The organism is Rhodoluna sp. (assembly GCF_049276775.1).
GTDB lineage: Bacteria > Actinomycetota > Actinomycetes > Actinomycetales > Microbacteriaceae > Rhodoluna.
Map to the genome: position 1 here is coordinate 1 of NZ_JBASXC010000065.1, position 42,939 is coordinate 42,939.

Below are 42,939 nucleotides of genomic sequence, written 5' to 3' on the forward strand. Positions count from 1 at the left end.
CCAGTGTGGCCGGTCACCCTCTCAGGCCGGCTACCCGTCGTCGCCTTGGTGAGCCATTACCTCACCAACTAGCTGATAGGCCGCGAGCTCATCCTTGACCGAAATTCTTTCCACACCCTGGGATGCCCCAAGGTGTCGTATCCGGTATTAGCTACAGTTTCCCGCAGTTATCCCAGAGTCAAGGGCAGATTGCTCACGTGTTACTCACCCGTTCGCCACTAATCCACTGGAGCAAGCTCCAGCTTCATCGTTCGACTTGCATGTGTTAAGCACGCCGCCAGCGTTCGTCCTGAGCCAGGATCAAACTCTCCGTAAAAGTTAAGTAGCTCTTCGGGCCTAAACCCTCAAGCAAACTTTACGAATGCCCCGGAAAATGGGGCAATCAATTTGATCTGACTAAATCAGATTGTCTGACAATCTGTCTAATCCAATTACTTCTCTTCACTTCATTTGGCAAGCCAAATAAAGCCAAGAGGTTCTTGGCATCGACATTGTGCACGCTGTTGAGTTCTCAAGGATCGGACGCATCAAGTAATTGATTTTTAGGTCAATCTCTAGAGCTACTTTTCCAAAGTCGCCGAGTCAAAAAATCGCCAGAAACCTTGGGCTTCTAGCTTCTTTTTGAAGAGGCGGACTTTCAATCTTAGGCGCGAAATTCCAGGCCTGCAAGGCCTGATTTTTCACGGAGATTGGTTGCACTTGAGCCGGATTTCTAGGCAGATTTCCAAGCTTTGGACAACCTCACAAGAGTACGCTGTTGTGGACTGCAATGTCAAATCAAAAGGCCCGTTTTTTAGGCTTTTTTTAGAAGATTTATCTAGGAAAGATAGACCGCAGCGAGGGTCTTTTTGCCCCGTCGAAGCACCGCACAGTTTCCCGCCAAGACCTGATCAAACAAAGCGCCCTCATCAGTCACTTTCTCGTTGTTTAGGTAGACTCCGCCCTCTTTGATAGCCCTTCGAGCCGCCGAAAGACTGGCCTCTAGGCCCGTATCTACCAATAGCTGGGCAATTTGAGTTCCCTTTGCGGCCTTGGTGCTTGGAAGCTCTGATAGCGCTGAGAGCAAATCAGTCTCGGCGAGCTCGGTGAGCTCGGCCTGACCAAAAAGGGCTTTCGATGCCTGAATGGCCGCCTGGGCTGCCCCCGGTGAATGAACCAGGCTCGTGACCTCAAGGGCCAGAGTCCGCTGCGCCTCACGAAGGTGAGGTTCGATCTTGACCTTTTCCGCCAGCGCCTCAATCTCAGACCTGGACAAAAATGTGAATACCTTTAGCCGGTCGATGACGTCAGCATCCTCAACGTTCAACCAGAACTGATAAAAAGCATATGGACTGGTGTGGTCTGAATCTAACCAAACCGCGTTGCCTTCTGATTTTCCAAATTTTTTACCGTCGGAATTTGTTATTAGCGGCGTAGCCAACAGGTGAACACTTTTTCCCTCAACCTTGTGAATCAAATCCGAACCCGAAGTTAGATTTCCCCACTGGTCCGATCCCCCGAGTTGAAGCGTGCAGTTGTGTCTTCTGTAGAGCTCCAGGAAGTCATACCCCTGCAGAATCTGGTAGCTGAACTCGGTGTAGCTAATGCCGTGTTCGGAATTTAGCCTTGCGCTTACAGCTTCTTTCGAAAGCATTTTTCCAACACGGAAGTGCTTCCCGATTTCACGCAGGAAATCAATCGCGCTTAGAGATTCGGTCCAGTCCAAGTTGTTTACAAGAGTTGCTGGATTACTGCCAGAAAAGTCCAAGAACCGCGAAGCCTGTTTTGATAGCTTCTCAACCCACTCGGAAACTGTTTCTTTGGTGTTTAGCTGACGCTCAGCAGTTGGACGTGGGTCCCCCACTAATCCAGTTGACCCGCCAATCAAAACAAGTGGGTTGTGTCCGGCCAGTTGTAGCCTTCGCGTAATAAGAAGCTGGACCAGATTCCCAAGGTGCAAACTCGGAGCGGTCGGGTCAAAGCCGATGTAAAAAGTTAGCTTGCCCGAATCTAATGCCTTCGATAGCTCTGCCTCATCGGTCGAGATTGCAATCAGCCCTCGCCACTTAAGCTCTTCCAAAAATGAGGCAAATGAGCTGTCGTTGGACTGGTTGGCAATTGACATTATTTTGCTACCCAGCTCTTTCGAAGTTCGCTGATTTGTTCCAGCACTCTTGGAAGTGCTGTGCCTCCGGCACCGGAGCGTGACTTTATGGATCCTGAAACGGAAAGCACATCTCTTACTTCAGGGGTTAGTAGTTTCGAAATCTTGGCCATCTGAGCATCCGGCACCTCGTGCAGACCTAGTGAGTTCTCTTCACAGTAGGCGACAAGTTTTCCGGTTATCTCGTGAGCTTCTCTGAATGGCACCTGCTGCTTTACTAGCCATTCGGCAACATCGGTTGCCAGAGAGAAGCCTGCCGGAGCAAGAAGCTCAAGTCTGTCAAGGTCAAACTTCATCGTTTGGATCATCCCTGAAAATGCCGGAAGCAAGACTTTCAAGGTGTCGATGGAATCGAACACCTGTTCCTTGTCTTCTTGGAGATCGCGGTTATAGGCCAGTGGTAATCCTTTGAGTGTTGCAAGAAGCCCTGTTAGATTTCCAATCAATCGACCGGATTTTCCTCGCGCGAGTTCAGCAACATCTGGATTTTTCTTTTGCGGCATAATCGATGATCCGGTAGAGAAAGCATCGTCGAGTTTGATGTATCCAAACTCCGCTGTTGCCCAAATGATTATTTCTTCCGCAAAACGCGAAAGATTAATGCCAATTAGGCTCATGATGAACGCGAACTCGGCAACAACATCTCTAGCCGAAGTTCCATCCATGGAGTTTTGTGTAGTGCCGGCAAAACCCAGTTCGTTAGCAACCAAAACCGGATCTAGTCCAAGACTTGAACCAGCCAACGCTCCAGCACCGTAGGGAGAAAGGTTAGCTCTAACACGCCAGTCCCGAAGTCGTTCCATATCTCTAACCAGTGGCCAGGCGTGCGCCAGAAGGTGATGAGACAGAAGTACTGGCTGTGCGTGCTGCATGTGAGTCCTGCCCGGGATAGCAGAACCCAAGTGCTCTTCGGCGCGATCGGTTAGTACTCCAATTAGCTCGCGAACCAAAATTTCGATCTCACCAGCCTGATCCTTAAGGTAGGAGCGAATCAAAGTTGCGATCTGATCATTTCTAGATCTTCCGGCGCGAAGCTTGCCACCCAGTTCAGCACCAGCGATTTCTATGATTCCCCGCTCAAGTGCTGAATGAACGTCCTCATCTAGCTCCCGTGGCGTGAAGCTTCCAGCTTGGACGCGTTCTAGCAACTGTTTCAACACCTTGTTTAGACGCTCAGCCTCATCGTTATTCAGATAGCCTGCGGTGAACAGGGCCTTTACGTGGGCCCTTGACCCTGCGATGTCGTACTCCGCAAGACGCCAGTCAAAATGCGTTGACTTACTCAGGGCCAAAAGGGCATCGGCGCTGTCCGCTCCAAATCTTCCTCCCCATAGCGATCCGGGCTTGGACTCATTTGCCATGTGCACGCTTTGCTGAAATCTTGCTCGGAAGAGCCCAGAGCTCAATGAATCCCTTGGCTAGCGAGGAGTCAAAACTGTCTCCAGTGTCGTAGGTTGCCAGGTTGAAATCGTAAAGGCTCTGCTCGGATCTTCTTCCGGTTACAACCGCCCTTCCACCGCGAAGTTTCAGACGCACCTCTCCGGAAACATACTTCTGGGTGTGATCGATAAATACATCCAGCGAGCGCTTTAGGTCAGAAAACCAAAGGCCTTCGTAAACCATGGTTGCCCACTTATCTTCGATGCCCTTTTTAAATCGGTTGACATCGCGCTCTAGGGTCAGGTTCTCAAGCTCCTCATGAGCCTGAATCAGAGCGATTCCGGCCGGGGCCTCATAGATTTCGCGAGATTTGATGCCAACCAGACGGTCCTCGACCAAGTCGATTCGCCCGACACCGTGAGCTCCAGCCAGTTCATTCATTTTCTTAACCATGTCGATGGCGCTGTATGAAACGCCGTCAATCGCCACCGGGATTCCCTGCTCAAACTTTATGATGACCTCGGTTGGCTCGCGCATCACGTCTGGATCCTGGGTGTAGGTATATAGGTCTTCGATCGGAGCATTCCAGGGGTCCTCAAGGAACCCGGTCTCAACCGCACGACCCCAGACGTTTTGATCTACCGAGTAGGGGCTCTTTTTGGACTGTGCGATGGGTAGGTTGTGCTCGGCCGCGTATTCAATTGCCTTGTCCCTGGTTAGGGCCAAGTCGCGAATTGGAGCAATCGAGGTAAGGTCTGGCGAGATTGCTGCCACCGACGCTTCGAATCGAACCTGGTCGTTGCCCTTGCCTGTGCAACCGTGGGCCACGGTGTCAGCACCTAGCTCCTTGGCTGTTTTTGCTAGGTACTTAGCAATAAGAGGTCTAGAGAGTGCTGACACAAGTGGGTAGCGCTTTTGATAAAGGGCGTTGGCCTTCAGCGCGGGCATGATGTAGTCATCGGCAAACTCTTCTTGAGCGTTTATGACCACAGATTCAACTGCTCCACAGTCGAGGGCGCGCTGTCTAATGACCTCCATGTCCTCGCCACCCTGGCCAACATCAATGGCCATAGCGACTACCTCTTTACCGGTGGCATCTTTGAGCCATCCGATACCTACTGAGGTGTCAAGACCACCAGAATATGCCAGAACAACGCGCTGGGCCATTTTTCTCCTACTTTGTCAAAAACTTCACCCGGAAACCCTCGGGAACAGTTCAATCTTAGGCTTTAGAGCGCTCGACTAACCAAACCATGAGCGCTTTTTGAGCGTGCAGGCGATTTTCAGCCTGATCCCAAACTACCGACTGGGGTCCGTCTAAAACCTCAGCGGAAATCTCATAGCCTCGGTAGGCGGGTAAGCAGTGAAGCACAATTGCCCCGGGCTTGGCAATGCTCATCAACTCTGAATCCAGGCTGAAACCAGTAAATTCCTTAACCTTTTGTGCCTTTTCGGCCTCCTGACCCATGGAAACCCAGGTGTCGGTTGCAACAACGTCGCTGTCGATTAGGGCGTGCTTTGGGTCGGTGTAGATATCGATTGACCCTCCTGTCTGAAGAGCAATCTCCTCCGCTCTTCGAAACACCTTTGGATTAGGTTGATACCCTGCGGGACCAGCCACACGAACCTTCATGCCCGCGGTAACGCCGGCGAGCATATAGGAATGGCACATGTTGTTGGAGGCATCACCGAGATATGAGAGCACCTTGCCTGCGGGGTCACCAATTTTTTCCCGAATCGTCATTAAATCGGCAAGCAGCTGACAAGGGTGAAACTCATCGCTCAAACTGTTGATTACTGGCACTTTGGAGTTCGCGGCCATTTCCTCAAGACCCGATTGGGCAAAAGTCCTCCAGACGATAGCTGCCACTTGGCGCTCCAAAACTCTTGCAGTGTCGGCAACAGACTCCTTGGCACCTAACTGACTAGTTCCTGAGTCCATAATCAGAGGAGTTCCCCCAAGATCAGAAACACCAACCGAGAAAGACACTCTGGTTCTAGTCGAGGTCTTATCGAATATCAAAGCGACTGTTTTTGGACCTGCGAAAACTCTATACGAGTACGGGTCTTTTTTAAGTTTTGCGGCAAGCTCTAAGACTTCGGCTTGCTCTTTTGGTGAAAGGTCATCATCGCGCAAGAAGTGACGGGTCATGAAATTAACTCCTTCTTGGCCAAGTCTCTAAGGTAGCACCAGAGTGCCAACACCGCTGGAGGTAAAAATCTCAAGCAGGATGCTGTGTGGGGCGCGACCATCAATAATGTGAGCCCTTGACACTCCCCCAGCTATGGCGTTAAGGCAGGCCTGCATCTTTGGAATCATCCCCGACTCAAGTTGCGGGAGAAGCTCAATTAGTTCCGCAACTTTTATCTCAGAAATAAGTGAGTCCTTATCTGGCCAGTTGCTATAAAGACCCGCCACGTCGGTCAAAAGCAACAGCTTCTCTGCCCCCAGAGCAACGGCCAAAGAAGCGGCGGCCAGATCGGCATTCACATTAAGAAGTGATCCGTCCACTGCCGGAGCCACAGTGGAAATGATTGGCACTACACCTGTTGCAAGTGCCTCAAGAACAACGCGCGGATTGACCTGAGTCACCTCACCGACCAGTCCAACATCCAAAGGTTTTCCAGACTGATCCGCGGTAGTCTTCTCGGCCCTAAATAAATTGGAGTCTTCACCTGATAAAACCAAGGCCTTAGCTCCAGCTTCTTGAACCAGGTTCGAAAGCCCTGCTGAAATTTGATTGCGCAGAACGTCTTTGACTACCTCGATTACCTCGGGGGTTGTAACGCGAAGACCGCTTCTAAATTCAGTTTCGATGCCCAGCTCCGCAAGTCGAGCTGTGATTTGTGGGCCGCCACCGTGCACCACGACCGGCTTGATTCCAACAAACCGAAGATAGGCCATGTCCTCGGCAAAGGCTTTGGTCAGCTGCTCATCAACCATAGCGTTGCCGCCGAACTTGATAACTACGATTTTGCCGTGGAAATCCTGAAGCCAGGGTAGAGACTCAATCAGAGTCTCGGCCTTTATTCGCGCCAGCGCGGAATCCTGTATCTGGTTTTGGCTCATCAGCTGGAGTACTCGCTGTTCTCTATTACGTACTCTTTTGTTAGGTCATTAGTCAAAATGGTTGCTTCCGCACTTCCAGCGTTCAAACCTACCCGAACGATTACTTCACGATTGGAAAAATCAACAAGGGAGCGATCCTGATCCACGCCACCCTTGGAGGAAACTCGAACGCCATTTATTTCGACGTCGACATCGTAAGGATCAAACTTTGCACCGGTAGTCCCTATTGCGGCGAGGATTCTTCCCCAGTTTGGATCGTTTCCATAAATCGCAGTCTTGAACAAGTTGTTTCTCGCTATCGACCTTCCAACTTCCAAAGCATCGGCTTCTGAGTCAGCACCAACTACCTCAATTGCTATTTCGTGCGAAGCTCCCTCGGCATCTTTCATCAATTGCCGGGCTAGATCCATGCAGACGTAATCTAAAAGCTCCTGGAACTTAGCCGGATCTGCAACGACCCCGCTTGATCCCGAGCTCATGAGGATTACTGTGTCGTTGGTCGAGGTGCAGCCATCCGAATCCAGTCGATCAAAAGAAATGGCTGTTGCCGCTCGAAGATGGGCATCCGCATCGTCGATGACAGCATCGGTTGTAATTACAACAAGCATTGTGGCAAGTGCCGGAGCTAGCATCCCAGCGCCCTTGGCCATTCCTCCAATTTTCCAACCCTCGGCCGCTTCAGTGATTGAGAGCTTAGGAACCGAATCGGTTGTCATTATTGCTTCTGCAGAATCAGGGCCGCCATCGCTTGAAAGCTTGGCACAGGCAGATTCAATACCGGGATAAAGCTTGGATGTATCAAGCTGAACGCCAATTAGACCGGTCGAACACACCATCACGTCTTGCGCCGAAATTGAGAGCGCATCAGCAACTAGCTCGGCTGATTTGTGGGTGACTTGAAATCCTTCTGCTCCGGTGTAGCAGTTCGCTCCCCCGCTATTTAGAACCACCGCTCGCGCTGCGCCGTCCTTTATGGCTTCCATGGACCAAAGTATTGGATTGGCTTTTGCTCGGTTGCTGGTAAACACCGCTGCCGCCACATCGGATGGTCCGGTGTTTTGTACGACTGTCACATCTAGTCCGCCACTTGATTTCAGTCCCGTGGCAACCGACCCCGCCAGGAATCCCTCTGCAAAGGTGACGCTCACTAGCTTGTCCCTCCAAGGCCCATGGTTTCAGGGAAGCCAAGAGCAAGATTTAGCGATTGAATAGCCCCTCCGGCTGTTCCCTTGACAAGGTTATCGATTGCGGAAACAATCACCACTCGACCGGCGTGCTCGTCAACAACTAAACCAATCGAAGCCTTATTGGTTCCGGAGACTGAGCCGGTAGTTGGAAATTCACCCGCCGGAAGAATATCTATAAAAGTCTCGTCACCGTATGCGTCTGCATACACTTCACGAAGTGTTTCAGCTGTGAGAGATGGAGTAACTTTTGCTGTGTTGACAGCCAAGATACCTCTAAACATCGGCACCAGCACCGGCGTGAACGACACCGAGACAGTTTGACCACTAGCGCGAGTTAGATTCTGCTCTATTTCCGGAGTGTGACGGTGAATACCCCCAACACCGTAGGCATTTGAAGAACCCTCGCTCTTTGCAAGCTCAACTGCCAGATTTCTTCCCGCACCGGATGTCCCAACCGATAAAACCGAAACTATGTCGCTTGCCTCAATTAGCCCAGCTGTTAGGGCGGGAGCCAGTGCGAGTGTGATCGCCGTCACATTACAACCGGGAACCGCTATTCGGCTGACGTTTCTAAGTCGCCCGCGCTGTTTGCCCCCCTCGGCCAGAGTTAGTTCTGGGAGTCCGTAGCTCCAAGTCCCGGCGTGCTCGGTTCCATAAAACTTTTTCCAGGCGGCTTCATCCTGAAGCCTAAAGTCCGCACCGCAGTCCAAAACCAACTTGGTATCGCTTAGCCAGGTCGCTACCTCGCCACTTTTTGTGTGTGGCATGGCAAGAAAAACAATGTCATGACCCTGCAGATTAGCTGCGGTGGTTTCAACAAATACCAGATCACGGTCCATTTCATTATCTGGATGGAGGTCAGAAACTTTTTGGCCAACGTTGCTGTTTGCTGAAACTGTTTTGAGTTCTAGTTCAGGGTGATCTGCAATAAGGCGCATCAACTCGCCGCCAACGTAGCCGCTGGCTCCGGCGATTGCAACGCTCAAGACCATCTCTGGGTCTCCCTTCAGCTACCTGTTAGGAACGAATCTCTGCACTAAATCTTTGTCTCGCTAGTTCAACACCGGCGTCGCGCGCTTGCGTAGCTTCAGCTTGAGTAAGCGTTCTATCCATTGCCCTGAAGCGAAGTGCAAAAGTTAGGGACTTGGTGCCCTCTGGAATATTGGCACCACGATAATCATCGGTTAGTGAAATCTCCTCCAGTAAATGACCGGCACCTTCTTTTACCGCAGCTAGCACTGAAGCCGCTGGTATCTCCTGGCCAACAACCAGCGATAGGTCCTGAGTTGCAGCCGGCAAAGTACCAATTGGAAAAGCAACAACCGAGTCTGGTGCTGCAGCGGATAACTCCTCAAGATTTATCTCAAACACGCCCACGGTCCTAGGAAGATCATTTGCCTTTGTGATTGAAGGGTTTAATTCCCCAACAAAACCAACAACCTTGTCGCCAACCATTAGATCCGCAGACCTTCCGGTGTGCAAACCCTTGGGCTTGGACTGGACAATTTCTAGGTCCAGCCCAGCAGCTTGCCCAACAACACGCGCTGCTTGAAGCGCATCCTCAACTCCGAAGGCAACTGGCTTTGAGCCGGGTTGCTGACCCAACCTCGAACCAAGAAATAATCCAGCTAGGTGCCTGGGCTGATTTGGAATAGTCGCGTCTAAATTTGCAATCTGATCCTGGCTTGGCCTTACGCCGGTGTCAGGAAACGAAGGTGTCTTGGATGAAGAAGCTATAAAAACGGATCCTTGCTCCACAATTGCCAGGTCGATAAGTCCGCGCGATAAATTCCTCCGTGCGGTTTCCATCAGACCTGGAATCAGAGACATTCGAAGCTGGCCGGCCTCCTCCTGAATCGGATTTACAAGCGAAACCGCCTTGGAAGCATCGGCAAACAAATTATTTGATGCTGCAGATACAAATGGGTAGCTCAAGACCTCGGTGCTACCAGCTGCCGCCAGCGAATTCAGTGCTGTTCTTCTAAACTGCTGTTCGCGAGTAAGTCCGGCACCTGGCGGTGCAACGGGCAACCTAGAAGGGATGCGATCGTATCCGGTGATTCGAGCAATTTCTTCTACCAAGTCCGTCTTGTGAGTTAGGTCTGGGCGCCAGCTAGGAGGTGTGACCATGAGCCCTCCCTCAACTTGGGAAACTCCGGCTCCAATGTCAACAAGGACCTTCTCGATTTCTTGGGAAGTGTAATCAACACCGATAAGCGAGCTCGCAAAATCAGAAGCAAGGAAGATCTCACTGGGCGCATCAAAATCTGAATAGGTTGCGCCAACGCTACCAGCAGCTCCTCCCGCGTGAACCTCGAGCAGTTGGATAACTCTGGCTGCTGCAATCTCACCAATCCGAGGATCAACCCCCCGCTCATATCTTTTTGAGGCCTCTGAAAAAAGCTTGTGCCTTCTGGCTGTGCGTGCAATTGAGACACCGTCAAAATGAGCGGCCTCAAGCAAAATACTTTTGGTGCTTGCAGAAACTTCGGTCGAGGCTCCGCCCATTACTCCAGCCATGCCGATTGGGCCCGACTCATCGGTAATCAAAAGATCTTCTTCGTGCAGTTTCCTGACCTGACCATCCAAGGTCTTAAGCGTTTCTCCCTTCGAGGCTCGGCGAATCGTGAAGCTGCCCTTTATCTTGTCTAGGTCATAGGCGTGAACCGGTTGGCCGAGCTCGAGCATCACGTAGTTTGTGACATCGACCGCAAGAGAAATAGATCTCATACCGGCAAGTTTTAGGCGAGAACGTATCCAGGTTGGTGTTGGCTTGGTGGCGTCAATTCCTGTGACGGTTCGAAGGATAAAGCTTTGAGAAGTTTTCCTTCCCCGAATCGGAGCGTCGTCTCTGATTGTCAGCCCAAACCCCTCACCGTGAACAGGATGAGAATTTCCAGTTGGATCGCGATAGTCGCTGCCGGTCGCGTGAGAGTACTCTCTGGCTACACCTCTAATCGATAGACAATAACCGCGATCTGGTAAAACGCTAATCTCAGCGGCACTGTCGGAAAGACCGAGTAGCGCAATCGCGTCCGTTCCAACCTTCGGGTCCAGTCCCATCGATGCAAGTGTCAAGATACCGTCGTGATCGTCAGAAAGATTTAGCTCTTTTCCGGATGCAATCATTCCATCGCTTACGTGTCCGTAGGTAGAACGAGCAGAGATTTCAAAGTTCCCTGGGAGCACAGCGCCTGGAAGGCTAACAACCACTTTGTCGCCAACCTCAAAGTTAGAAGCACCGCAAACGATGCCTCGGACAGATTCGCCTCCATCGGCAGCCTTCTCGCCTTCGGGCGCTACTCGAACCTGGCACCAGCGAATTGTCTTTCCGTTGTCCTGCGGCTCAGCAACAAATTCTAAAACCTGGCCCACAACCACGGGACCGGAGACGTCGAAGGAGTGAACTGCCTCCTCTTCAAATCCAACCCTGACCAGGTTCTCCATAACCGATTCCGGAGTTGCATCGGTTGGAAGATCTACGTACTCACTGAGCCAAGACAGTGGGATTCTCATCTACAGCACCATCCCAAACTGTTTACTGAATCGCACATCACCCTCGACCATGTCGCGCATGTCGGTGACCTCATTTCTAAACATCAGGGTTCGCTCAATTCCCATTCCGAAAGCGAAACCGGAGTAGACCTCGGGGTCAATACCGCTTGCGATAAGAACATTTGGGTTGACCATTCCACAACCGCCCCATTCAACCCATCTAGCGCCACCCTTGGCACCGGGATGCCAAACGTCGAGCTCGGCAGATGGTTCGGTAAACGGAAAAAATGAAGGACGAAGGCGGATCTTGGCCTCTTTGCCAAACATGATTCTTGCGAAGTGCTCAAGGGTTCCTCGAAGATCGGCCATGCTCAGACCCTTATCAATCGCTAGACCCTCGACCTGGTGAAAAACCGGAGTGTGAGTTGAATCCAGCTCATCCGTTCTAAACACTCGGCCGGGGCAAAGCACGTAAATAGGTACTTCCCGCTCGAGCATAGAGCGCACTTGAACCGGAGAAGTGTGGGTTCTAAGAACTAGCTTCTGCTCGGTTGGTTCAACAAAGAAAGTGTCCTGCATTGCACGGGCCGGATGGTCAGCATCAAAGTTCAGAGCATCAAAGTTGAACCACTCGCTCTCAACCTCTGGACCCTCAGCTATTTCCCATCCCATGCCAACAAAGACGTCGGAGATTTTCTCCTGTAGCAGGCTCAACGGGTGACGTGCGCCGCTTCGCGCAACCCTCGCTAGGGCAGTTATGTCGATGGCTTCTTTTTCTAAGAGCTTGGCTTCTTCTAAGGCCGAAAGCTCCGCTTCCCTAGCCTCGAAAGCTTCACCAACCTTGGCCCTAGCGCCACCGACAAGTTTGCCGGCGTCAGCTTTTTGTTCAGCGGGAAGTTTTCCGAGTCGTGCGCTAAACGCTGCCAGTACCGAACCATCGCCAAGAATTGATCCTTTGGCCTTTTTCAGATCTTGTATTGATGAGGCGCCTAAAATCTCAGTTAGCGCAGCCTTTATGGCCTTATCGACCTCTGCTGGGCTAATACCTTCTGATTGCGACATAAGACCTCAAGTTTACCGATTAGCTGTTCTGAGCGAAGGCAGACGCGTACATACAAACGCTGGCGGCGGTGGCAAGGTTCAGCGACTCGGCAGCCCCAAAGATTGGCACCTGAACCAGCTTGTCTGCCAAGACCGAAACTTCGGGCTCTAGACCCCAGGCCTCGTTGCCGAACAGCCACATCGTTGGCTTGGCAAGGTCCGAAGAGGCGATAGTCGAAAGAGAATCACCGGCAATATCAGCCGCCAAGACAAAAAGTCCCGCATCCTTGAATTTCTGCAGTGAAGAAGATATTTCGGCATCAATTACAAATGGGAGATGGAACATCGAACCGGTTGTTGACCTAACAACCTTCGGGTTGTAAATGTCAACACTTCCCTTGCTAAAGACCACCGCATCAGCACCAGCAGCGTCGGCCGCACGCAGAACTGTTCCAGCGTTACCGGGATCTCGGATCTGGGCTAAAAATGCAACCAGGGTTGGTTTAGACGCAATCACATCTTCAACGGATACATGAAACTGCTGGCAAACCGCAACCACTCCCTGGGGAGTGGTCGTGTCGCTTAGTTCTTTTAGAACGCCCTCCGAAACCAGATTCACGGTGACTCTAGCGTCACGAGCGCGCGAGATTAGCTCGGGGTATTTTTCTTCGAAACTCTCGGTCGCAAACAACTTCTCAATTAGCTTCGGTCGATCAAGGGCTTCTTTCAGCCCCTGAGGTCCCTCAAGCAGAAAGAGCCCGGTCTCTGACCGGGCCTCTTTCTTAGTGAGCTTTGCGACCCCTTTTATTTCCGCTTGGGAGGGATCTTGAATCAATTTTGTTAGCTCGCCTTAGGTGCTGAGGTGTCCTTTGGAAGCGCGGCCTTAGCGGTTGCAACAAGTGATGCGAATGTAGCTGGTTCGTTCACTGCAAGGTCTGCCAAGATTCTGCGGTCAACCTGAACGCCTGCAAGGCCAAGTCCCTGAATCAAGCGGTTGTAAGTCAGACCGTTTGCACGGGACGCTGCGTTGATTCGCTGAATCCAGAGTCTCCGGAAGTCACCCTTGCGTGCCCTGCGGTCGTTGAAAGCGTAGACCAAAGAGTGAAGCATCTGCTGCTTCGCCATACGGTACAAGCGTGAACGCTGGCCGCGGTATCCCTTGGCGCGCTCTAAAATTACGCGACGCTTTTTCAGCGAGTTAACTGCGCCTTTTACTCTTGCCATTTTTCTATACTCCTAAAATCGTCTTCGGTTACTTACCGAGCAGCGTCTTGATGGTCTTGTGGTCGGCAGCTGAAACTACCTGGTCAGCGTTCAAACGACGCTTGCGTCTTGACGACATGTGCTCCAGGTTGTGGCGCATGTTGATCTGCTGCTTCATGAGCTTGCCACTACCTGTGAAGCGGAAACGCTTCTTGGTACCCGAGTGGGTCTTCTGCTTTGGCATTTACTTCTCTCCTGTTTCCTTGGCAGCCTCTTCGACTACATCTTCGGTTGTTTCAGCTTTGGCTTCTACTTTTGCAAGCTTGTCCGCAGCCTTCTTGGCATCGGCTTTCGCCTCAGCTTTGTTCCTAAGTGGACCAATGACCATGACCATGTTTCGGCCGTCGATCGACGGAGTCGATTCAACGGCGCCAAACTCGGCCACCTCTTCAGCCAACTTTTGGAGCAGTTTGATGCCCATCTCCGGACGAGATTGCTCTCTTCCTCGGAAAACCACCATCACCTTGACCTTGTCGCCAGCCTTTAGAAACTTCTCAATCTGAGATTTCTTAGTGCCGTAATCGTGACCGTCGATTTTCAAACCAAAGCGAACTGTTTTTAGAACGGTGTTCACTTGGTTCTTGCGAGCTTCACGGACTTTTTGGGCAGCTTCATACTTGAACTTGCCAAAATCCATAAGCTTCGCAACCGGTGGGCTGGACTGGGGTGAGACCTCCACGAGGTCCAAGTCTGCTTCTTGCGCCATACGCAAAGCATCCTCGATTTTCACAACTCCAACCTGTTCACCCAATGCGCCTACGAGGCGGACCTCAGCTACACGGATGCGGTCATTGATGCGGGGATCGCTGATCTGGTTCTCCTTATCGACGTGACAACGGCCACACCAAAAGCAAAAAATGCTCGCGGAAATGCAGAACGCAAAATAGCTTTACCCGGCAACCTATAAAAGCGGTGGACGCGGGTGGGAAACTAATCCACTTCTGACCGAGGACATAAGACCTCGGAGCCATGAGATAGCCTAGCATCAAAGCCCCCAAAGGAGAATAGTTGTCTGAATACGACGAAGTCGAAAACCAGATCACCGAGATATCCGACCTACCGGCCGTTGAGGTCATAGGCCGTTACGCCGTTGACCTACTCAGCGTCGCGGCCGTCCAGTGCGGGCTGGCCGCCGATGGCCGCCGGGGTGACCTGGATGAAGCTAGAAAGCTAATAACTGCGGTCGCGGGCCTAATCACTGCCGCTGCCCCGGACCTTGGCGATCACCACGCCAGACCCCTGAGAGACGCACTTCGTCAGGTCCAACTGGCCTTTCGGGAGGCCTCGGTAATCAAGGACGCCCCTGGCCAAGGCCCCGGCGAAAAATACACCGGACCGGTCAACTAGCTCCGAAGCTTTATTGCAACTGAGTCCACGAAGGTTGCAAAATCCTCGGATTTCGACCAAAAGCTGCTGATTCGTTCAATCAAATCTCGAACAACCATAGGTTCCAGTCCCGCCTCGATCGTTATTGATATCAAAAGCTCTGCCCCCTTGAGCACTGAGTGGGGATCGGCAGTTTTGGCTTCAAAGCCAACCACAGAGCTCTCTCCCGCGATCGACTCTTGGATCACCGACAGCACCGCCGGATTCTTTTCTGGAGCAACCCAAGGCAGTGACTGGGCAACTCTTGAAATTACCGGTCGTCTTAGGACGAACTCTGTATCGCTACCGGGGTCAAGAACAACTCTTGTACTCATTTGGCCCGCGGCTTCAAGGCAAAGCCGGATTGCATCGGTTGGAACTGGTCGAGCCGATGGATTCCATTTACTCATTGCATCCACCGATGAAAAAGCAACTAGTGAATCTTGGTCATCGGGAGACTTAACTGTAACTATTGAAAGCGCAGCGCTCTTGTCTACTTTTTTTCCGTGAGCCCCAACTTCCGACTCACCGAGTTGGGCAATTAGTGGAACCAGTAGCCTTGATATTCTTATCTGGTCCACGACCCTCTCGATTCCCACTTCCCCACTTCGAAAATCTGCAATTACCGCTACTAGTTCCGGCGGTGCTTTTCCGTCGTCGTCCACGAAGGAATTTTTCTCGAAACTCCGACCCTCCCATGGTGTGCCGGCTGAATCGGTAAAGCGGTTGGGATTAAAGTTCTCGTTCACTTACTCGCAATCTCCAGAGCCTGCTCGAGGGTGAAGCGCTTTGCATACAGCGCCTTACCTAGGATTGCTCCTTCTAAGCCAAGTGGAACAAGCTGCCTCAAAGCCGCAATGTCATCTAGGGTAGAAATTCCGCCACTTGCCACAACCGGCCTGGTTGTTTTTTCCATTACCTGTCGAAGAAGATCTAGGTTTGGACCCTTCAGCGTTCCATCTTTGGTGACGTCAGTCACCACATATCTTTGACAACCGGCCTGCTCTAAACGCTCGAGCACATCAAATAGTTGACCTCCCTCTTGAGTCCAGCCTCTGGCGGCGAGGGTAGTGCCTCGAACATCTAACCCAATTGCAATCTGCTGTCCGAATTTAGCAATAACTTTCTCTGTCCACTCCGGATTTTCGAGTGCGGCGGTTCCAAGATTCACGCGCGTGGCGCCCGCCTGGAGAGCAGCCTCCAATGAGGCGTCATCGCGAATGCCTCCGGAAAGTTCGATCTTTACTCCCGAACAGGCGTCAACTACTTCCTGGATTACCTTGCGGTTATCGCCTCGACCAAAAGCTGCATCTAGATCAACCAAGTGAATCCATTCCGCCCCTGCATCAATCCAAGTTTGGGCAGCTTCAATAGGTGACCCATAGTCAGTTTCGGAACCCGCTTCGCCCTGAGTTAGGCGAACTGCTTTGCCGTCGGCCACATCGACGGCTGGAAGTAATTCCAGATAGTTTGCCATTAGATTCGCCTTCCTAGATTGTTCCAAGCCAATTTCGAAGCAGTGAAATTCCTGCCTCACCCGATTTCTCCGGGTGAAACTGCACTCCGGTCAAAGGTCCATTTTCTACCGCCGCCACAAACTTTTCGCCATACTCGGCGAAAGTGACCTGGGGTGCGATGAAGGGAAGATCGACTTGCAAACTAAAGTCCTTGGCTGCGTAAGAATGGACGAAATAAAAAAGTTCTTGCTCTATTCCGGAAAAAAGCTTTGACTCTTCCGCTGCAAATACACTGTTCCATCCCATGTGTGGAAGCTTGGGCGCGTCTAGCTTTGCCACAACCCCGGGCCACTGGCCCAAGCCTTCGGTCTCTAGATCATGCTCGAGTCCCTTCTCAAACATGACCTGGAGACCAACGCAGATGCCAAGGACAGGCTTACCTCCGGCTAGACGCCTATCTATAAGCTCCGGCGCTTTCACTTTTTTGAGCGCTTCCATAACCGCTGCGAAAGCCCCAACCCCCGGAACCACAAGGCCATCAGCGTCTTGAACTTTATTCGGATCCGCCGTTAGCTCAACCTCCGCGCCGGCGTATTCGACAGCCTTTACTGCAGAGTGAACGTTTCCAATGCCATAGTCGAGAACGACTACGCGTTGAGTCACAAAGCGCCCTTGGTGGAGGGCACGCCCTCAACCCGAGCGTCCTTCGAGACAGCCAAGCGCATTGCGCGAGCAAAAGCCTTGAACTGGGCCTCGGCTATGTGGTGAGGATCGCGTCCCGCCAAAACGTTAATGTGCAAGGTGATGCCAGCGTTGGTGGCAATAGCCTCGAAGACGTGGCGCACCATCGAACCGGTGAAGTGACCGCCAATTAGGTGAAACTCAAAACCTGCAGGCTCTCCGTCGTGAACCAAATACGCTCGTCCAGAAATGTCTACCACGGCCCTAGCAAGTGCCTCATCGAGTGGCACGCTAGCGTCCCCAAAGCGAGAAATTCCAGCCTTGTCACCAAGCGCCTGCTTGATGGCTTGACCCAAAACGATTGCGGTGTCTTCAACTGTGTGGTGGACATCGATGTGGGTATCGCCGGTTGATCTAACTACTAGATCAATCAGAGAGTGCTTTGAAAAGGCAGTAAGAAGGTGATCAAAAAATGGAACGCTGGTGGACACGTCCGAGCGGCCGGTTCCATCCAAGTTTAAAGACAGCGAGATGCTCGACTCGCTAGTGCGCCTTTCCAGCTGGGCAATTCGACTCACGGGTAGCTCTCCAATTCCTACTTCTTTGAACCTAAAGTCTACAGTTTCACTAAATCTCGGGCCGCTTCAAGAAAAGCAGTCGTTTCTGCTTCGGTCCCCGCGCTGACTCGCAGGGTATTTGAGATTCCAACGTTTCGAACCAAAACTCCAGCCTCTAGCAACTGCTCGAAAGCCGAAGCCGAATCCTTGAGCCCAGAAAACAGTACGAAGTTAGCTTCAGATCGATACACTTCAAAGCCCATTTCAGCTAGCTCAACGCTTAGCCGATCGCGCTGGTATTTGATGTCGTCGACGGTCCTTAGCATCAACTGCGAGTGCCGAAGAGCCGCGGTTGCGGCAGCCTGGGTAAAAGCGGACAAGTGGTACGGAAGGCGAACCAACCTCAAGGCATCGATGGCTGCTGGGTCGGCCGCTAGATAACCAAGCCTTGCTCCGGCAAAGGCAAATGCCTTGCTCATAGTCCGACTCACTAAAAGTCTCGGGCGACCCTCGAGCAAGCTGGTGGCCGATTCATTTGCACTGAACTCCGCATAAGCCTCGTCAACTACCACTACCCCATCGGTTGCGTCGTATGCTGCCTCGATGACGCTCGGGCTGAGCGGAGTTCCGGTGGGGTTATTGGGAGAGCAAAGCAAAACAATGGCTGGCTTTTCTTTTTCAATCGCCTGCACTACAAGCTCTGGAGTCAATTCAAATTTCTCAGCACGCTTTGCCTCCACATAGGCCGTGCCGCTAGTGAGGGCAAGTAGTGAATACATCGAATAGGTTGGACCAAATCCAAGAGCTTTTCGATTTGGTCCGCCAAAGGCTTGAAAAATTTGGAGTAAAACTTCATTGGATCCATTTGCGGCCCAAAGGTTTTCTTCTTTCAGGCCATCGCCTAGATAGTTCGCGAGCGCAGACCTAAGCTCGAGAAATTCACGATCCGGGTACCGATTGATTTCAATCAACGCAGCCGCAATTGCGCCGACCACGTCGATGGCGACCTCTTCTGGAATTCGGTGAGTGTTTTCGTTCACGTTCAACGACACTGGAACACTAAGCTGTGGTGCCCCGTAGGGTTTTCTTCCGCGCAGGTCATCGCGAATTGGAAGGTCTTCTAAGCTAGCCACTACTCAAGATTAGTCGCTAGCAAAATAAGCCTCAGACGAGAGATTTATGGAAGAGCTAGGCGGTCTCCAGTTTCGAGGGTTGCACTAGACAGGTTGTTCAAAAGAATAACCTCGGCTATCCAGTCTTGCTGACTCATACCCTCGGCGTAAGTCTGTGCTAGGTCCCACAAAGAATCTCCAGGCATAACGGAGATGTAGTTGAAGGCGTTCGCCCCGGTGGCGGGCTGGTCTGTTGCTACCGCGCTCTGGTTGAAAATCATGCTGGCCAGCAAGAGAGATAGGGCGCTTAGGACAAACAGGGTCCTAGCTAGCCTGGCCCTGCGCTTCGGGCTCATTGGGTGAAGGGATCCTGCGGTGGTTGCTGACATGGTGTTGCCTTTCCTTGAGTTGTTCGAACAAGTGTTCTACTTTGAACAAGATTACAAGGAACCACCGACATTTTGTCAATAAAACGGCAAGTTTTTCGAAAATGTGTTTGATTTTAGGCCAAATTTAGAATAAAGTTTCGATATCAGCCCGAAATGGGCCTATCCGAAAGGGTGAAATGGACGCCAAGAAGCCATCCCGCCGGGCCTCGAGCCTAAGTGCCATGCAGGAGCGCATCCTGCAGGCAATTCAGCGATCCAAGCTGGATAAGGGCTACGCCCCAAGTATGAGAGAGATTGGCGACGAAGTCGGCCTTTCATCACCCTCTTCCGTGACCCACCAGCTAAACCAGCTCGAACTTGCCGGCTACATAAGCCGCGACCCGAAGCGTCCCCGCACCATCGACGTATTGATCGAGGTACCCGGACTCGAAGTGGATCCGGGTACCGATGTCGACAACATCACCCCAATTGGGGATGCGGCAATGGTCCCGATGGTTGGGCGCATCGCCGCCGGTGGACCAATCACCGCTGAGCAAAACGTCGAGGAGATTTTCCCACTACCCCGACAGTTGGTTGGCAAAGGTGATCTATTCCTGCTGAAGGTTGTCGGTGAATCAATGATTGATGCAGCCATCTGCGATGGCGACTGGGTAGTTGTGCGTCAGCAGCAGACCGCTGAAAATGGTGACATCGTTGCCGCCTTGCTGGAAGAAGAAGCCACCGTGAAAACTTTCAAGCAGAGAGATGGCCACACCTGGCTACTACCGAGAAACTCCAGCTTCGAACCGATTCTTGGCGACCACGCAGTGATTCTTGGAAAAGTAGTCGCGGTCCTAAGAAGCATTTAGCAAAAAGGTCTCAAGCTCACTGGCAAGCCCTGGTTTCACCAGGGTCTCTAGGTAGGTTCCGTCCTGACGATGTTCAAGCTTTGCAACCTTACCCTCCGAGTGGATTCTGGAAACCAAATCCCCACGCGCGTAGGGCACCAAGACCTTCACAAATAATTCTGGTCTAGGGAGCAGTGTTTCAATTTTTGCCAGCAGCTCCTCTATGCCCTCACCGGTGGCCGCAGATACAAGAAGGCAACCCGGTTCCATACCCCGAAGGGCGAGAGCCTGAGTTTCATCGATCAGGTCACACTTATTGAAGACCACTAGTTCCTTGATGTCGGTTGCCTCTACCTCGGTCAAAACATCACGAACCGTCTGAATTTGGGTTGCGGGATCTGGGTGAGAGGCGTCGACAACGTGCACCACAAGATCACTATGCGAGATCTCTTCGATTGTGGAACGAAACGCTTCGACTAACTGGTGGGGCAGGTTCTTTACGAAACCAACGGTGTCTGAAATCGTGTACTCGCGACCATCTGAGCTCTCGGCCCGCCGAACTGTCGGGTCGAGAGTCGCAAAGAGTGCGTTCTCCACCAAAACCCCCGCGCGTGTAATCCGGTTGAGTAGTGAAGACTTTCCAGCATTGGTGTAGCCAGCAATCGCTACAGAGGGCACCTGGTTTTTAGACCTAGTAGCTCTTTTAATTTCTCTTGCCGGAGCCATCTGCTTTATCTGAGCCCGCAGCTTAGCCATTCTTGTATTAATTCTTCTTCTGTCTAGCTCTATCTTCGTTTCACCAGGACCACGCGATCCAATTCCAACACCGCCACCGACCTGACCTCCGGCTTGACGAGACATCGACTCACCCCAACCGCGAAGCCTTGGAAGTAAATATTCAAGCTGGGCTAACTCAACTTGAGCCTTACCCTCGCGTGACTTTGCGTGCTGAGCAAATATGTCCAAGATGATTGCAGTTCGGTCCACAACTTTTACCTTGACGACATCCTCGAGATTCCTTCGTTGGCTCGGGGCAAGCTCCGCATCGGTAATGACCGTATCGGCGCCGGCGGCAGCAACTACTGCCTTAAGCTCCTGGGCTTTTCCTTTGCCCAAGTAGCTCTTGGGATCTGGGGTGTCCCTGCGCTGAAGAAGCCCATCGAGCACTTCGGCTCCAGCCGTTTCGGCAAGAGCTGCTAACTCCCTCAAAGAATTCTCGGCGTCTTGCAAGGTGCCCCTGCCCCAAACCCCAATCAAGACAACTTTCTCAAGCCTTAGCTGTCGATACTCAACATCAGTGATGTCCTGTAGCTCTGTTGAAAGACCTGCCACACGCCTAAGTGCTGATCGCTCTTCGAGGTCTAACTGATCGCCATCGAAGCCCGAGGAGTCCCCCGCGCCAAATTTCTTTGCTCGCTCATCGCGGCGCAGGATGCGATCGATCATCGATTCCTGACGTTCTGGCTCTTGCTCCATAGTTCAACCCTAGTAATCAAAATTTGGGCTAGATTTGCTTCATGTCAGAGGAGCACTATTTTTCTAAAGAGCCTCTGACTCCACTAAAGCCCAAGACGATTCAAATTCCTGTAGCGGGCATTTCACAACAGGTCACCACAGCCTCCGGAACATTCAGTCCCCAGCAACTAGATTTTGGGACTGAAGTCCTAATTGAGCAAATGGATGAGCTTGCCCAGACCGGTAATCTGCTGGATCTGGGCTGTGGCTGGGGGCCAATAGCTCTAAACCTCGGGAAACTGCGCCCCACTTCAACCGTCTGGGCGGTCGATATCAACAACCGATCCCTCGAACTAACTGCCAAGAACGCAACAGACCTTGGGATTTCAAATATTGAGGTGGCCCTTCCCGAGCGGGTCCCTGAGGACCTAAAGTTCTCGGGCATCTGGTCAAACCCTCCGATTCGAATCGGGAAAAAAGAACTGCACACTCTTTTGTTGCATTGGCTACCAAGGCTAGAAAAAGATGCCGAGGCGTTTCTGGTGGTTCAAAAAAACTTAGGCTCAGACTCTCTGCAAAAGTGGCTGACGGATGAACTTGCCGAAGGCTACGAGGTGTCCAGATACACCTCGATAAAGACCTATCGAGTGTTACGAGTAAAGAAGCTCTTCTAAAGGGTAGCTAGATCTATCTCGCCATCGTAGGTGAGCTCTGCCGGTCCACTGATGCTCACGCGCTCACCATCTTCAGCGGCAAACATCCGAACTCCGACCACGCCGCCCGGAACCGAAACCTGCCAAGAACTTGGTGCCTCCGATCCGGCCCAAAACCTTGTAGCTAAGGCTGCTGCGGCAATACCGGTTCCACAAGAAAGGGTCTCCCCTACTCCGCGCTCAAAAACTCGCATCGAAATATGCCCAACACCGTCTTTGACCATCGGTTCACTCGGGACCACAAACTCGACGTTTACTCCCGCAGCTGGTTCCGGGTCAACCTTTGGAGCGTCAAGCAAACGAAGGCCCGAAAGCTCTGATTCGCTGGCTAGCGCGACAACTGCGTGAGGATTACCAACGTCGATTCCCTGTGCTGGGCGAGCAACACTGAGGCCACCAGCTACAACTACTGATTCGCCTTCCAGTCGCCATCTGCCGAGATCAACTGCGAAACCATTTGAGGATTTGGTGATGTCCTTCACTCCGTCTCGGGTGCCAACCGGAAGGGTAGAGCCCCCCTCAATCTCGGCAAGGCCACGCTCAATCAGGAAGCGTGCAAACACTCGGATGCCGTTTCCACACATCTCAGCTGGCAACCCATCCGCGTTGTAGTAGTCCATAAACCAGGTTGCATTGGGCTCCTGCTCCAGGACAGCCTTGCCCTCCGGAAGATTGGCCGAATGAACCACTCGTATTAGGCCATTAGCTCCAACACCAAAGTGTCGATTACAGATCTTCGTAATCTGTGACTTGGTGAGCTCAAGCGCCCCTTCAGCGTCCAGGACCAGCACAAAGTCGTTGCCAGTGCCGTGACCCTTCGTGAAAGCAATTTTTGACATGCCCTAAGCCTAGACTTCTGAACCCAAAATGCCATCAGCCAAAACCTTTTCAAAGGCCTGATCCAAAACTTTCTCGTCGAGAGCCTCGACCCAAGCAATTCGATCGTCGCGCTTGAACCAGCTGACCTGTCTCCTGGCGTAGCGCTGGGTCAACATCACGGTAGAGGCAATCGCCTCATCTCGGCTAAGTTCACCATCTAATTCAGCTAGTGCCTGTGCGTAGCCAATTGCCACAGCCGCTGTCTTGCTCTCACGAAGCCCCAGCGGAATAAGCGACTCTACCTCTGCAAGCAATCCCTGATCCCACATCCCTTGAACTCTTCTTTCAAGCCTTGGAAGAAGTAACTCGCGCTCCATCCTCAGGCCAAATTCTAAAACTGGCTGCCAGGATTCAATTTCGTCCGGTAAGGCCGCGGCAAAGGGTTCCCCTGTGATCATCACAATTTCTAAGGCGCGAACAATTCTCCGACCGTTCTCGGCATTAATTCGGCTTGCGGCAACCTCATCCATCTCAGCAAGCTTTCTATGCATGTGCAATGGACCAAACTCGATAAGCTCGGCTTCCAACTGGGCACGGAGTTGTTGATCTCGCTCTGGAAATTCAAAGTTGTTGAGGCAAGATGCAACATACAACATTGAACCACCCACCAAAATCGGAATTACGGATGATTGCTGAAGCTCAAGGATTTTTGCCCTTGCAAGCTTCTGATACTCAGCCGCGGTTGACTCCTGGGTGATTTCAAGTACATCAATCATGTGGTGATCTATTCCCCGGCGCTCTTTGAGTTGGAGCTTTGCGGTTCCTATATCCATCCCACGATAAAGCTGCATCGCATCGGCGTTGACGATTTCTGCCCGAAATCCAACTGCTGCAATTTTCTCAGCCAGACGGATTGCAAGTTCAGATTTTCCGGTACCGGTAGCACCGACAACGGCGATTAGTTTAGACGCCATCTACTTGGAGCGAAGAGTTGGTAGCCCGATATTCACACTTGTCTTATCTTGGCCATCGGTAGCGCAAGATGCAGCATCAGATCTCTCCCAAGCGTCGCCAGCCCTGGTGCCACGAACGACGTAGCCGGCTGATGGCTGATCGGCAAACAAAAAATACGGTTTGGCATCGGTCGCTGTAACAGTCACCAGATCCCCAGGCCTAGGGTTAGCTGATCCGGTCGGGACCTCAAAGTGAACTAGACGATTGTCCCTTGCTCGCCCTGTTAGGCGCTGAGTCTGCTGATCTTTTCTACCCTCTTGATTGGCAACCAGTACCTCGACGCTTTTACCAATCTGTTTCTTGTTTTCTTCCCAAGCAATTGCGTTCACGTGCTCGACCAATCGCTCGTAGCGATCCTGCACCACGGTCTTTGGAATCTGATCCGCCATTTCCCCGGCAGGGGTGCCTGGGCGAATTGAATACTGATACGTGTAGGCCATTGCGAATCTTCCTTCGGTTGCAACGGCCATGGTGTCTTGGAAATCCTGTTCGGTTTCGCCCGGAAAACCAACGATGATATCTGTCGTGATCGAGGCATCGGGTATTGCCTTTCGAACCCGCTCCAGGATTCCAAGATACTTATCGCTTCGATAGCTTCTCTTCATGGCCTTCAAGATGGAGTTTGACCCTGACTGCAGAGGCATGTGTAGGTGCGGCATCACGTTTGGTGTTTCCACCATCGCGTCTATTACATCGTCCGTGAAGGCCGCAGGGTGAGGAGACATGAACCTAACTCGCTCCAGGCCCTCAATTTCGCCGCAGGCCCTAAGCAGCTTGGCGAAGGCTCCCTTATCGCCGAACTCCACACCGTAGGTATTTACGTTTTGTCCGAGCAGGGTTATTTCGATTACCCCGTCGTCAACCAGTGCCTCAATCTCTCGCAGAATTTCTCCGGGACGGCGGTCCTTTTCCTTTCCACGAAGCTGTGGGACTATGCAAAAAGTGCAGGTGTTATTGCATCCAACCGAAATTGAAACCAATCCGGCATAGAGCGAATCACGCTTGGTTGGTAGCTCCGAAGGAAATGTCTCGAGGGCCTCAATGATTTCCACCTGGGCCTCACGGTTGTGCCTGGCACGCTCAAGAAGCGCCGGTAATGAGCCCATGTTGTGGGTACCAAAAACAACATCCACCCACGGTGCTTTTTTGATTATCGTGTCGCGGTCTTTTTGCGCGAGGCAACCACCGACCGCAATTTGAAAATCCGGGTTCGCTTCTTTTTTGGCAAGCATAGTTCCAAGATTTCCGTAAAGCTTATTGTCTGCGTTTTCTCTAACCGCGCAGGTATTGAAAACCACAACATCGGTTTCACCCGGTGCCCCTGGAGAGTAGCCGGCATCCTCAAGCAGACCCGAGAGTCGCTCAGAGTCGTGAGTGTTCATTTGGCAGCCGTAGGTTCGAACCTCGTAGCTGCGGGTTTCGGTTAGCATCAGAATTCTGATTTTACCGCGCGGGCCTCAGCTTCCCTAATGGCGGCGAAAACAATCCCGGAACCAAACCCTCGACGCTGTAAAAAGCCAATCAAACGGCGGTTTCTAACCTCAGGAGCAAGCTTTGACAGCTGGCCCAAGCGCTTTACTGCGACCTCTGTTGCCACCAAGAGCTCGTCCTCGTCTGAAATTTCCGAAGCTACCTGATCGATTATTTCTCTGTCCAGGCCCTTGTCGGCGAGTTTTCGCTTGACCATTGAACGAGCGAGGCCCTTGGTGCGCCTAGAGGCATCAACTACCTGCTGGGCATAGTCCGCATCATCAATGAGCTCAACCTCTGTGAATCGCTCTATTACTAGCTTGGCGATCTCCGCTGGAATTTCGTTTTTCTCTAGAGCCGAAGCAAGCTCAGAGGAGGACTTTGGTCCTCGCTCGAGCATCTTTAGGACAATGTTGCGGGCTCTTTCCTCGAGGTTATCTACCGACGAGAGCATGATTAGCCGGCGTTGGCGGCCTTCTTAGGTGCCTCCGCCACTACTTCTGGAGTCTCCTCCGGTAGGTCGGCTACCGCCCTTGGAACACCAACACCTAGCTTGGCCTTGATCTTCTTTTCAATCTCATTGGCAAGTTCTGGCTTCTCTATCAGGTAGTTGCGGGAGTTTTCCTTACCCTGGCCAAGCTGCTCTCCCTCGTAGGTGTACCAGGCACCAGACTTTTTCACAATCTCGTGCTCAACGCCGAAGTCCAAAAGGCTTCCTTCGCGGGAGATTCCAACACCGTAGATAATGTCAAACTCTGCCTGCTTGAACGGGGAGGCCATCTTATTCTTCACAACCTTCACGCGGGTGCGGTTTCCAACGGCGTCGGTGCCATCTTTTAGAGTCTCAATGCGACGAATGTCTAGGCGAACCGAGGCGTAGAACTTCAGCGCCTTTCCTCCAGCGGTGGTCTCCGGGCTTCCAAAGAAGACACCGATCTTTTCGCGCAGCTGGTTAATAAAGATCATTGTGGTGTTGGTGTTGCTCAGTGCTCCGGTTAGCTTTCTAAGCGCCTGGGACATAAGCCTTGCCTGAAGACCCACGTGGGTGTCTCCCATCTCACCTTCGATTTCCGCTCTTGGAACGAGGGCTGCAACCGAGTCGATTACAACTACATCGATCGAGCCAGACCGCACCAGCATGTCTGCGATCTCGAGGGCCTGCTCACCGGTGTCTGGCTGGCTTACCAGTAGAGCATCGATGTCAACGCCGAGCGCCTTGGCATATTCCGGGTCCAGGGCGTGCTCGGCGTCGATGAACGCAGCAATTCCTCCAGCGCGCTGTGCGTTGGCAATAGCGTGCAGGGCAACCGTGGTCTTACCGGAAGATTCCGGTCCGTAAATTTCGACAATTCTTCCGCGCGGTAGGCCTCCGGTACCAAGGGCTGCATCCAGGGCGATGGAGCCGGTCGGGATGACCTCAACGGGCGCGCGCTCGTCGGAACCGAGGCGCATAACAGAGCCTTTTCCGAACTGGCGGTCAATCTGGGCAAGCGCTGTGTCAAGTGCTTTTTCGCGATCTGAAGCTGATGGCATCTTTGGTTCCTCTTTCGATTCGTGATGCTTCCGACATTACTTTTGGCTACCGACACTTCTGGGCTCAAAACACCAATCTGTGTAAAACTTTGAGCTCTTCAACTGCCTAAAATGAACCATAGCAGGGTTCGAACAAGATTTCGAGTGTTTATTTACTCGGCGTGTTGTTTTTTAGCTTTTTTGTCCAATCCGCTCCAGCGCTCCTTGGGAACCTGCTGGGCGCGGCAAATAGCCAGCCAGATCTGCTTGGGGTCTTCGCCTTGAGTTAAGAGGGTGGCCGCGGTCCTATCCCCCAGCTCCAGCAAGGCGAAATCCCGGATTATTACCTCGGAATGGGCCTTACCGAATTCATCGGCCATAAGCTCGTGAAACTGGCTCAGGCGCAATTTGGGGTCTTCCGCCTAGCGGCGGCCACCGAGCAGGTCTTTTTCAAACTGCTCGTTGAAGTCCTGAACAAAGCCAATTGGAACGGTCAGGTCCGATAGCTCCCTCACACCTGAAGCCTGAGCCATGAATTCCCCTGGTAGAACGCCTTCAACCAGGGCAATCCGGTCCGAAACCTCACGAAGCACCACCGACAACGGCACCTCCAGCGCCTCGGCAACCGCCGAAAGAATCTCTGAAGATGCCTCTTTCTGGCCCCGCTCCAGCTCGCTCAAGTAGCCCAGGGCTACGCTGGCGCGAGCCGCTACCTGGCGGAGAGTCTGACCTTTTTGAAGCCTAAAATCACGGAGGACGTCTCCGATTTCTGTTCTAACCAGTGTCATCTTGACCCTCCAATCTATTGCTCTAACTTACCGCTGACTTACGACAACTCGATTATTCCGCAATTTCTTCCCAAAGGTGGCCAAGTCCCAGCAAAACCGCAGTTTCCTGAATTTTGGCCCGATCGCCCTCAATCTGGTGGGCAAAGACATTGCTGGAAACCTGCCCCTCCGGGCCCTTTGAGACGCAAATATAGAGCTCCCCGACCGGCTTGCCGTCTTGTTCGGTTGGCCCGGCAACCCCCGTCGTTGACATCGCGACCAATTCCGAAAGGTCGAGCCCCAACTTGATGGCTATTTTTACACGAAGACCCTCCGCCATTTGGGCCGCTACCTCGGGATCCACCGCACCTTGATTTTCCAGAAGCTGACTCGAAACCCCGAGCAGCTGATGTTTCAACCTAGTGTCGTAGGCAACAATTCCCGTTAGCAAGACATCGGATGCTCCAGCCACTTTCGCAAACTCCGCCGTTAGTAATCCACCGGTAAGCGATTCGGCAATCACAAGTTTTTTCTTTGCCGACCTAAGTGCTTCCAGTATCTGCTCTGCGGCAATCATTTTTTATTTGCCGCCAAAAAAAACTTTGCTCCCGAAATTAGAGTTGCACCCAAAGCAACAAACAACAAACCTTGCTCGAAAAATGTCCAGGCCGACGCCCACACTTCAAACGGGGCAAGCACCGCTCCGATGGCAACTCCTTGGAATATGGTCTTTAGTTTTCCAGCCTGAGTTGCGGCAATGACTTTTCTCTTTACAACAACCACCCGATAAAGCGTCACCGAAAGCTCACGCGCCAAAATCAAAACCGTGATCCACCAATCGATTTCACCAAGAAGAGAAAGTGTCAGAAGTGCTCCACCCAGAAGCGCCTTGTCGGCAATCGGATCTAAAATCTTGCCAAGGTTTGTGACCTTATTGGTCTTTCTGGCAATAGCCCCATCTAAACCGTCGGTAGAGATCGCAAGAACAAAAACTGCGATGGCCACCCAGCGCTCAACCGAGTTGGCACCTTCTGCAATCAGTAGTAGAAAAACAAAAATCGGAACCAGAGCAATTCGAGCAAGCGTTATGGCGTTTGGGATATTCACGTTCTACCCGTCAGCTGCCACGCATCCTCATCGCCGTCTTCGTCTCCGTTTGTCTGAATTACCCCGGAATCAACAGCCATAGTCTGTGGGACATCGCCTCGAAGCTGCCCCAGCACCGTGGCCAGTTGCTCTGGCTTCACCAACACATCCCGAGCTTTAGAACCTTCCGAGGGGCCAACGATGTTTCTCGATTCCAACAGGTCCATCAGTCTTCCAGCCTTGGCAAAGCCAACTCTTAGCTTTCGCTGCAGCATCGACGTAGAGCCAAACTGCGAGTTCACAATCAATTCGGTCGCCTGAAGCAATACCTCTAGGTCATCCCCGATGTCGGCATCGACCACCTTGGCGGTCACCGTTGCCGCCACGTCACTTCGATACTCCGGCTCCATCTGGGCCTTGACGTGGGAGACAACGGCATGAAGCTCCACCTCTCCAACCCAGGCACCCTGAACTCGAATTGGTTTATTGGTTCCCATCGGAGAAAACAGTGCATCCCCCTGGCCAACCAGTTTTTCGGCTCCCGGCTGATCCAAAATAACCCTGGAATCTGTCACGGAAGAAACCGAGAAAGCCAAGCGAGAAGGAACGTTCGCCTTTATCAACCCCGTCACCACATCAACCGATGGTCTCTGGGTCGCAAGCACCAGGTGAATACCTGAGGCACGGGCGAGCTGAGTTATTCGAACAATGGAATCTTCGACATCTCTAGGGGCAACAATCATCAAGTCTGCAAGCTCGTCAACCACCACCAGCAGGTAAGGGTACGGCTGAAGCTTTCTGGTTGAACCCTCTGGAACAAATAGCTCTCCCGCAACAACCGCCCGGTTGAAATCATCGATGTGCTTGAAACCGAAGGAGGCCAGGTCGTCGTAGCGCATGTCCATTTCTTTGACTACCCACTGCAGCGCCTCGGCCGCTTTCTTCGGGTTAGTGATGATTGGTGTAATCAGGTGCGGGACACCCTGGTAGGCGGCTAGCTCAACGCGCTTTGGATCAATCAGAACCAGCCTGACCTCGGCGGGTTTGGCCCGCATCAATATCGATGTGATCATGGCGTTCACAAAGCTGGACTTACCGGCACCGGTTGCACCGGCAACCAACAGGTGGGGCATCTTCGCTAGGTTTGCAACAACGAACCCACCCTCGACATCCTTACCGATTCCGATGGTCAAAGGGTGCTGAGACAGCTTGGCATTTTGCGAGCGCAGCACATCTCCCAATGAAACAGTCTCACGGTCGGTGTTTGGTATCTCGATACCGATTGCGCTCTTGCCCGGAATAGGTGCAAGTATTCGCACCTCGTTGGAGGCAACCGCGTAGGAGATGTTGCTGGCAAGACGCGTTACCGCCTCAACCTTCACTCCCGCTGCTAGCTCAACTTCGTACCTGGTGACCGTTGGGCCCCTTGAGAAACCCGTCACGCTTGCCTCGATATCGAACTCGCTGAAGACGGCACTAATCGAAGCAACCACCTCGTCGGTGACCTCCGACCGAAGCTTTGGAACTGTGCCCGCGCCCAGAAGCGACTGGTCGGGAAGTTTGTAAGTTCGGTTAATCTTTCCAACTTGTGCAACCGGCTCTTCTTCGGCTTCAAAAAGAGCTTCAGGCTCAATTTCTGACTCTTGGATTACTGGAATCTCTTTAGTCTGCGGGGCTGGCTCATCAAAGAGCTGCTCCACCAAATCGGTAGCTTCATCGGTTTGGACTAGGGCTGATTCGAAGGACCCCTCGTCTTTTTTACCTTTTCGCCACCACGGAACTTTGGTGCCATCGAAGGCGTCAGATACTTGCTCTTCCAAATCATGAGCCTGATGAGCTCCCCCTAAGGCTGAACCGAATAGGTACTCGTAAAGCTGACGAAGTCGCTGTCCGATTTTATTTGGAGCGGTTTTGGTCATAATCAATACCGCCACGAAGCCAATTCCTGCAAGGATTGGCGCCGCTCCCCAGATGGTCACGGTTGCCAAGAACGGTATTGCGATCAGCCATCCGAACAACCCACCGGCTGAAGCCAAAGCCATCACGCCATCGGTTGGCTGAGGTTGAGAGCTAAATAGGTGGAAAAAGCCAGAAACGGTTATCAGCATCAAAAACAGCCCAACACCAATTCTGGAGTTATCCCTAACTGTCGATGGGTGGCGAGCCAAAAAAATGGCAAAGATGATCATGACTACCGGCAGGACAAAGGAAACTGGTCCAAATAACAATCCAAAGGTCCAGGAATTCAGGGTCTGAGCCCAGCTCTCCTGAATCAGAAACCAGCCAAAGACAATGCCCAAGACCCCGAGGATTGCCAAGAGGAAGGGGAAACCGTCGCGACGGTCCGCTTTATCTATCTTGTCGGGCGACAGAGCTCTCGCGGCACCGCCGAAGCCATGGGCTAAAACCAAGAAAAAGCGAACCATTGGGTGCGAAGGATTTGCACCTTGAGTCTTGGTTTTTAGCACCTGGGTCTTGGCTGGGGCGCGCTTTGACGAAGGCGACGATTTTCTGGTTGCCATGGCTTACAAACTACTAGCGCAGGGCCCAAAACTCGCGGAAGCTAGAGCGGCTAGCCGTGAATAACCACCGGAATGATCATGGGCTTTCTGCGGTGGGCCTTCGAAACCCAGCCTCCGACACTTCTTCGAATTACCTGCTGGAGGGCGTGGGTGTCTCGAATACCCTCTCTACCGGCTTGCAAGAGCGCCTTTTCAATCTGCGGCTTGACCGCGTCAAAGACGTGATCTTCCTCGGCAAAGGCCCGGGCCCTGATTTCAGGTCCGGCAGTTATTAGTCCGGTGTTTGGATCGATAACCACGAACACCGAGATAAAGCCCTCTTCAGCCAAAACTCTGCGGTCGTGTAAATCTTCCTCGGTGATGGTTCCAACGGTTTTTCCATCGACATACAGCAGCCCACACTCGACCTCGCCAACTACCTTGGCTTCGCCGTTGGCTAAGTCGATTACGAATCCGTCCTCGGCCAAGATGATGTTTTCTGGGTCTATGCCGGTTGCCTCAGCAACCTTGGCGTTTGCCACCAGGTGACGGTATTCGCCGTGCACCGGCATGACGTTTTTGGGCTTCAGGATGTTATAAACGTACAAAAGCTCACCGGCTGCGGCGTGACCCGAGACGTGGACCTTGGCGTTCCCTTTGTGAATCACGTTTGCCCCGAGCTTAGTGAGTCCATCGATAACTCGATAGACCGCATTCTCGTTTCCAGGAATCAAAGAGCTGGCCAAAATAACGGTGTCACCCTCGGCTATTTCGATGTCGTGCTCAAGCTTTGCCATTCTGGAAAGCACCGCCATCGGCTCGCCCTGGCTACCGGTGGACATGAACACGAGCTTCGCGGGGTCTAGCTTGTGTGACTCTTTGACGTCGACTATGCAGTCATCTGGAACTTTTAGGTAGCCAAGCTCGGCAGCGATCTGCATGTTTCGAACCATCGAGCGCCCAACCATCACGACCTTGCGGTCGTTCGCAACGGCTGCATCAATAACCTGCTGAACTCTATGCACGTGAGAAGAAAATGACGCCACAATAACTCGCTTGGTAGCGCGATTGATAACATCCTGCAGAACCGGACCGATGTCTTTTTCTAACGGTGTAAAGCCAGGAACATCGGCATTGGTCGAGTCACACAAAAATAGATCAAGTCCGGCTTCGCCGATTCGAGCGAAAGCTCGAAGGTCGGTAATTCGGCCATCTAATGGAATCTGATCCATCTTGAAATCACCGGTGTGCAAGATGGTTCCAGCCTTGGACTTGATAAGAACTGCGAGAGCGTCTGGAATCGAGTGGTTAACGGCTATGAACTCGAGCTCAAAATCGCCCATAACCTCGATGTCTCCCTCTCGCACGGTGTGGGTGTAAGCCGGTAGGCGATGCTCTTTTAGCTTTGCCTCGATGAAGGCGAGGGTCAAAGAAGAGCCAAGAATTGGTATGTCACCGCGCATGCGAAGAAGATAGGGCACTCCCCCGATGTGGTCCTCGTGACCGTGGGTTAGCACGATGCCGATGATGTCATCGAGTCGGTTCTTCAGGTAGCTAAAGTCGGGCAAGATCACATCAACACCGGGCTGGTGCTCTTCCGGGAACAGCACACCGCAGTCAACAATCAGGATTTTGCCGTTGATTTCAAAGACGGTCATGTTTCGACCGATTTCGCCAATTCCACCAAGTGGAATAATTCGCATTACATCTTTTTTGAGCGGCGCCGGGTTAGGCAGGGTTTGAACCACAGTCTTCTTTCTTGAAAAACTACCTCGTTGTGCCAGCCACCTTCGGCAGGGCACCACCGGCGGCAGCATTTCTATCTGGTCTAAAGTTTGCAAACGAAAGGCCTGGAATTTCTCCAACCTTCTCTATACCGTCTTCGATGCGAGCGGCTTCGTCGTCTTCTGGCCCAACGAGCGGCAAACGGACTCTAGGAGACGAAATCTTTCCTAAACCGTGCAGCACATACTTGGCGGCCACGGTTCCTGGAACGTTTGTCATGATTGCGCGCTGCAGTGGCTCAAGCGAGTTGTGGACGGTAAGCGCGTGATGGAAGTCATTGCGGTTAGTGGCATCAACTATCTCCCGATAGGCGGCAGGAGCGACGTTGGCGGTGACGCCGATGAGGCCAGTAGCACCAATAGCAAGGTGTGGCAAAACATTCGAGTCATCGCCTGAGAAATACATCAAGTCAGTCTCGTTCATTAGTCTCGATGCCTGCGCCAAATCGCCAACCGCATCTTTCACGGCAACTATGTTCGGGTGCTTTGCGGCGCGATGGAAAGTCTGCTGGGAGATAGCAACGCCGGTTCTACCGGGAATGTCATACAAGATAACCGGCAGGTCAGTTGAGTCGGCGATCAATCTAAAGTGCGTCAAGATTCCGGCCTGGGTTGGCTTGTTGTAGTAAGGAGTCACAATCATTACGCCATCAGCACCGGCTTTTTCGCTCTGCTTGTATAGCTGCATGGCGTGAGCTGTTTCGTTAGAGCCACCTCCGGTGATGATCTTGGCTCTGCCCGCGGCAACGGACTTTCCAACCTCGACGAGCTTGATCTTCTCGGCATCAGTCAGTGTTGAGGTCTCACCGGTTGTTCCGGTCATCACAACTCCGTCAGCCCCGTTGGAGATTACGTAGTCGATGTGCTTTTCGGTGGAGTCCCAGTCGACCTCACCGTCTGCGCTCATGGGCGTAACAAGTGCCACCAGTACCTGGCCGAATATGTCCTTGTTTTGCGTTGGCATGTCTAAACCCTAGCCCAAGGCCAACTTATGGTGCTACTCGACCGTTTTGATTGAAGGTCTCGTAGCTGTATGGCATGAGCTTTGCCCACTCATCTTCCATCTTCTCGGCGCACATCTCGATTTCACGCTGCGGGTAAGAAGGGAAGTGAGTCCCCTCGCGCTTGGTACGAAGGCTCAGGAAGTTCATCAAGGCTCTTGAGTTCATCGTCACATACATACTCGAGTAGATGTTCAGTGGCAAAACAATTCTTGCGACTTCCCTAGCAACCCCTGCTTCAAGCATGCGCTTATAAGACTCGTAGGCGGTTATTGATGCGGTGCGGGCTTCTTGCTCGACCAGGGCAATCTGCTCCGCGGAGCCTGGATGAAATTCGTAGTGACCGGTTTTACCAGTTTGCACCAGGTTGCGATCCGGTCCTGGAACGTAGAAAACCGGGGAGAGCTCTTTGTAGCGACCCGATTCCTCGTTGTAGCTTGCGATGCGGTGACGCATGAACTCTCTGAAGACAAAAATTGGCGCCTGAACATAAAAAGTCATTGAGTTGTGCTCAAAAGGGGAACCGTGACGGTCCCGCATCAGGTAGTTGATTAGGCCTCTGTCGCGCTTATCAGTTTCAGCGTCTTTGTTTGCGGTAGCAGCTTCAAGAGATTGCTCGCCCTGGGTGGAAACCCGGGCAGCAAAAAGCACATCCTGATCGCTCGCGTTGGCGCGGACCAGCTCGACCGTGACATCGGACCTAAAAATTACCTAAGACATTCCTAATATCTTAGTAAGAAGCGGGGTGGGGGCCGGACAGGCGAGGCCGTGAGTTTAACTAAGGCCCCAAATCGGGCATAATTTTTTGTTTTTTGAAGTTATCTAGCTAGAGAAGTAAATTCCCAAAAGGAGCAGTAAGTGGACAACCGAATAGCGCTGATTGGCATCTTGGTGGCTTTTGGCTTAGCTGCTGGCTTTTGGTGGAAGGCAAGAACCGGTCGAGCCAAGCTGGTTCGCTCAGGGGAGCTAGTTGATCTATCTAAGCTCAAGGCGACAAAGGGTGGACAACAGGTTCAGAGCTTCGGCAAAATGGCAACCTTACTCCAGTTCTCAACCGAGGTCTGCAGCATCTGTGTTGCTACCGCCAGGCTCTATGGAGAACTTGAGAAAGCCACCACGGGACTCAAACACATCGAGGTCGACATCACTGACCGGATGGAGCTAGCGGCACATTTTTCAATCATGCAAACCCCCACCACACTGATTCTTGATAAGCACGGCATGGTTAAGGCTCGCATCGGCGGCGCACCCAGGCAAAACGTAATAGCTGAAGAACTAGCAAAGTTGGAGAAATAAATGGCACCGAAACAACTAGACCCGCGCGGACCAAGATTCGGAGCTGGCATCACCTCGATACTTCTTCTGGTGGTTATCTACCTGTCGCTTGAAGCGGCTACCGTCCCCACCGCATTTTTAGTTATGGGCTTTATCGTCTTGATGTTCGTAATTGGTTCGGCTCTAGGCCCAGCCAAGCACCCCTACAGCTACGTCTATAAATTCACGCTTAGAAAAGTACTTCAGGCCCCAACCGTTCTCGAAGACGCGAGACCTGTTCGTTTCGCCCAGGTTGTTGGATTGATTGTAACCGGCACCGGATTTTTTCTTCACTTGCTTGCAGTACCAAACGCCTTGCCGATTGCGGCAGCAGCAGCTTTCATTGCCGCATTCCTAAACGCAGCTTTTGCCTACTGCCTCGGCTGCCAGATGTATCTAGGGCTCAAGCGACTTGGAGTTATTCGCTAGGGCAATTGCTTCCCGCATTGATTTTCTGGCCCTAGCTCGATCCCCTGCCGCGTCGTAGGCCAATCCGAGTGCGAACCAGGCTCTCCAGCTTTTCTCATCCGCTTCAACATACTTACGGTGGTCATCGAACACGGCCTCTGCCGAGGCTTTAGTTGGACGACCAGATGGTCGGTACTCAAAATCAAACCGAGGCCAAGCATTTTCTTCCATCAAAACCTTGCCAAGTTTTTCAATGCGAAGCCCAAACCGAAGCTCCATAGCAATTGCCCAAAAAGCTACCGCAGGCAAAAAAAGCATTAGTGAGCCCAGCGCAACACCAATTACATCTTGCGAAAGAATCAATGCATAGGATCTCTCGGCAATAAGCACCACATAGACCAGAACCAGTGCCGTCATGAAAAGGGCACCTGCCTTAGCTGAGTTCAATTAGCTATCCTCAAGAAGCGGTAACAGTCCAACTGTTAGACCGGTTAGCTCCATGGTCTTTTTGATTGCCAGCAAAATTCCCTGTGAATAAACCTCGTGCGAGGTCACCACGTGCTTGACATACAAACTCTCATTCGGTGCCGCTAGCGATACCTCTTGCTCGGCGTGAGCACCCTCGATTCGAAGGCTAGTGATTGGAATACCGTTGAAAAGAGGAGCCTTGTTACTTTCGGTAACCGGGCTGGCGGGCCTGCCCCCTCTTGAAGCGGAAATAGCCTGCGATGTAAAAAGCGAAGTTCCGGAAGGGGCGTCTAGTTTTTTAGGGTGGTGGGTCTCAGTTATTTCGATTTGGTCGAAGTATTTCCCGGCCTCAGCAACAAACTTGGTGGCTAGAACCGATCCGATCGAGAAATTAGGAATGATTGTCACGGTTGCTGAAGAGTCAATAATTTGTTTTTCAACGGCGGCGAGTTTTTCTTTGGTCCAGCCGCTTGTGCCAACCAATAGTCTCAGGTTGTTCCTTATCGCGTAGTCAACAATCGCCGTTGATGCCTCGGGCTTGGTCAGATCAATCAGCAAATCAGCACCCGTAGACTCGGCAATCGAGTTTTTAGAGGTTAATGCCGAGTGAAGCACGAGGTCAGGTGACTGCTCGATGAGCTTGAGGGTCAGCTGACCCATCCGGCCGGAAGAGCCGAGAATTGAGATTTTGACTGACACGGAATAAATCTATCGACTAAAAATCTACTTGACGAACTTCTCAAACATCGATTCGGTTACATCTCCGACTGCAACAATTGATCGATCTCTAGTAATTAGGTCCTGAGCCAAATCCTGAACCTCGGGCAGCTCGACCGAATCAAAGCGTGCGATGGTGTCATCCAGGTCCATGAACTCCCCCGCCACTATCTCCGCACTTGCCAGCCTAGACATTCTGGCCTGGTTGGATTCAAACTTTAGAGCCAACGACCCGGATATATTCCCCTTGGCAAGGCCTAGTTCATCATGTGTAATGCCGCTGTTGGCAACCTTCTCAAGTTCGGCAATCATGAGCTCCGTGACCTCCTGGGCTTTGGCTGGCGAGCAACCGGCGTAAAGACCGAAGGTCGAGGCATCAGAATATCCCTGGTTGAAGGAGTAAACCGAGTAAGCCAGTCCGCGCTTTTCACGAATCTCCTGGAAGAGCCTCGAGCTCATGCCGCCACCCAAGACTGTATTCAAAACACCCATCGCATACCTTCTGGGATCATCAACATAAAGACCTTCGGAGCCAACCAAAATGTTTACCTGTGAGATTGGACGATGAATCACCTGAAGCTTGGCGCCACGAGAAATTTTGGCCGGGTGTAGCAATCTTCTTGGAACCGGATTCGAGGCTGACCCCAAATCCCAACCCGCTTCAGAAAGACCTTTTTCGACCAGCTGGATAAGTTCCTGGTGATCAACTGCTCCAGCCGCCACAACAACCAGATCCTTGGGACGATAATTGTTTTGATAGTGCTCCCAGACCGCATCTCTTGAAACAGCGGTGATGGTTTCCACTGTGCCGCCGATTGGTCTTCCCAGCGGGTGATCGCCGAGTACCGCAGTTGAAAAAGCCTCGTGAACAACATCCTGAGGGTCATCATCGTTCATCGCGAGCTCTTCCAGAATTACCGGACGCTCATTTTCAAACTCAACCGGATCGATCAAGCTCGAGGTCAGCATGTCCGCTATTACATCAACGGCAATCGGAAGGGCTTTTTGGGAAACCTTGGCGTAGTAAGAGGTGTGCTCTTTGCCCGTCGAGGCATTAGACGAGCCGCCAACCGAGTCAAAGGCTATAGCGATATCCATTGCGGTGCGCTTTTTGGTGCCCTTAAACAAGAGGTGCTCTAAAAAGTGAGTGGACCCAAAGTGATTATTCGTCTCATCGCGCGAGCCAACAGCAACCGAAAAGGAAACTGAAACACTCTGGCTGCCCGGAACCTGCTCTGTCAGAATGCGAACACCGCTTGGAAGGACACTCCTGCGAACAGAAGAGCCCCCCGAAGCGGTGAACGAAAGATCAGATTGTTCTAACGGGAGAATAATCTCGGTCATAAAAGGATGGCTTACGCTTCCTCAGCGTCAACCGGTGAAAGCGATAGCTTTCCACGATCGTCAATCTTGGAGATTTCAACCTGGATACGCTGACCAACCTCAAGCACGTCTTCGACGTTCTCGACTCGCTTGCCACCAGCCATCTTCTTTAGCTCCGAGATGTGTAGCAGGCCATCGCGACCTGGAACCAGCGAAACAAAGGCACCAAAGGTGGCTAGCTTCACAACGGTTCCGAGGAATCGCTCGCCGATCTCAGGTACGTGAGGGTTGGCGATCGCGTTGATGGCTGCCTTGGCAGCATCGGCGGAAGGACCGTCTACGGCACCGATGTAAACGGTTCCGTCGTCCTCAATCGAAATGTCAGCTCCGGTGTCGTCCTGGATCTGGTTGATCATCTTGCCCTTAGGTCCGATGACTTCTCCGATCTTGTCCAGTGGAATCTTCACGGAGATAACGCGAGGCGCGGTTGGCGCCATCTCGTCTGGCTCAGAGATTGCCTGGTTCATGACTCCGAGGATGTGAAGTCTGGCTTCCTTGGCCTGAAGCAATGCTCCATCCAAAACCGAAGCGGGAATTCCATCAAGCTTGGTGTCCAGCTGAATAGCTGTCACAAACTCAGAGGTACCGGCAACCTTGAAGTCCATGTCTCCAAGTGCATCTTCTGCACCCAAGATGTCAGTCAAAGCCGCGTAGCGAACCTTGCCATCAACCGTGTCTGAGATTAGACCCATCGCAATACCTGCAACCGGTGCCCGAAGTGGCACACCAGCGTTTAGAAGCGCAAGCGTCGATGCACAAACCGAACCCATTGAGGTGGAACCGTTTGACCCGAGGGCCTCGGATACCTGACGAATGGCATACGGGAACTCATCCCTTGCCGGAAGAACCGGCACCAAAGCACGCTCTGCAAGAGCTCCGTGTCCGATCTCGCGACGCTTTGGAGTTCCAACTCGACCGGTTTCACCGGTTGAGTAAGGAGGGAAGTTGTAGTTGTGCATGTAGCGCTTCTTGGTCACCGGTGAAAGTGAGTCGATCTGCTGCTCCATTTTCAACATGTTCAAGGTTGTGACACCAAGAATCTGGGTCTCTCCACGCTGGAAGATCGCCGAGCCGTGAACGCGAGGAATAACCGAAACTTCAGCATCCACCTGACGGATGTCTCGAAGGCCACGGCCATCGATACGAATTCCCTCTTCAAGAACACGGTGACGCATGACCTTCTTGGTCACGGACTTGTAGGCTGCGCTAAACATTGCCATTTCTTCTTCAGAAACGGTCGCCGCTAGCTTTTCCTTGACCTGTGCCTTGTAGGCGTCGTCCTGGTCCTGACGAGACTGTTTGTCAGCTACCTGGTAGATGCGAGCAAGATCAGTCTCGGTTTCTTTTTCAACCATTGCGTAGAACTCGTCGGTGTATGGCAAGAAGACTGGGTAGCTTCCAGCTTCACGAGAAGCCATGGCAGCTAGTTTTTGCTGAGCCAAGATAAGTTCCTTGATGAATGGCTTGGATGCCTCAAGGCCTTGAGAAACAACCTCTTCATTTGGAGCGGTTGCGCCCTGGTTCTTGATTAGGTCCCAAGCGTTCTCTGAGGCTTCTGCCTCAACCATCATGATTGCGATGTCTTCTTTACCGTTTTCAACGATCAGTCTTCCTGCCACAACCATATTGAAGACTGCCTTCTCAAGCTGAGAGTGCTTAGGGAATGCAACCCACTGTCCATCGATGAGTGCTACTCGCACTCCACCGATTGGACCCGAGAATGGCAAGCCGGCAATCTGAGTCGACATCGAAGCCGCGTTGATTGCGATTACGTCATACAACTCATCTGGCTCAATAGCCATGACTGTCACAACAACCTGGATTTCGTTTCTTAGGCCATCAACGAATGATGGGCGAAGTGGCCGGTCGATTAGACGACAGGCCAAGATGGCCTCGGTCGACGGGCGACCCTCGCGACGGAAGAATGATCCCGGGATTCGTCCCGCGGCATACATTCTTTCTTCGACGTCAATGGTCAGCGGGAAGAAGTCAAAGTTGTCCTTTGGCTGTTTGCTCGCGCTGGTTGCTGAAAACAGCATTGTTTCGCCGTCTAGATAGACAGCTGCCGAACCCTGCGCCTGCTGCGCTAGACGTCCCGCTTCGAAGCGAATGGTTCGCTTTCCGTATTTGCCGTTATCAATTACTGCTTCGGCTGATTTAATTTCTGGACCTTCCATGGTCCCTCCTCTTTGATATAAACGCGCGTTTTTGTCACTCAACGTTTGAGTGAACGCACTTTAGGTGAGGATGAATGTAAAGATTTTTGTGGCTCAGATTGAGCCGCTGCCTGATCGTCAGTAGAAAAACTTGGGGCATTTCCCAAGATCCACCACCGAAGACCAGCAAATCAATCTTCATCGCTCAACCTAAAGCCTAACAGGGTAAGCCAAATAAGCCTAGGAAACTAGGCAAACACTGGTGATTACTAGATTAGCGGCGGATGCCGAGGCGCTCAATAAGAGCGCGGTAGCGGTTGATGTCTACCTTCTGCAGGTATCCAAGCAAACGGCGACGCTGACCAACCATGAGAAGTAGGCCGCGACGAGAGTGGTGATCGTGCTTGTGGTCCTTTAGGTGCTCGGTTAGATCCTTGATTCGCTGGGACAAAACTGCAACCTGAACCTCAGGAGAACCGGTATCACCTGGGTGAGTTGCGTACTGGGCGATGATGTCGTTTTTTACTTTTGCATCTAGTGACACTTTTATTTCCTTCGATTCGCTGCGCGGCGTAAAAGACCCGTTGTCTTTTACTCTGTTTATCCGCGGCCGATACACGGCAACTTTGAAAGCCTACCTCAGCTGGCGGTCCCGGCGCCAGTCCCTACGATCTAGGCCTCTGGGGCGTACTTGTTGCCAGCCTCTTTCGGCTTTGAGGGAAGAAGACACAAAACCAGCAAAAACACCTGAATCGCAAATGTCAGCAACAGAGTTGGAACGAAGTAGGCAACTGAGACAGCCAGCGCCTCTACCTCTGGAACCACTGCGGATTCCAAGTAGCTAATTACCCCAAAAACCCCAAGGGCCAGAGGGATAAGCGGTGCCAGATAAAGGAATAACCATTTGCCTGACCAGCCGGCGTCTTGAAGCCTTCTGGAAGTGACCGAGAGCGTTGGAATAAGCAAAATCAGTGCCATGGCGCTGGTGATGGGTGTGGGCTGATTTATTGCTTCTATGAGGTCATCGGTTTCAACAGGTGGCCAAATCACGGACTCGATTGTCGAGAACACCAGCCCAATCAGGATGGTGAAAAGCACAAAAAACCAGTACTCACGTCTTGTTGCAACACCCTTGAACTTTTTCCAATTAACAAAAACTGACTTTACGGAGTCAACAAAAGATACTTTGTTCATCTACAGTCCTAACTGCTCTCTGACAACAACTAAATCTAGATGGATTTGGGCCACAAGTGAGTCAACCCCATCAAATTTGGCAACCGGCCTAACAAAATCCACAAACTCTAACTGGACCACCTGGTCATATAAATCAAGCTCGGTCTCATCTAAAACGTGTGATTCAACGAGCCTGGGAACAGCCTGAAATGTTTCATTGATCCCGACCGAGTGTGCCGCCGGGTAGCGAACACCTTCGGCGATAAGCCAGCCTGCATAGACCCCGTCTAGCGGTAAATAACCCTCTGCATCGCGTGCGATGTTCGCCGTTGGAAAGCCAATTTTTCTTCCAATTTTTAGCCCGTGCTCGACCATTCCGCTCACCTCGTGGTCTCGCCCGAGCATTTGGCTCACAAGCTTCACATTTCCCAGGTCAAGTTCTTCACGAACCCGGGTAGTGGAAACCACTTCCCCCTCGACCTGTACGCGCTTCACCTCACGAACTTCGAAGCCGTTAGTGGCACCAAGTTCCAAAAGGGTTTGAAAATTTCCAGAACCCTGACTTCCGAATCTAAAGCCCTCGCCAACCAAAACCAGCTTGGCGTTGAGACCCTCGATAAGGATCTGCTTAACAAACTGTTCCGGTGTTAGATCTGCCAATGCCTTATTGAATTCGAGCTGCAACATGGCTGAAATTCCAAATCCTGAAATCAGTTGAGACTTTTGTCCCGGGCCAAGAATTGGAAGCTTGGCGCGCTCGGGTCTGAGCAAATGGTCCGGGTGACGATCAAACGTCACAACCGTAGGCAACAAATTTAGATCGGCGGCCGCGTCAATCACCTCGGTAAAAAGCGCCTGGTGTCCCAAATGAAGGCAATCGAATTTGCCGATCGTGACGGCCGTTGGTCCAAAGTCGTCAGGTATTGAGGAGAGCGAGTTGAAGGTGAGCAAGCTAGGAGTCCCTGTTGGTCTTTCTAATCCATAACAGGCCAAGAATTGGAAGGAGTAGTGGGATATATCCGTATCCCGAACCAAAGCCCGACCAAACACTCGGGTGGGCAAATAGCTCCGGAGATACAAAAGACAGTATTCCGACAGCCAAAACTCCAACCAATTCAAAAATTACCGAAGCCAGAGCAACCGGTCTCCACATTTTTGCCTTTGACGCCAACGAAACCGTAGCAAGAATGTAAACCAGTGCGCTCACCAGAGAAAGCGAGTAGGCAAGTGG

General features: G+C 52.1%; 46 protein-coding genes, 1 rRNA gene and 1 pseudogene. 6 read left to right on the plus strand and 42 right to left on the minus strand.

Annotated elements, in window-relative coordinates; genetic code table 11:
- From WAO31_RS04080 to infC, 14 genes are all read right to left on the minus strand, one after another.
- Positions 1-316 (minus strand): 16S ribosomal RNA (locus WAO31_RS04080); the annotation flags it as partial.
- A 501-nt stretch (positions 317-817) separates the two neighbouring features.
- Positions 818-2,104 carry a tyrosine--tRNA ligase gene (gene tyrS / locus WAO31_RS04085; RefSeq protein ID WP_509590558.1) on the minus strand — a complete coding sequence of 429 codons (1,287 nt, stop codon included), beginning with the start codon at positions 2,102-2,104 and terminating at the stop codon, positions 818-820.
- Positions 2,104-3,504, minus strand: a complete 1,401-nt coding sequence (gene argH / locus WAO31_RS04090; RefSeq protein ID WP_509590560.1) for an argininosuccinate lyase — start codon at positions 3,502-3,504, stop codon at positions 2,104-2,106. The genes tyrS and argH overlap by 1 nt, the downstream gene beginning before the upstream one ends.
- On the minus strand, positions 3,494-4,690 hold the full coding sequence (locus WAO31_RS04095; protein WP_509590563.1) for an argininosuccinate synthase: 1,197 nt from the start codon (positions 4,688-4,690) through the stop codon (positions 3,494-3,496). Before WAO31_RS04095 ends, argH begins: the two co-directional genes overlap by 11 nt.
- 55 nt (positions 4,691-4,745) lie before the next feature.
- Positions 4,746-5,675 (minus strand): ornithine carbamoyltransferase, encoded by a 930-nt coding sequence (argF, locus tag WAO31_RS04100; protein WP_509590565.1) that lies wholly within the window; start codon positions 5,673-5,675, stop codon positions 4,746-4,748.
- 27 nt (positions 5,676-5,702) lie between these two features.
- A complete protein-coding gene (gene argB / locus WAO31_RS04105; RefSeq protein WP_509590567.1) occupies positions 5,703-6,593 on the minus strand; it encodes an acetylglutamate kinase in 891 nt (296 codons plus the stop codon).
- The gene (gene argJ / locus WAO31_RS04110; RefSeq protein ID WP_509590569.1) at positions 6,593-7,741 is read right to left on the minus strand and encodes a bifunctional glutamate N-acetyltransferase/amino-acid acetyltransferase ArgJ; all 1,149 of its coding nucleotides are present in this window, start codon (positions 7,739-7,741) and stop codon (positions 6,593-6,595) included. Before argJ ends, argB begins: the two co-directional genes overlap by 1 nt.
- Positions 7,741-8,772, minus strand: coding sequence for an N-acetyl-gamma-glutamyl-phosphate reductase (gene argC / locus WAO31_RS04115; protein ID WP_509590571.1), 1,032 nt, complete (start codon positions 8,770-8,772; stop codon positions 7,741-7,743). The genes argJ and argC overlap by 1 nt, the downstream gene beginning before the upstream one ends.
- Before the next feature lie 25 nt (positions 8,773-8,797).
- Positions 8,798-11,296 (minus strand): phenylalanine--tRNA ligase subunit beta, encoded by a 2,499-nt coding sequence (gene pheT, locus WAO31_RS04120; RefSeq protein WP_509590573.1) that lies wholly within the window; start codon positions 11,294-11,296, stop codon positions 8,798-8,800.
- Entirely contained in the window at positions 11,297-12,337 is a 1,041-nt protein-coding gene (gene pheS / locus WAO31_RS04125) for a phenylalanine--tRNA ligase subunit alpha (RefSeq protein ID WP_509590575.1), read from the minus strand.
- Positions 12,338-12,356: 19 nt separating this feature from the next.
- Positions 12,357-13,151 (minus strand): TrmH family RNA methyltransferase, encoded by a 795-nt coding sequence (locus WAO31_RS04130; protein ID WP_509590577.1) that lies wholly within the window; start codon positions 13,149-13,151, stop codon positions 12,357-12,359.
- 5 nt (positions 13,152-13,156) lie between these two features.
- Positions 13,157-13,540, minus strand: coding sequence for a 50S ribosomal protein L20 (gene rplT, locus WAO31_RS04135; RefSeq protein ID WP_509590579.1), 384 nt, complete (start codon positions 13,538-13,540; stop codon positions 13,157-13,159).
- Positions 13,541-13,568: 28 nt separating this feature from the next.
- Positions 13,569-13,763, minus strand: coding sequence for a 50S ribosomal protein L35 (gene rpmI / locus WAO31_RS04140; RefSeq protein WP_509590582.1), 195 nt, complete (start codon positions 13,761-13,763; stop codon positions 13,569-13,571).
- Positions 13,764-14,330 carry a translation initiation factor IF-3 gene (infC, locus tag WAO31_RS04145; protein ID WP_509590584.1) on the minus strand — a complete coding sequence of 189 codons (567 nt, stop codon included), beginning with the start codon at positions 14,328-14,330 and terminating at the stop codon, positions 13,764-13,766.
- On the opposite strand from infC, the gene WAO31_RS04150 reads away from it, so the two are divergent.
- Both WAO31_RS04150 and WAO31_RS04155 read left to right on the plus strand, forming a co-directional pair.
- Positions 14,277-14,486 carry a hypothetical protein gene (locus tag WAO31_RS04150; RefSeq protein ID WP_509590660.1) on the plus strand — a complete coding sequence of 70 codons (210 nt, stop codon included), beginning with the start codon at positions 14,277-14,279 and terminating at the stop codon, positions 14,484-14,486. The two genes, infC and WAO31_RS04150, sit on opposite strands and share 54 nt — an antisense overlap.
- Before the next feature lie 101 nt (positions 14,487-14,587).
- Positions 14,588-14,926 carry a DUF1844 domain-containing protein gene (locus tag WAO31_RS04155; protein ID WP_509590587.1) on the plus strand — a complete coding sequence of 113 codons (339 nt, stop codon included), beginning with the start codon at positions 14,588-14,590 and terminating at the stop codon, positions 14,924-14,926.
- Here WAO31_RS04155 and WAO31_RS04160 read toward each other — a convergent pair.
- The 6 genes from WAO31_RS04160 to WAO31_RS04185 are packed head-to-tail and all read right to left on the minus strand — an operon-like array spanning position 14,923 to position 19,140.
- Complete coding sequence (locus WAO31_RS04160) at positions 14,923-15,693, minus strand: SseB family protein (RefSeq protein WP_509590589.1); 771 nt, start codon at positions 15,691-15,693, stop codon at positions 14,923-14,925. The two genes, WAO31_RS04155 and WAO31_RS04160, sit on opposite strands and share 4 nt — an antisense overlap.
- The gene (priA, locus tag WAO31_RS04165) at positions 15,690-16,421 is read right to left on the minus strand and encodes a bifunctional 1-(5-phosphoribosyl)-5-((5-phosphoribosylamino)methylideneamino)imidazole-4-carboxamide isomerase/phosphoribosylanthranilate isomerase PriA (protein WP_509590592.1); all 732 of its coding nucleotides are present in this window, start codon (positions 16,419-16,421) and stop codon (positions 15,690-15,692) included. Before priA ends, WAO31_RS04160 begins: the two co-directional genes overlap by 4 nt.
- 13 nt (positions 16,422-16,434) lie before the next feature.
- Positions 16,435-17,064 (minus strand): imidazole glycerol phosphate synthase subunit HisH, encoded by a 630-nt coding sequence (hisH, locus tag WAO31_RS04170; RefSeq protein ID WP_509590595.1) that lies wholly within the window; start codon positions 17,062-17,064, stop codon positions 16,435-16,437.
- The gene (hisB, locus tag WAO31_RS04175; RefSeq protein WP_509590598.1) at positions 17,061-17,660 is read right to left on the minus strand and encodes an imidazoleglycerol-phosphate dehydratase HisB; all 600 of its coding nucleotides are present in this window, start codon (positions 17,658-17,660) and stop codon (positions 17,061-17,063) included. The genes hisH and hisB overlap by 4 nt, the downstream gene beginning before the upstream one ends.
- Before the next feature lie 38 nt (positions 17,661-17,698).
- Complete coding sequence (locus WAO31_RS04180; RefSeq protein ID WP_509590600.1) at positions 17,699-18,772, minus strand: histidinol-phosphate transaminase; 1,074 nt, start codon at positions 18,770-18,772, stop codon at positions 17,699-17,701.
- A gap of 44 nt (positions 18,773-18,816) precedes the next feature.
- Positions 18,817-19,140, minus strand: coding sequence for a LysM peptidoglycan-binding domain-containing protein (locus WAO31_RS04185; RefSeq protein ID WP_509590603.1), 324 nt, complete (start codon positions 19,138-19,140; stop codon positions 18,817-18,819).
- A 176-nt stretch (positions 19,141-19,316) separates the two neighbouring features.
- On the opposite strand from WAO31_RS04185, the gene lexA reads away from it, so the two are divergent.
- Positions 19,317-19,988, plus strand: coding sequence for a transcriptional repressor LexA (gene lexA, locus WAO31_RS04190; protein ID WP_509590605.1), 672 nt, complete (start codon positions 19,317-19,319; stop codon positions 19,986-19,988).
- Here lexA and hflX read toward each other — a convergent pair.
- Positions 19,974-21,443, minus strand: coding sequence for a GTPase HflX (gene hflX / locus WAO31_RS04195; RefSeq protein ID WP_509590607.1), 1,470 nt, complete (start codon positions 21,441-21,443; stop codon positions 19,974-19,976). The genes lexA and hflX overlap by 15 nt on opposite strands.
- Positions 21,444-21,484: 41 nt before the next feature.
- Here hflX and WAO31_RS04200 point away from each other — a divergent pair, with 41 nt between their 5' ends.
- Entirely contained in the window at positions 21,485-22,096 is a 612-nt protein-coding gene (locus WAO31_RS04200) for a class I SAM-dependent methyltransferase (RefSeq protein ID WP_509590609.1), read from the plus strand.
- Here the strand turns inward: WAO31_RS04200 and dapF are convergent.
- The 13 genes from dapF to thyX form a co-directional block, all read right to left on the minus strand.
- Positions 22,093-22,974: a diaminopimelate epimerase gene (gene dapF, locus WAO31_RS04205; RefSeq protein ID WP_509590611.1), complete on the minus strand. Its 882-nt coding sequence runs from the start codon at positions 22,972-22,974 to the stop codon at positions 22,093-22,095. The genes WAO31_RS04200 and dapF overlap by 4 nt on opposite strands.
- 9 nt (positions 22,975-22,983) lie before the next feature.
- The gene (gene miaA / locus WAO31_RS04210; protein ID WP_509590614.1) at positions 22,984-23,928 is read right to left on the minus strand and encodes a tRNA (adenosine(37)-N6)-dimethylallyltransferase MiaA; all 945 of its coding nucleotides are present in this window, start codon (positions 23,926-23,928) and stop codon (positions 22,984-22,986) included.
- Complete coding sequence (gene miaB / locus WAO31_RS04215) at positions 23,929-25,398, minus strand: tRNA (N6-isopentenyl adenosine(37)-C2)-methylthiotransferase MiaB (protein ID WP_509590616.1); 1,470 nt, start codon at positions 25,396-25,398, stop codon at positions 23,929-23,931. It lies immediately after the preceding gene.
- Positions 25,398-25,892 carry a regulatory protein RecX gene (locus WAO31_RS04220; RefSeq protein ID WP_509590618.1) on the minus strand — a complete coding sequence of 165 codons (495 nt, stop codon included), beginning with the start codon at positions 25,890-25,892 and terminating at the stop codon, positions 25,398-25,400. Before WAO31_RS04220 ends, miaB begins: the two co-directional genes overlap by 1 nt.
- Before the next feature lie 2 nt (positions 25,893-25,894).
- Complete coding sequence (recA, locus tag WAO31_RS04225; RefSeq protein ID WP_509590620.1) at positions 25,895-26,971, minus strand: recombinase RecA; 1,077 nt, start codon at positions 26,969-26,971, stop codon at positions 25,895-25,897.
- A gap of 152 nt (positions 26,972-27,123) precedes the next feature.
- A complete protein-coding gene (locus tag WAO31_RS04230) occupies positions 27,124-27,357 on the minus strand; it encodes a DUF3046 domain-containing protein (protein ID WP_509590622.1) in 234 nt (77 codons plus the stop codon).
- A gap of 15 nt (positions 27,358-27,372) precedes the next feature.
- Complete coding sequence (locus tag WAO31_RS04235; RefSeq protein WP_509590625.1) at positions 27,373-27,738, minus strand: helix-turn-helix domain-containing protein; 366 nt, start codon at positions 27,736-27,738, stop codon at positions 27,373-27,375.
- A 52-nt stretch (positions 27,739-27,790) separates the two neighbouring features.
- Entirely contained in the window at positions 27,791-28,294 is a 504-nt protein-coding gene (locus WAO31_RS04240; protein WP_509590628.1) for a CinA family protein, read from the minus strand.
- Positions 28,291-28,824: a CDP-diacylglycerol--glycerol-3-phosphate 3-phosphatidyltransferase gene (gene pgsA, locus WAO31_RS04245; RefSeq protein WP_509590631.1), complete on the minus strand. Its 534-nt coding sequence runs from the start codon at positions 28,822-28,824 to the stop codon at positions 28,291-28,293. The genes WAO31_RS04240 and pgsA overlap by 4 nt, the downstream gene beginning before the upstream one ends.
- Positions 28,821-31,325 (minus strand): FtsK/SpoIIIE family DNA translocase, encoded by a 2,505-nt coding sequence (locus WAO31_RS04250; RefSeq protein WP_509590633.1) that lies wholly within the window; start codon positions 31,323-31,325, stop codon positions 28,821-28,823. The genes pgsA and WAO31_RS04250 overlap by 4 nt, the downstream gene beginning before the upstream one ends.
- A 50-nt stretch (positions 31,326-31,375) precedes the next feature.
- Complete coding sequence (locus WAO31_RS04255) at positions 31,376-33,007, minus strand: ribonuclease J (RefSeq protein ID WP_509590655.1); 1,632 nt, start codon at positions 33,005-33,007, stop codon at positions 31,376-31,378.
- Positions 33,008-33,071: 64 nt separating this feature from the next.
- The gene (gene dapA / locus WAO31_RS04260) at positions 33,072-34,052 is read right to left on the minus strand and encodes a 4-hydroxy-tetrahydrodipicolinate synthase (protein WP_509590635.1); all 981 of its coding nucleotides are present in this window, start codon (positions 34,050-34,052) and stop codon (positions 33,072-33,074) included.
- A gap of 25 nt (positions 34,053-34,077) precedes the next feature.
- Positions 34,078-34,797, minus strand: coding sequence for an FAD-dependent thymidylate synthase (gene thyX, locus WAO31_RS04265; RefSeq protein WP_509590657.1), 720 nt, complete (start codon positions 34,795-34,797; stop codon positions 34,078-34,080).
- 150 nt (positions 34,798-34,947) lie between these two features.
- On the opposite strand from thyX, the gene WAO31_RS04270 reads away from it, so the two are divergent.
- Positions 34,948-35,385 carry a TlpA family protein disulfide reductase gene (locus tag WAO31_RS04270; RefSeq protein ID WP_509590638.1) on the plus strand — a complete coding sequence of 146 codons (438 nt, stop codon included), beginning with the start codon at positions 34,948-34,950 and terminating at the stop codon, positions 35,383-35,385.
- A complete protein-coding gene (locus tag WAO31_RS04275; RefSeq protein ID WP_509590640.1) occupies positions 35,386-35,832 on the plus strand; it encodes a DUF4395 domain-containing protein in 447 nt (148 codons plus the stop codon). It begins immediately after the preceding gene.
- Here WAO31_RS04275 and WAO31_RS04280 read toward each other — a convergent pair.
- The 8 genes and pseudogenes from WAO31_RS04280 to WAO31_RS04315 form a co-directional block, all read right to left on the minus strand.
- Entirely contained in the window at positions 35,800-36,258 is a 459-nt protein-coding gene (locus WAO31_RS04280) for a tetratricopeptide repeat protein (RefSeq protein WP_509590642.1), read from the minus strand. The two genes, WAO31_RS04275 and WAO31_RS04280, sit on opposite strands and share 33 nt — an antisense overlap.
- The gene (gene dapB / locus WAO31_RS04285; protein WP_509590644.1) at positions 36,259-36,978 is read right to left on the minus strand and encodes a 4-hydroxy-tetrahydrodipicolinate reductase; all 720 of its coding nucleotides are present in this window, start codon (positions 36,976-36,978) and stop codon (positions 36,259-36,261) included. It lies immediately after the preceding gene.
- A 24-nt stretch (positions 36,979-37,002) separates the two neighbouring features.
- Positions 37,003-38,340 (minus strand): M16 family metallopeptidase, encoded by a 1,338-nt coding sequence (locus tag WAO31_RS04290; RefSeq protein ID WP_509590646.1) that lies wholly within the window; start codon positions 38,338-38,340, stop codon positions 37,003-37,005.
- A gap of 11 nt (positions 38,341-38,351) precedes the next feature.
- Positions 38,352-40,556, minus strand: a complete 2,205-nt coding sequence (locus WAO31_RS04295) for a polyribonucleotide nucleotidyltransferase (RefSeq protein WP_509590648.1) — start codon at positions 40,554-40,556, stop codon at positions 38,352-38,354.
- Positions 40,557-40,809: 253 nt separating this feature from the next.
- Positions 40,810-41,079, minus strand: coding sequence for a 30S ribosomal protein S15 (rpsO, locus tag WAO31_RS04300; protein WP_213342460.1), 270 nt, complete (start codon positions 41,077-41,079; stop codon positions 40,810-40,812).
- Positions 41,080-41,207: 128 nt separating this feature from the next.
- On the minus strand, positions 41,208-41,729 hold the full coding sequence (locus WAO31_RS04305; RefSeq protein WP_509590651.1) for a DUF805 domain-containing protein: 522 nt from the start codon (positions 41,727-41,729) through the stop codon (positions 41,208-41,210).
- Positions 41,730-42,659, minus strand: a complete 930-nt coding sequence (gene ribF / locus WAO31_RS04310) for a riboflavin biosynthesis protein RibF (protein WP_509590653.1) — start codon at positions 42,657-42,659, stop codon at positions 41,730-41,732.
- A gap of 1 nt (position 42,660) precedes the next feature.
- Positions 42,661-42,939 (minus strand): annotated as a pseudogene (locus WAO31_RS04315) (hypothetical protein); the annotation flags it as partial.

Coding starts and splice junctions, on each gene's coding strand:
- tyrS (WP_509590558.1), bottom strand. CDS start 2,104: ATGTCAATTGCCAACCAGTCCAACGACAGCTCATTTGCCTCATTTTTG.
- argH (WP_509590560.1), bottom strand. CDS start 3,504: ATGGCAAATGAGTCCAAGCCCGGATCGCTATGGGGAGGAAGATTTGGA.
- WAO31_RS04095 (WP_509590563.1), bottom strand. CDS start 4,690: ATGGCCCAGCGCGTTGTTCTGGCATATTCTGGTGGTCTTGACACCTCA.
- argF (WP_509590565.1), bottom strand. CDS start 5,675: ATGACCCGTCACTTCTTGCGCGATGATGACCTTTCACCAAAAGAGCAA.
- argB (WP_509590567.1), bottom strand. CDS start 6,593: ATGAGCCAAAACCAGATACAGGATTCCGCGCTGGCGCGAATAAAGGCC.
- argC (WP_509590571.1), bottom strand. CDS start 8,772: ATGGTCTTGAGCGTTGCAATCGCCGGAGCCAGCGGCTACGTTGGCGGC.
- pheT (WP_509590573.1), bottom strand. CDS start 11,296: ATGAGAATCCCACTGTCTTGGCTCAGTGAGTACGTAGATCTTCCAACC.
- pheS (WP_509590575.1), bottom strand. CDS start 12,337: ATGTCGCAATCAGAAGGTATTAGCCCAGCAGAGGTCGATAAGGCCATA.
- rplT (WP_509590579.1), bottom strand. CDS start 13,540: ATGGCAAGAGTAAAAGGCGCAGTTAACTCGCTGAAAAAGCGTCGCGTA.
- rpmI (WP_509590582.1), bottom strand. CDS start 13,763: ATGCCAAAGCAGAAGACCCACTCGGGTACCAAGAAGCGTTTCCGCTTC.
- priA (WP_509590592.1), bottom strand. CDS start 16,421: ATGGCAAACTATCTGGAATTACTTCCAGCCGTCGATGTGGCCGACGGC.
- WAO31_RS04185 (WP_509590603.1), bottom strand. CDS start 19,140: ATGTCAGCAACCACCGCAGGATCCCTTCACCCAATGAGCCCGAAGCGC.
- lexA (WP_509590605.1), top strand. CDS start 19,317: ATGGACGCCAAGAAGCCATCCCGCCGGGCCTCGAGCCTAAGTGCCATG.
- hflX (WP_509590607.1), bottom strand. CDS start 21,443: ATGGAGCAAGAGCCAGAACGTCAGGAATCGATGATCGATCGCATCCTG.
- WAO31_RS04200 (WP_509590609.1), top strand. CDS start 21,485: ATGTCAGAGGAGCACTATTTTTCTAAAGAGCCTCTGACTCCACTAAAG.
- dapF (WP_509590611.1), bottom strand. CDS start 22,974: ATGTCAAAAATTGCTTTCACGAAGGGTCACGGCACTGGCAACGACTTT.
- miaA (WP_509590614.1), bottom strand. CDS start 23,928: ATGGCGTCTAAACTAATCGCCGTTGTCGGTGCTACCGGTACCGGAAAA.
- miaB (WP_509590616.1), bottom strand. CDS start 25,398: ATGCTAACCGAAACCCGCAGCTACGAGGTTCGAACCTACGGCTGCCAA.
- WAO31_RS04220 (WP_509590618.1), bottom strand. CDS start 25,892: ATGCTCTCGTCGGTAGATAACCTCGAGGAAAGAGCCCGCAACATTGTC.
- recA (WP_509590620.1), bottom strand. CDS start 26,971: ATGCCATCAGCTTCAGATCGCGAAAAAGCACTTGACACAGCGCTTGCC.
- WAO31_RS04235 (WP_509590625.1), bottom strand. CDS start 27,738: ATGACACTGGTTAGAACAGAAATCGGAGACGTCCTCCGTGATTTTAGG.
- WAO31_RS04240 (WP_509590628.1), bottom strand. CDS start 28,294: ATGATTGCCGCAGAGCAGATACTGGAAGCACTTAGGTCGGCAAAGAAA.
- WAO31_RS04250 (WP_509590633.1), bottom strand. CDS start 31,325: ATGGCAACCAGAAAATCGTCGCCTTCGTCAAAGCGCGCCCCAGCCAAG.
- WAO31_RS04255 (WP_509590655.1), bottom strand. CDS start 33,007: ATGCGAATTATTCCACTTGGTGGAATTGGCGAAATCGGTCGAAACATG.
- dapA (WP_509590635.1), bottom strand. CDS start 34,052: ATGCCAACGCAAAACAAGGACATATTCGGCCAGGTACTGGTGGCACTT.
- WAO31_RS04275 (WP_509590640.1), top strand. CDS start 35,386: ATGGCACCGAAACAACTAGACCCGCGCGGACCAAGATTCGGAGCTGGC.
- WAO31_RS04290 (WP_509590646.1), bottom strand. CDS start 38,340: ATGACCGAGATTATTCTCCCGTTAGAACAATCTGATCTTTCGTTCACC.
- WAO31_RS04295 (WP_509590648.1), bottom strand. CDS start 40,556: ATGGAAGGTCCAGAAATTAAATCAGCCGAAGCAGTAATTGATAACGGC.
- WAO31_RS04305 (WP_509590651.1), bottom strand. CDS start 41,729: ATGAACAAAGTATCTTTTGTTGACTCCGTAAAGTCAGTTTTTGTTAAT.